Annotated in this window: 59 protein-coding genes and 1 pseudogene (2 of these 60 running past the window's edge); 17 read left to right on the plus strand and 43 right to left on the minus strand. The window is 61.3% G+C overall.

What is annotated here, in order from left to right:
• Positions 1-256, minus strand: a pseudogene (locus DF196_RS13745) (VOC family protein) (its annotated part extends 176 nt beyond the left edge of the window); the annotation flags it as partial.
• Positions 257-565: 309 nt separating this feature from the next.
• Between DF196_RS13745 and DF196_RS01280 the strand changes: the two are divergent.
• Both DF196_RS01280 and DF196_RS01285 read left to right on the plus strand, forming a co-directional pair.
• The gene (locus tag DF196_RS01280; protein WP_109056123.1) at positions 566-859 is read left to right on the plus strand and encodes a helix-turn-helix domain-containing protein; all 294 of its coding nucleotides are present in this window, start codon (positions 566-568) and stop codon (positions 857-859) included.
• Between the two features lie 6 nt (positions 860-865).
• Positions 866-2,086, plus strand: a complete 1,221-nt coding sequence (locus DF196_RS01285) for a type II toxin-antitoxin system HipA family toxin (protein WP_109056124.1) — start codon at positions 866-868, stop codon at positions 2,084-2,086.
• A 218-nt stretch (positions 2,087-2,304) separates the two neighbouring features.
• Here DF196_RS01285 and DF196_RS01290 read toward each other — a convergent pair whose 3' ends face one another.
• The 10 genes from DF196_RS01290 to DF196_RS01330 all read right to left on the minus strand — a co-directional run bounded on the left by DF196_RS01290 (position 2,305) and on the right by DF196_RS01330 (position 8,324).
• Positions 2,305-3,012, minus strand: a complete 708-nt coding sequence (locus tag DF196_RS01290; RefSeq protein WP_109056125.1) for an SOS response-associated peptidase — start codon at positions 3,010-3,012, stop codon at positions 2,305-2,307.
• Between the two features lie 87 nt (positions 3,013-3,099).
• Entirely contained in the window at positions 3,100-3,399 is a 300-nt protein-coding gene (locus DF196_RS01295) for a DUF2316 family protein (protein ID WP_109056126.1), read from the minus strand.
• Between the two features lie 143 nt (positions 3,400-3,542).
• Positions 3,543-3,965, minus strand: coding sequence for a hypothetical protein (locus DF196_RS01300; RefSeq protein ID WP_146194644.1), 423 nt, complete (start codon positions 3,963-3,965; stop codon positions 3,543-3,545).
• 368 nt (positions 3,966-4,333) lie between these two features.
• Positions 4,334-4,822 (minus strand): GNAT family N-acetyltransferase, encoded by a 489-nt coding sequence (locus tag DF196_RS01305; protein WP_109056128.1) that lies wholly within the window; start codon positions 4,820-4,822, stop codon positions 4,334-4,336.
• Positions 4,823-4,846: 24 nt separating this feature from the next.
• Positions 4,847-5,224, minus strand: a complete 378-nt coding sequence (locus DF196_RS01310; RefSeq protein WP_109056129.1) for an SdpI family protein — start codon at positions 5,222-5,224, stop codon at positions 4,847-4,849.
• A gap of 14 nt (positions 5,225-5,238) precedes the next feature.
• Positions 5,239-5,583: a hypothetical protein gene (locus DF196_RS01315; RefSeq protein WP_109056130.1), complete on the minus strand. Its 345-nt coding sequence runs from the start codon at positions 5,581-5,583 to the stop codon at positions 5,239-5,241.
• 98 nt (positions 5,584-5,681) lie between these two features.
• Entirely contained in the window at positions 5,682-6,356 is a 675-nt protein-coding gene (locus DF196_RS13370) for an ABC transporter ATP-binding protein (RefSeq protein ID WP_158276227.1), read from the minus strand.
• 14 nt (positions 6,357-6,370) lie between these two features.
• Positions 6,371-7,441, minus strand: a complete 1,071-nt coding sequence (locus DF196_RS13375; RefSeq protein ID WP_158276228.1) for a hypothetical protein — start codon at positions 7,439-7,441, stop codon at positions 6,371-6,373.
• Positions 7,438-7,974 carry an FtsX-like permease family protein gene (locus DF196_RS01325; protein WP_146194645.1) on the minus strand — a complete coding sequence of 179 codons (537 nt, stop codon included), beginning with the start codon at positions 7,972-7,974 and terminating at the stop codon, positions 7,438-7,440. Before DF196_RS01325 ends, DF196_RS13375 begins: the two co-directional genes overlap by 4 nt.
• Before the next feature lie 2 nt (positions 7,975-7,976).
• Positions 7,977-8,324 carry a hypothetical protein gene (locus DF196_RS01330; protein WP_146194646.1) on the minus strand — a complete coding sequence of 116 codons (348 nt, stop codon included), beginning with the start codon at positions 8,322-8,324 and terminating at the stop codon, positions 7,977-7,979.
• 323 nt (positions 8,325-8,647) lie between these two features.
• On the opposite strand from DF196_RS01330, the gene DF196_RS01335 reads away from it, so the two are divergent.
• Entirely contained in the window at positions 8,648-9,346 is a 699-nt protein-coding gene (locus DF196_RS01335; protein ID WP_109056133.1) for a response regulator, read from the plus strand.
• Entirely contained in the window at positions 9,322-10,521 is a 1,200-nt protein-coding gene (locus DF196_RS01340; RefSeq protein WP_241519528.1) for a histidine kinase, read from the plus strand. The genes DF196_RS01335 and DF196_RS01340 overlap by 25 nt, the downstream gene beginning before the upstream one ends.
• 500 nt (positions 10,522-11,021) lie before the next feature.
• On the opposite strand, the gene DF196_RS01345 is transcribed toward DF196_RS01340, so the two are convergent.
• Both DF196_RS01345 and DF196_RS01350 read right to left on the minus strand, forming a co-directional pair.
• A complete protein-coding gene (locus tag DF196_RS01345; protein WP_109056134.1) occupies positions 11,022-12,713 on the minus strand; it encodes a glycosyltransferase family 39 protein in 1,692 nt (563 codons plus the stop codon).
• Positions 12,710-13,894: a glycosyltransferase family 2 protein gene (locus DF196_RS01350; RefSeq protein WP_241519529.1), complete on the minus strand. Its 1,185-nt coding sequence runs from the start codon at positions 13,892-13,894 to the stop codon at positions 12,710-12,712. The genes DF196_RS01345 and DF196_RS01350 overlap by 4 nt, the downstream gene beginning before the upstream one ends.
• 252 nt (positions 13,895-14,146) lie before the next feature.
• Here DF196_RS01350 and DF196_RS13380 point away from each other — a divergent pair, with 252 nt between their 5' ends.
• Both DF196_RS13380 and DF196_RS01355 read left to right on the plus strand, forming a co-directional pair.
• Positions 14,147-14,299 carry a hypothetical protein gene (locus tag DF196_RS13380; protein WP_158276229.1) on the plus strand — a complete coding sequence of 51 codons (153 nt, stop codon included), beginning with the start codon at positions 14,147-14,149 and terminating at the stop codon, positions 14,297-14,299.
• 207 nt (positions 14,300-14,506) lie between these two features.
• Positions 14,507-15,136 carry an Abi family protein gene (locus DF196_RS01355; protein ID WP_109056136.1) on the plus strand — a complete coding sequence of 210 codons (630 nt, stop codon included), beginning with the start codon at positions 14,507-14,509 and terminating at the stop codon, positions 15,134-15,136.
• 229 nt (positions 15,137-15,365) lie between these two features.
• On the opposite strand, the gene DF196_RS01360 is transcribed toward DF196_RS01355, so the two are convergent.
• Both DF196_RS01360 and DF196_RS01365 read right to left on the minus strand, forming a co-directional pair.
• Positions 15,366-15,836 (minus strand): ASCH domain-containing protein, encoded by a 471-nt coding sequence (locus tag DF196_RS01360; RefSeq protein ID WP_109056137.1) that lies wholly within the window; start codon positions 15,834-15,836, stop codon positions 15,366-15,368.
• On the minus strand, positions 15,833-16,351 hold the full coding sequence (locus DF196_RS01365; RefSeq protein ID WP_109056138.1) for a GNAT family N-acetyltransferase: 519 nt from the start codon (positions 16,349-16,351) through the stop codon (positions 15,833-15,835). The genes DF196_RS01360 and DF196_RS01365 overlap by 4 nt, the downstream gene beginning before the upstream one ends.
• A 195-nt stretch (positions 16,352-16,546) precedes the next feature.
• Between DF196_RS01365 and DF196_RS01370 the strand changes: the two genes are divergently transcribed.
• The gene (locus DF196_RS01370; RefSeq protein ID WP_158276230.1) at positions 16,547-17,848 is read left to right on the plus strand and encodes a DUF2142 domain-containing protein; all 1,302 of its coding nucleotides are present in this window, start codon (positions 16,547-16,549) and stop codon (positions 17,846-17,848) included.
• A 35-nt stretch (positions 17,849-17,883) separates the two neighbouring features.
• Here DF196_RS01370 and DF196_RS01375 read toward each other — a convergent pair whose 3' ends face one another.
• Positions 17,884-18,177 carry a chorismate mutase gene (locus DF196_RS01375; protein ID WP_109056140.1) on the minus strand — a complete coding sequence of 98 codons (294 nt, stop codon included), beginning with the start codon at positions 18,175-18,177 and terminating at the stop codon, positions 17,884-17,886.
• Positions 18,178-18,483: 306 nt separating this feature from the next.
• Between DF196_RS01375 and DF196_RS01380 the strand changes: the two genes are divergently transcribed.
• Positions 18,484-19,050 carry a hypothetical protein gene (locus tag DF196_RS01380; RefSeq protein ID WP_146194648.1) on the plus strand — a complete coding sequence of 189 codons (567 nt, stop codon included), beginning with the start codon at positions 18,484-18,486 and terminating at the stop codon, positions 19,048-19,050.
• A 78-nt stretch (positions 19,051-19,128) separates the two neighbouring features.
• Here the strand turns inward: DF196_RS01380 and DF196_RS01385 are convergent, their stop codons facing one another.
• The 9 genes from DF196_RS01385 to DF196_RS01425 all read right to left on the minus strand — a co-directional run bounded on the left by DF196_RS01385 (position 19,129) and on the right by DF196_RS01425 (position 26,324).
• Positions 19,129-19,842 (minus strand): hypothetical protein, encoded by a 714-nt coding sequence (locus DF196_RS01385; RefSeq protein ID WP_193852554.1) that lies wholly within the window; start codon positions 19,840-19,842, stop codon positions 19,129-19,131.
• Positions 19,843-19,856: 14 nt separating this feature from the next.
• Positions 19,857-20,666, minus strand: a complete 810-nt coding sequence (locus tag DF196_RS01390) for a hypothetical protein (protein WP_241519530.1) — start codon at positions 20,664-20,666, stop codon at positions 19,857-19,859.
• A gap of 5 nt (positions 20,667-20,671) precedes the next feature.
• Positions 20,672-21,370, minus strand: a complete 699-nt coding sequence (locus DF196_RS01395) for an ABC transporter ATP-binding protein (protein ID WP_109056142.1) — start codon at positions 21,368-21,370, stop codon at positions 20,672-20,674.
• Positions 21,371-21,678: 308 nt separating this feature from the next.
• A complete protein-coding gene (locus DF196_RS01400; protein ID WP_109056143.1) occupies positions 21,679-22,056 on the minus strand; it encodes an SdpI family protein in 378 nt (125 codons plus the stop codon).
• A gap of 74 nt (positions 22,057-22,130) precedes the next feature.
• Complete coding sequence (locus DF196_RS01405; protein ID WP_109056144.1) at positions 22,131-22,610, minus strand: hypothetical protein; 480 nt, start codon at positions 22,608-22,610, stop codon at positions 22,131-22,133.
• Positions 22,611-22,773: 163 nt separating this feature from the next.
• Positions 22,774-23,643: an EamA family transporter gene (locus tag DF196_RS01410; protein WP_241519531.1), complete on the minus strand. Its 870-nt coding sequence runs from the start codon at positions 23,641-23,643 to the stop codon at positions 22,774-22,776.
• Between the two features lie 160 nt (positions 23,644-23,803).
• Positions 23,804-25,132, minus strand: coding sequence for a sensor histidine kinase (locus DF196_RS01415; protein WP_109056145.1), 1,329 nt, complete (start codon positions 25,130-25,132; stop codon positions 23,804-23,806).
• A complete protein-coding gene (locus DF196_RS01420; protein ID WP_109056146.1) occupies positions 25,111-25,800 on the minus strand; it encodes a response regulator transcription factor in 690 nt (229 codons plus the stop codon). Before DF196_RS01420 ends, DF196_RS01415 begins: the two co-directional genes overlap by 22 nt.
• 104 nt (positions 25,801-25,904) lie before the next feature.
• Positions 25,905-26,324, minus strand: a complete 420-nt coding sequence (locus DF196_RS01425; protein ID WP_109056147.1) for a VOC family protein — start codon at positions 26,322-26,324, stop codon at positions 25,905-25,907.
• Between the two features lie 232 nt (positions 26,325-26,556).
• Between DF196_RS01425 and DF196_RS01430 the strand changes: the two genes are divergently transcribed.
• Both DF196_RS01430 and DF196_RS01435 read left to right on the plus strand, forming a co-directional pair.
• Complete coding sequence (locus tag DF196_RS01430; RefSeq protein ID WP_109056148.1) at positions 26,557-27,516, plus strand: aldo/keto reductase; 960 nt, start codon at positions 26,557-26,559, stop codon at positions 27,514-27,516.
• Positions 27,517-27,911: 395 nt separating this feature from the next.
• Positions 27,912-29,234, plus strand: coding sequence for an MFS transporter (locus tag DF196_RS01435; protein WP_109056149.1), 1,323 nt, complete (start codon positions 27,912-27,914; stop codon positions 29,232-29,234).
• Between the two features lie 26 nt (positions 29,235-29,260).
• Here DF196_RS01435 and DF196_RS01440 read toward each other — a convergent pair whose 3' ends face one another.
• The 4 genes from DF196_RS01440 to DF196_RS01455 form a co-directional block, all read right to left on the minus strand.
• Entirely contained in the window at positions 29,261-29,899 is a 639-nt protein-coding gene (locus tag DF196_RS01440; protein WP_158276232.1) for a Type 1 glutamine amidotransferase-like domain-containing protein, read from the minus strand.
• Between the two features lie 442 nt (positions 29,900-30,341).
• Positions 30,342-30,968 (minus strand): cytochrome C oxidase subunit IV, encoded by a 627-nt coding sequence (locus DF196_RS01445; RefSeq protein WP_109056151.1) that lies wholly within the window; start codon positions 30,966-30,968, stop codon positions 30,342-30,344.
• Complete coding sequence (locus tag DF196_RS01450) at positions 30,965-31,693, minus strand: hypothetical protein (RefSeq protein ID WP_109056152.1); 729 nt, start codon at positions 31,691-31,693, stop codon at positions 30,965-30,967. Before DF196_RS01450 ends, DF196_RS01445 begins: the two co-directional genes overlap by 4 nt.
• Before the next feature lie 2 nt (positions 31,694-31,695).
• Positions 31,696-32,352 (minus strand): ABC transporter ATP-binding protein, encoded by a 657-nt coding sequence (locus DF196_RS01455; protein ID WP_109056153.1) that lies wholly within the window; start codon positions 32,350-32,352, stop codon positions 31,696-31,698.
• A gap of 502 nt (positions 32,353-32,854) precedes the next feature.
• On the opposite strand from DF196_RS01455, the gene DF196_RS01465 reads away from it, so the two are divergent.
• Positions 32,855-34,282: an MATE family efflux transporter gene (locus DF196_RS01465; RefSeq protein ID WP_109056155.1), complete on the plus strand. Its 1,428-nt coding sequence runs from the start codon at positions 32,855-32,857 to the stop codon at positions 34,280-34,282.
• A gap of 3 nt (positions 34,283-34,285) precedes the next feature.
• On the opposite strand, the gene DF196_RS01470 is transcribed toward DF196_RS01465, so the two are convergent.
• From DF196_RS01470 to DF196_RS01525, 11 genes are all read right to left on the minus strand, one after another.
• The gene (locus DF196_RS01470; RefSeq protein WP_109056156.1) at positions 34,286-34,537 is read right to left on the minus strand and encodes a hypothetical protein; all 252 of its coding nucleotides are present in this window, start codon (positions 34,535-34,537) and stop codon (positions 34,286-34,288) included.
• 242 nt (positions 34,538-34,779) lie between these two features.
• On the minus strand, positions 34,780-35,958 hold the full coding sequence (locus tag DF196_RS01475; RefSeq protein ID WP_109056157.1) for a Wadjet anti-phage system protein JetD domain-containing protein: 1,179 nt from the start codon (positions 35,956-35,958) through the stop codon (positions 34,780-34,782).
• A 100-nt stretch (positions 35,959-36,058) separates the two neighbouring features.
• Positions 36,059-39,652: an ATP-binding protein gene (locus DF196_RS01480; RefSeq protein WP_193852555.1), complete on the minus strand. Its 3,594-nt coding sequence runs from the start codon at positions 39,650-39,652 to the stop codon at positions 36,059-36,061.
• Positions 39,649-40,491 (minus strand): DUF4194 domain-containing protein, encoded by an 843-nt coding sequence (locus DF196_RS01485; protein WP_421728439.1) that lies wholly within the window; start codon positions 40,489-40,491, stop codon positions 39,649-39,651. Before DF196_RS01485 ends, DF196_RS01480 begins: the two co-directional genes overlap by 4 nt.
• Positions 40,488-42,011, minus strand: coding sequence for a DUF3375 domain-containing protein (locus tag DF196_RS01490; RefSeq protein WP_109056159.1), 1,524 nt, complete (start codon positions 42,009-42,011; stop codon positions 40,488-40,490). Before DF196_RS01490 ends, DF196_RS01485 begins: the two co-directional genes overlap by 4 nt.
• 107 nt (positions 42,012-42,118) lie before the next feature.
• Entirely contained in the window at positions 42,119-43,318 is a 1,200-nt protein-coding gene (locus DF196_RS13640; protein ID WP_206603762.1) for an ABC transporter permease, read from the minus strand.
• The gene (locus tag DF196_RS01505) at positions 43,311-44,087 is read right to left on the minus strand and encodes an ABC transporter ATP-binding protein (RefSeq protein WP_241519532.1); all 777 of its coding nucleotides are present in this window, start codon (positions 44,085-44,087) and stop codon (positions 43,311-43,313) included. The genes DF196_RS13640 and DF196_RS01505 overlap by 8 nt, the downstream gene beginning before the upstream one ends.
• Positions 44,084-45,202 carry a peptidoglycan-binding protein gene (locus tag DF196_RS01510; RefSeq protein WP_158276233.1) on the minus strand — a complete coding sequence of 373 codons (1,119 nt, stop codon included), beginning with the start codon at positions 45,200-45,202 and terminating at the stop codon, positions 44,084-44,086. Before DF196_RS01510 ends, DF196_RS01505 begins: the two co-directional genes overlap by 4 nt.
• Before the next feature lie 26 nt (positions 45,203-45,228).
• Positions 45,229-46,068 (minus strand): hypothetical protein, encoded by an 840-nt coding sequence (locus DF196_RS01515; RefSeq protein WP_109056161.1) that lies wholly within the window; start codon positions 46,066-46,068, stop codon positions 45,229-45,231.
• A gap of 101 nt (positions 46,069-46,169) precedes the next feature.
• Positions 46,170-47,033 carry a hypothetical protein gene (locus tag DF196_RS01520; RefSeq protein WP_109056162.1) on the minus strand — a complete coding sequence of 288 codons (864 nt, stop codon included), beginning with the start codon at positions 47,031-47,033 and terminating at the stop codon, positions 46,170-46,172.
• Between the two features lie 159 nt (positions 47,034-47,192).
• A complete protein-coding gene (locus DF196_RS01525) occupies positions 47,193-48,092 on the minus strand; it encodes a hypothetical protein (RefSeq protein WP_109056163.1) in 900 nt (299 codons plus the stop codon).
• A gap of 218 nt (positions 48,093-48,310) precedes the next feature.
• Between DF196_RS01525 and DF196_RS01530 the strand changes: the two genes are divergently transcribed.
• Both DF196_RS01530 and DF196_RS01535 read left to right on the plus strand, forming a co-directional pair.
• Positions 48,311-48,982, plus strand: a complete 672-nt coding sequence (locus DF196_RS01530) for a response regulator transcription factor (RefSeq protein ID WP_109056164.1) — start codon at positions 48,311-48,313, stop codon at positions 48,980-48,982.
• Positions 48,979-50,511, plus strand: a complete 1,533-nt coding sequence (locus DF196_RS01535) for a sensor histidine kinase (RefSeq protein WP_109056165.1) — start codon at positions 48,979-48,981, stop codon at positions 50,509-50,511. Before DF196_RS01530 ends, DF196_RS01535 begins: the two co-directional genes overlap by 4 nt.
• 37 nt (positions 50,512-50,548) lie before the next feature.
• Here DF196_RS01535 and DF196_RS01540 read toward each other — a convergent pair whose 3' ends face one another.
• Complete coding sequence (locus DF196_RS01540) at positions 50,549-51,352, minus strand: M15 family metallopeptidase (RefSeq protein ID WP_241519533.1); 804 nt, start codon at positions 51,350-51,352, stop codon at positions 50,549-50,551.
• 450 nt (positions 51,353-51,802) lie between these two features.
• On the opposite strand from DF196_RS01540, the gene DF196_RS01545 reads away from it, so the two are divergent.
• The 4 genes from DF196_RS01545 to DF196_RS01560 all read left to right on the plus strand — a co-directional run bounded on the left by DF196_RS01545 (position 51,803) and on the right by DF196_RS01560 (position 55,592).
• The gene (locus DF196_RS01545; protein WP_241519534.1) at positions 51,803-52,474 is read left to right on the plus strand and encodes an MptD family putative ECF transporter S component; all 672 of its coding nucleotides are present in this window, start codon (positions 51,803-51,805) and stop codon (positions 52,472-52,474) included.
• 89 nt (positions 52,475-52,563) lie between these two features.
• On the plus strand, positions 52,564-53,334 hold the full coding sequence (locus DF196_RS01550; protein WP_241519535.1) for an energy-coupling factor transporter transmembrane component T: 771 nt from the start codon (positions 52,564-52,566) through the stop codon (positions 53,332-53,334).
• On the plus strand, positions 53,331-54,881 hold the full coding sequence (locus DF196_RS01555; protein ID WP_109056167.1) for an ABC transporter ATP-binding protein: 1,551 nt from the start codon (positions 53,331-53,333) through the stop codon (positions 54,879-54,881). Before DF196_RS01550 ends, DF196_RS01555 begins: the two co-directional genes overlap by 4 nt.
• Before the next feature lie 45 nt (positions 54,882-54,926).
• Positions 54,927-55,592, plus strand: a complete 666-nt coding sequence (locus tag DF196_RS01560; protein ID WP_241519538.1) for a hypothetical protein — start codon at positions 54,927-54,929, stop codon at positions 55,590-55,592.
• A gap of 184 nt (positions 55,593-55,776) precedes the next feature.
• On the opposite strand, the gene DF196_RS01565 is transcribed toward DF196_RS01560, so the two are convergent.
• Both DF196_RS01565 and DF196_RS01570 read right to left on the minus strand, forming a co-directional pair.
• Positions 55,777-56,484 carry an SDR family NAD(P)-dependent oxidoreductase gene (locus DF196_RS01565; RefSeq protein WP_109056169.1) on the minus strand — a complete coding sequence of 236 codons (708 nt, stop codon included), beginning with the start codon at positions 56,482-56,484 and terminating at the stop codon, positions 55,777-55,779.
• A gap of 106 nt (positions 56,485-56,590) precedes the next feature.
• A protein-coding gene (locus DF196_RS01570; RefSeq protein ID WP_109056170.1) for an ABC-F family ATP-binding cassette domain-containing protein crosses the window boundary here: on the minus strand, positions 56,591-56,970 show its end. 1,222 nt of this gene lie beyond the right edge of the window; 380 of the gene's 1,602 nt are visible here — the last part of the coding sequence; its start codon lies off the right edge, out of view; it ends in the stop codon at positions 56,591-56,593.

The following is a 56,970-nucleotide window of genomic DNA, read 5'->3' on the forward strand; positions in this document are numbered from 1 at the left end:
GGGTGATCGGGCAGACCGGTGCTACGGTTGTTGCGTCTTGATCGGGGGTTGCGGTGCCATCCAGTTGGGTCGCTACGGCCGGCTCGTCTATTGGGGATACGTAGAAGTCGGAGTGGAGTGTGCCGTCGTTGGCGCCGAATCCGATGGTTGGTTCGTGATGGGCTTTGGCGATGTATCCGAGCGGTGCGAGCGCTTTCGTGTAGAATGCGATGCTGCGGTCGATGTTGCGCACCTTGAGCGTCAGATGATCAAGCATACTGTCACTGTAGCGCGGATGTTCCGCTTGTGCGTTCCGAAAGAACGCGGTTCCGGCTTCAAGCCTTTAGAAGCAGATACTGACAGATTGGCATCCAGCGTAATAGGAGGCAAATCATGGCGGGGAAGACGTTGGTCATCGTGGACGTGCAACCGACGTTCTGCGCGGTCGGTTGTTGCGTCAGCTCTAAAATCTGGGATCGAAAGTTACCCGGTTTCTTGATTTGATACATCTTTTATTAAATAACATGCAGTATATTAGTTATTATCTGTAATAAGGAATAATTTACTGTATATAGAAGAACTCGCAATGAAATACACCCCCACTGCAGTAAAACGCGACTTGAGAATCTTGGGAGAGCGCTTTTCCCAGCAACGTCGTCTGCTGTCGCTGACCGTCACCGACGTGGCGCAGCGTGCCGGAGTCAGCCCGACCACGGTATCGAATCTCGAGCAAGGGAAAGCGGTGCGTACCGACTCGTTGCTCAGCATTGCCCGCGTATTGCAGATGGCGGATGCGCTGGTTGCTTCATGCGACCCGTATTCGACAGATCTTGGCCGTCTCAGAGCGAACGAACAATTGCCCAAACGCGTGAGAAGGTGATGCGCCATGCCAGCACAAACCATTGAGGCCAAGGTTCTGACCACACTTGCGACCGGGACGGAAGTCACGGCCGGCACGTTGTACGCCGCCGGCGACGACCTATCGTTTCGATATGACGCGGATTACGCCGTCGCGCCACATTCCTTCGATATGTTCCCGTCACTGCCACGCTCGCTGGCTCCATTCTTCTTCGCCGGTCTAGGTCCGTTTTCGGATTGCGCTCCCGACCGCTGGGGACGCAAAATCTTCGCCCGCAGCCTGAAACGAACTCGGGTCAGCGAATCGGAATACCTATTCGGTGTCAATGACCTTACCCGGCAAGGAGCGGTCCGTTTCATCGTCGACGGCAAACCGGTTGCGGGAAACGAAGGCGTCCCCGTACTGGCCAATCTGCCGGAACTGCTGAACACCGCCGATGCGGTGGAGCAGAACCGTGAGGTGAGCGACATTTCGCTACGCAGACTGTATCGTGCGACCGGCTCGTTGGGCGGCGCCAGGCCGAAAGCCTCGGTATTTGATCGACAATCGCTGTGGCTGGCCAAGTTCCCTAAACCTAACGGCGACGATTGGGACGTCATCGGCTGGGAGGCAGTCACTCTGGAACTTGCGCGCATGATTGGCATACAGGTACCGGAACATCGCACTCTCACGGTGAACGATATTGAAGGAAGATCCAGAACCGTGCTGCTCACCAAACGATTCGACCGTGAGTCCGCATCGTCAGTGGATAGTATGACGAGAACGCCATATATGTCTGCGATGACCGCATTAGAAGCGGCTGATGGCGACGGCGGCGATTGGCTTGATCTGGCGGAATTCACTCGGCGAGCGGGCGGCGACACCATGGAATTATGGCATCGAGCCATGTTCGGCGCGGCAATCGGCAATCTGGACGATCATCTGCGTAATCACGGCTATTTACGTCGCGGCAATGCCTGGGAGTTGGCTCCGGCTTTCGATATGAATCCTGAACCATATGACGCAAAGGTAATGGACACGCATCAGATTGCGCTGTTCGGTGACGCCGAGGTCACTATGGACAAATTACGTTCCGACGATTGCCTCAGTCTGTTCGGAGTAAGCCGTAGACACGCTGAGCAATGGTCCGTGACACTGCGTTCGGTACTGTCGCAAGCGATATCGCGCGCCGCCATGCGTCATATCGATGCGCATTCCATCAACATGATGAACGGCCGGTTCGTTTCTGCAGTTGCGTCATTGCAATGACGATGCGGCCAGTTGCTTGTGCAACGGCAGGTGGGCTGACAGGGTCCACGTGGTGCCATGTTCGGTATGGTCGAGTGTGCCGCCGAGATGGTGGTTTCGTCAGTCAGATCGGTATCATCATTGGCATTGACGACCGGCGGCCGACTCCCGTCGAGAATACCGAGTATACGTCACTCTCCGCAAGCGGTGAGCATGACGATTCCTCTCGTCGTCCCGCATCAGAACAGACTAGGCGTTGGGACTTGCAGTAACGGCCGGGTCAGCGTAGAACCACCATCCTCTAGACCGAACGCGGGGACCTCATGGAAAGATAGCTTGCGGGACAATTCGGTGCCGTCCAACTGTATGTTCGTCATCAATGCCACACCGTCGACTGAACGATTGAGCCATACGCCGGCCATGTCGTGTGGTACGAGCAGCGGCATGCGGTCATGGACTGTGGCCGGGCCATCCACGGCCTTGCAGGTGAGAATTGTCGCGGTCAGCAGCCACGGTGTCAGGCCTTGCGATTGCGGAGCACGCCACCACGAGAATAGGCCGGCCAACAACAGTGTGGCGTCGTTCGGTGCGTGAAAATAGTACGGTCTGCGGCCGTGGAATTCGTAGTACCCGGAAGCGGGAATGATCGCGCGCATGGATTTGGCCGAGTCGGCGAACGTGGGTTTGACGCACGCGGATTCGATGCGCGCGTTGTATGTGGGATACGACAGGTCTTTGGTGGTGCTCCACGCCGGAAGCAGCGACCAGTATGCACCGGCCAGATGACGCCGGCCGTTCTCTCCCTGCGCCACGATGCCGATGGTCTGTTTGGGCTGGAAATTGTACGACGGCTGCGGAAGCGTGGCAGAATCCGTCTGGTCTTGCTCCACGTCGAATTGCTCCGCGATTGTATCCCAATCCAAATCAGCGGCAAAGCACCTGCACATGGCGTTCAGCGTATCATCTGACGCCCCGCAAGCCGGTTCCACACAGTCGTATCAACCGGAGCGGCACCATGAGTGCGGCAGTGCAACTCAATCGAGTCGGTTCGCGTCGATGACCCGGTCATCCAGGAACCAATAGTCGTGTGGGTCGCCGCGAAGCGCGCTGAACGGCACCGGCTCCACGCCAGCTGCGGCGGCCTTGTCGAGCAGATAGCGACGCACGATCCACGGGTACTCCAGGACACCGGACCTTAGCTCGATGATGCGCTCGACGGTCGCGCCGGAAACCCCGAAATCCGCTCCGATTTGCTCCACGGTCAATCCAAGCAGGGCCATGTTCTCGTGAAACTCACGGATGGTCGCCGCACGCTGTTCGGTCGTCAAAGACATGACGCACTCCCCCTATCAATCAGTGCAAAATCCATGTCCAATTTAGTCCTGAATCACGCTACATGTTGTACATAACGGCCTTTGGGCGCGATTGCGGGCAGTGCAGTCCGACTGATGTCGAATCCGTCCGGCTACCCGGCTTGCTATGCATGTTTGCGGGAATGCCGGTGGGTGATTTCCGCGGTCAGAACGCCAATCAGGATGATCACGGCCAACACCCAAGCCACGTATTGCAACAGTCTGACCTGAAACACCATGGCGACGATGAACAAGCAGCCCCATAGGTTGATGCCGAGAATGGCCAGCAGCTGTTCGCGCAAACGATCAGGCCTGCGCAACCGTTCATCGGACAGCGGATGGGCCGTTTCCCACCTGCGGCAAACGAAACCTCGAATCGCATACGCGATGGCCGCCAGCAATGCCAGACCGGCGGGCAGCATGATTGTCCAGAACGGTTTGCCCTGCCCGCCGTACCGGATGACGCCGCATGCGATGGCCGTGATGGAACACACCGCCAGAGTGAACGCGACGCCGAACGAACTCAGTTGCCGCTCACTGAACGCCATGCAGTGGGAGGTCTTCGAAGCGTTGTTTCCGTTCATGATCATCCGCCTCTTTCATCGCGGCACGCATACGTCATTACTATCATGACACGCTGCATTCAGCTCGGGAACTTGGTGTCAAGCGATTGCATGACAGTGCTGAGAAACCACATCTTTAGAGGGTTGGTTATCGGCAATAGGCGATTGGTTGCATACGCATTATGCGATGATACTGGTTTGTGTCCAGTAGACGGATATGACTCCAAGAACCACGCCTGTGGCATCCCTTATTCATGGACTCTGTCCCAATTGTCATTTCAGAGCATGTGAGTGGCGACGTAAGGAGTTCACACGAATGTCGACAATGGAGAACCGCCGTCGGTAGCCCTACATCAGTAGCTGATCATTTCGAGTTCCAGCCCCATGTCTTCGGTTTGGGTGCGGCCGGTCTCATGGAAGCCGACATGCCGGTAGAAGCCCTGCGCGTTGTCGTTGAACCCGGCGACCCACAACGCGAGCCGGTTATTGCCGATCGCCTGTTTGCCTGCCTCGACGAGCATGCGGCCGACGCCCCGCCTATGCCGGTCGGTCAACACGTATAGCGAGGCCAGTTCCGCCGCCTCGGGACGGTCAATCGGCGGACGCGGCGTACGCAATAGTTCCGCGAACCCGATCACATGATCGTCGTCAAGTGCCACCAGCACGACCTGATCGGGGTCCTTGGCGTGGGCTTCGGTGAGTTTCAGCGCGAATTGCGGGGTGATGGCGTCCACGATTTCCTGCGGGATATGCCCCTGGTTGAGTTCTCGCCATGTCTGGGACTGCACCTGCGCCTTCTCCTCGAACCATCGAGGTTCGATCGGAGCAATACTAATCGTCATGTCTATCCTTCCTTCCGACTATCTTCATATGTTCGATTCCAGGTAATGCCTTTTTGCGTCGCGATTCGCGATGGTCCCGCATGCGATAAGCCAAGCGACGAGCAGGACGGCAAGAGCGAGGAGTATCCACCACCAGATCATGTTCATGGTATTGATGTCGCGAGCCGCGATCATGCCAACCAGCACGTCCACCGGCATCAGAGCAACCAGAACGCCACTGCCGAGGAACACGAACGCATACTTCCGGTGTATGTATTCCCAAGTCCCATCCGAGGCGATGGTCCAACGGGTCTTGATACCGATTTGGTAATTCCGCTCCAGTTGACCGTTCTTCGCGAACCCGTACATGGAGAAACACCACCGGGCTATCAGCAGGAAAAGCACAATCAGACAAAGAAGCATACCCCCGAATCCTTTCAGCTAGTATGTCGTTTAAGGGATGTTTGCACTGCAATGATGCCGAACACGGACTGTACGCAGAACAGTCCCGTGAGGAATACGAACGTGGCGGGACGATATGTGCGGTAGAAATCAACCATGTCCGGTTGTGCGTATGGCATCGCGATGGTGTACACGCAGCCGGCGAGCAGAGCGACGGATAGCGAGCCAATCAGCAGTGTGATGACGGCGAAACGCAGCCGCCGCCGGTCTTCGCACGCATGCGCAAGCCAGCGAAACGCCAGCGTGACGCAAATGCTGACCAGCAGGTAGCACAGCAGCCCGTACGTGGGCAGCATGTCGATGATGAGTAGCGTGTCCATTGTTGACTTCTTTTCTATTTGGTATGGCTCATTCAACCCGTTAGCAAAGGCACAGGCAACGTCATGTCAAGCGATCGCATGACAGCGGCGCAGTTTCTTCAGAGGAATGCGCCGTCTCGCATGGTGAGGGTGGTGTCGCACTGGGCTGCGACTCGTGGGTCGTGTGTGGCGAGGATGAGTGTGGTGCCTTGTTTGCATTGCGCGAGGAGCGTGGTCATGATGGTGTCGGCGGTGTGCGTGTCGAGTGCGGCTGTGGGTTCGTCGGCGATGATGATGGCTGGGTGCATCACGGTCGCCCTAGCGATGGCGATGCGTTGTTGTTCGCCGCCGGACAGTTGCCGGGGCATGCGTCGTGCCTTGCCGGCGAGGCCCACCTGTTCCAGTGCGGCCGTGGCGCGTTGCCTGCGTTCGGCGCGTCCGATCCTGGGGTTCGCGTATTCCACGGGGATGGCGACGTTGACCCATGCCGGTTCGTCTTCGAGGGATCGCGTAGTCCTGCGGGATGAAGCCGAACATGCGGTTGCGCCATGCGGAACGGTCCGTGTCGTTTTCCGGTGCCGGGCGTCCCTGCAGGAACAGGGAGCCGGAGGGGGTTTCATGGACAGTCCGATCATGCGCAGCAGGGTGGATTTGCCGCATCCGGATGGTCCCATGATGGCTATCGACTCCCCGGCCGAGGCGTGCAGGGATATGTCGTGCACGGCGAGGAGCTGTGCTTGCCCGTCCGTGTATCGTTTGGTCAGGTGTCGGGCGTCTATGGTCGTCTGTGGCATTGCCGGTGCTTCTTTCATTGGATGTGTGTGGTTGCGCGTCGCGCGGCGGTCGTCCAGATCGGGATCGCCATGACGAGGATGATGGCGATCATCGTCCGGGATGCGGTGGCCACCGGTTCGCCTATCAGCTGGAAGCATGCCAGCGTCGCGGCGGCGGGCAGCAGCATGCTGAGGATGAGTCCGGCGACGCGGATCGTCTCGTCTGCGGCGGTGGCGCCGTAGAGCCGGCGGACGAGCATCGACGGCCGTTCCCTTGCGAGGCTCACGGACAATGTCCGGATGATCACGATGACGGTGAGTGCGAGGAAGGCGGACAGTCCGAGCAGGTACATCAGCGCGCGTACGATGAGGTCCCTGTCCCGTTGGGGCTGTTCCGTGTTCAATCGGTGCGGCACGAGTATCAGGCCGGCGTCGCGGCTTCCCGTGATGAATTCGTCGAGCTGGGTTCGGGATGGGTCGAACATGACCGTTTTGGTCACCGCCTCTTCGAGTTCGATGTCGTTGAGCCGGTTCAGCGAACTTGGGTCGAGCCGGATGACGAGATACCGGTCCAGGTTGATGCCGGCGGTGTTCGGGTCGAATATGGCCGCCGAGGCCGGCAGCGTGCCGGACACCTTGACGTCGGTGCCGGCGATATGCACGCTGTCGGGCGCCTGCGACCGGTCCACCCGGTAGCCGATGGACGCGCAGGGCGCGTGGGAGCACAAGCCCAGCCGGGGGAACACGTCGTCGACGTTGCCCATCAGGACGATGGCCGGTATGCCGTTGGCGAACCCGGGATCGTCGATCTCGATGTTGTTGATGATCGCGGTGTACGCCCTGCCCTGTTCCAGCATGTCCTGCAGGCCATCCGCGACCTTGGGGTCCGTCTTGCTCGGGGACTGCAGGAGGTACTGCGGGGAGAACGTGACCGCGTCGGCGGCCCGCAGACGGGCCTCGCCGCCGATCACGCTGGACTCGGTCAGCACGTCGCTGAGCGTCATCGTGAACACGCTTCCCGCGAAGACGACGAGCAGCGTGATGCCGAGGATCGATCCCCATCGCCTCAATCCCATGCGGATGCCGGTCATCAGTTCATGGATCATCGTTCCACCTCGTCATTCGATCGTATGCCGAGCCATTCGGCCAGGCCCGTCACGAGCACCGTCAGGACCATGCCGCCAATGAAGGCCGCAGCGAACGCGACGGCCGGGCCGATGCCGGTCCTGCCCGACACCACGGTGATGAGGACGGCGCTCAACGCGGTTCCCGCCAGCACGCCAATCACGATCGGGACAACGGCCTCGCGCACCCGGCCCGCCCACACCTGTCTTCCGGTGGCGCCGAACAGTCGCCTGACGTGCAGGTCGGCCTTCCTCGCCGTCTCTATCGTCGTCACGCACACGCAGGCGCAGACCAACGCCAGTATGAGGAACAACAAAGTGATGCCCACGAAGGAATCCCCGGCGAGGGACGACCACAACGACTGCGCCTGCGGCCGGGTCACGTCCATGCCGCAGCGCGCGAACAGATCTGAGATCTCCCGGAGCCGCTGCGGGTCGCTCGTGTTCACGTACACGCTGCCGGGAAACAAGGGAACCGCCCCCAACGGGAGCACGTACTGCAGGTTGCCACCCACGTTCACCCCGGAACCTCGACGATACCGCCGATCGAGAACCCCTTGGGCAGCAGCGGGGCATCCCCATGCTCGCGCCATTGGCCGGCCGAGAACGACGACTCGATCACACAGGCCATGCGACTGTCCGCGTCCTGGCATCCGCGCGGAAGCGCATCGGCCCAACCGATGGAGGACCCCGACGACTGGAACACGATCGCCGGCCAACCGTCCCCCACGGAACCCTCCAACAGGGAAATACCGTGACCGGAAAGATACCTGGCCAGATTACGAGTCGCCTCAAGATTCTTCCCGTCGTCGTGCCCGGCATCCGCCGAGGCGGTCAGCACCAGTTGCGTCCGCGCATCTGACATGCCCCATTGCGAGCCACGCCAATCAAGAACGCTCCAGTACACAGCCCAGGCAAGAAACGAAGACAACACACCCAACAGCAGTGACACCACGACAACGGAGACGCGGAACCTATTCGGAGATGACCTGTCCATGTGGTGTCCTCCAACCTTTGCCGGAACATGACAGCCGTCACACCGATCGATATCGAATCGGCAGATCCGGCCAGCTCAATGCATTACATACCCTCGCGCATCGCATCCGCAACGTCATGTCAAGCGATCGCATGACAGCGGCGCCGTTTCATGCCGGGAAACCAATGGTCGTCGGCGGTACAGTGGGCTTTATGGGACTTGGAAGCGAGCCGGACGCGGCGGGCGTGATCCGCATTGGCGTGTTGGATAATGATCCGTTCGCGTTGGATGCGATGTGCGCAATGATCTCGGCCATGTCCCGGAATTTCCATGTCGTGTGGGGCACGGGTTCGCCGGCGGTGGCGATCGAGCACTGCCACAACGCGCATACGCGGCCGGACGTGCTCGTATTGGACATGGCGTTGGGCGGCATCACGGGCGCGGACGTGTGCCGGCGCATCCGCCGCAGGACGAGCAAAGTGGGCGTCATCTGCGTCACCTCGTATTCGACGGATGTCTACCGGGCGGAGGCGATCAAAGCCGGCGCGCAGGGACTGCTCGCCAAGGAACAGCTCAAAACCGACATCGCCGACGCGGTGCGGCGGGCAGCTGCCGGCATGCCGACCGTTGCGCAGGCAGCTTTGGGCTTCCGTGACGCGGCATCGGCGCATGCGCTGCTGTCCGGCACGGTCCCGGCGAGGATGTCCGAGGACATGAAGGACTCGTTGTCCGCGCGCGAGAAGGACATCCTACGCCTGTACGCGCAGCGCCTGACCACCGATGAGATCGCGGCCCGGCTGGGCATTACCAAGGGCAGCGTGTTCACGTACGTGCATCGCGCGGCCGAGAAATTCGGCGTGGCCAGCCGCAGGGAGGTGCTGGAGGCATGCGCCAGATACGATCTGCTGTAAACCGGCTTATCGGCCGAGCAGGTTACGGCCACGATCATCCGGTCATCGCCGTAACCTGCGTGCTGCTGGCTGCGGCCCTCATCGCGGAATACATGGCCCGGGCCACGGCGGATGCCTCCTCGACGGTGAGCGTGCAGCATCTTGCATTGGTTCTGGTGATGCTCGTCGGTCTGATCGGCGGCATGTTCCGCCCGCGATGGTTCCTGTGGGCGGCGCTCGTGGCCGGGGAGATGCTCATGCTGGCGATGCCGATGATCACGCCGCTTGCCGTCATCATCACCTGCACCGGGTTCCTCGCCTATCTGGACACATGGTCGGGTGCGATCGCCACCGGCATGCTGCTCATCTCCACCACGTTCGGTGTCGAACCCAGCAGCGGCCGCCTGCTGGTGGCGACCTTGCAGAACCTCGCATTCTATTGCTTCCCACTAGTGACCGGCCTGTTGCTGCATATGATGCGGCAACGTGACCATGACTCGTATCTGCTGCGCCGCCAGCAGGAACGCGAGGACACGGCCCGCGACCTGCACGACACCATCAGCAACGACCTCGCCTACTTGATCCTGCGCATCGACCACGCCGAAACCAACGGCATGCCCAACAGCGAACCTGAATACCGGCAACAGCTCCGGGAACTACGCGACGCAGCCGATCGCACTATGACCCACACTCACGAGGTCATCGAATCACTCGAGGAACATGTAGAGCAACAGCCGCAATCACAACCATCGGAACCGCGAATCACGTCGACGCTTCCGCTGGCACCGGATGCAGATCGTGCCGCCGTGCAGCAGGCGGAACTGCAATCCCTGATCGACGACGAGGAGACAAAACTCGAATCGCTCGGCTTCACCGGTGACAACCTGCTCGGCGAACTCCGCCGCCCGCTCTCCTTCGACGTGATGCGACTGCTCACGGGCCTGCTGACGGAACTGTACGCGAACATCGCCAAGCACGCCGACCCGGCCGAATGGTACGCCGTCTCCATCGGCTTCAATGCCGAGGAGACCCGTATCTCCGTCAGCGACACCATCGCCGAACATGACGGAAAGCTCGGACTGGGCAGCGGCCTCGACCGTTACCGCACCATCATCGAAACCACCAACGGCAGCTTCGCCATCCGCACGGAGCAGCGACACTGGCAACTGGACGTCTGCATCCCGAGCAGGCCATGAAAACCATCGGCAGGTTCAGCAGCTCGGGTTACAAGCGCACAGCCACCAGAGCGATGGCCGCCAAGCCCGCAGCTATACCAATCCTTGTAGCGAGAAAGGAGTTTGATTTCACGTCGCCTTTCAAAGCCGCAAGCAAAGCCATGACCAACAGCAACATTCCGACGGCTCGGCAAAGCAAACCCAAGACGCCTCCCGGGATTGCAAATGCGAGAGCCTGCAATGCTACGGATACGCACACCAGGATCACGACCAGTCGTCTGGTACTGCAGTTTTGCACCGACGTGTTATGAGCGAACTTTCCCATTGCGATCACTTCCCTTCCTCGGGACTCGGTTTCATCGCTATATCTATTCAATCCGGGAACGCCCGACGGTACAACATCACGTCAAGCAATCGCATGACAGTGGTTTCAGCGATGGTTTTTAGACCATCCCGTTGTCCTCGCGTCAGTGTTGTTCCTCGGAAGATGCCTTCAGAGTTTTCTGTTCTGTGAGAACCGGTCATCGGCGGTAGGTGATGGCTGCGTTTGCATCACGTTTGATGATGCCGGTTTGCGTCCACTGGTTGGCCGTGACGCCAAGGAATCTGTCGTAGTTGCGGGTTGTAGACCAGGACAGTAGTGTGAATCGGTCCGCATTGAGGTTGGCGACGGTTTTCAGCTGCGCAGGGGAACCATGCAGCGGCGCGTATCCGCCGCGCTCTGAAACGTCGCCCTTTTCCAAGAAGTAGTAGTACGGGCAGTCGCGGTAGTACCAGTATGCGTCGATGTACGTGTATTCGTCCTGCGCAACGACCGGCTGCGCGGCCGAACAGGAGACCTGTTGGCTGAGTGCGGACGATCCAGGCGTATCGTTGCGGTCGAAACTATGGTTGCCACGCACGCCGTACACGATTGTTCCGGCGAAGAGTATCGCAAGGACCATGACGTAGACGAGTACCGCACGACGGCAGCGTAACCGATACGCGATGACGCATGCCAGCGCGAACGTGGCATAGAAAAACGGCGCGACCACGCTCAGATAACGTACGGAGAACATGCCGTAGCCGCCGCTGGACAGTTCCTTGACAGCGGACCATGCCATCAGGAGCGCAGTCGGTACGGCGAACAGCATGACGATCAGCCCTGCGGCTTCGGTGGATTGCCTCGACACCGTCGTCCGGATTGATTGCTGCTGTCGTGCAAGGAGACATACTGCACCGAATAGTCCGACGATTGATATCATCACGGCCGCGGCCAGCAGCGAGACGATCGACGGCAGCTCCTTTTCCGTCATGCCGAGCAGCATGATGTCGAACGCATTGGCCATACCGGACATGTTCGTGCGCCGACGTACCGGAGGCAGCACGGAGTTGCCGAGTTGACCCAGCAATGCCGGCATCCACGGCAGGAAGAGGACGACCGATGCGATATAGGCAAACAGCCATCGCCAAGCCGACAATCGTCGCATCCGCCACGAACGCGCAGCCAGCCAGATCACATGTGTCAACCACACGAACGCGGTGAGATACAACGTCAACATGCCGAGCGCGACGGTCACGGCGTACGCGCACCACCATGCGATGCGACGATGCCCGTCAAGGAAGCGACGGATATTCCGGCGATCATCACGTCCGTCAATCGCGTTTCGAGGGCCACGACCGCGTGACTCGATTACGCCGACCGCGTGCAGCAGCATCACCGTACCGGCCGCGGTCAGCAGCATCGCCGGCGAGTACATGCGCAGCTCGTAGCCGTAACGCAACATGAATCCGCCGCACATGAGCATCGGCATGCACGCCGTCGCGACGCGATCGCCGAACAGATCACGCATCAGCATGATCAGAACGAACACGGCCAATCCAAGGCATACGCAGTTCGGTATCCGCAGGATCGCGACGTTATCGCCGGCGATGGGCATCCATGCCTTGAGCAGCAGATAATACAACGGCGGATGCGCGTCTACGGCGGTGAGTGCGATCAGTTCCGATATGGGTCGACTCGCCAGCATCAGCGAATACTGCTCGTCGAACCACAACGACTGGTTGCGACCCATCAGCCAGCTCAACACAGTCGTCGTCAGCGCGCAGCCAGCGGCCAGTACAGGAAACAAGCGATGGACGATGGACGCAATGGAACCTGCGCTGCCGTTGTCGGCGCGTCCGCCGACATGTCCGGCTTTCGTATCAGTAGTTTCGCCGTTCATCGCGATCATGACGGCGTCTTCCCGTCATGAGTCGGACGGACGAAACGAACGTTGCCGGCATCACGACCGTTGATGTTGCCGTCACGCACGATGTAGTTCGGCCGGCGCTTGGACTCCAGATACGTGTTCGCCAAATACCGCCCGATGACACCCAGGCACATCAGCTGCAGTCCGCCGATGAATGTGATGATGCACGCGAGCGACGGCCAGCCGGCCACCGGGTCGCCGAACATGGCCGCACGCACCGCGATGAAACAGGTTGCTCCGAACGCGACGAGGCACAGCAGCAATCCGATGTACGACGCCACGGCCAACGGCACGGTGGAGCATGAGATCAGTCCCTCAATCGCATAGCGGACCAACGCGAAGAAGTTCCAACTGGACCTGCCCGCGACCCGGCGCGTGTTCGGATAATCGATCCACTCAGTGCGGAACCCCACCCACGCATATAGTCCCTTGGAGAATCGGTTGCGTTCGGTCAGCGACGTCAGCGCGTTGACTACCCGGCGACGCATCATGCGGTAATCACGCGCACCATCGGGCACATCGACTGGAGACATGGCGTTCATCAGCCGGTAGAACATGTGCGCACACATGGATCGGATCGGCGGTTCGCCCGCGCGCGTGGTACGTCGCGTCGCCACGCAGTCGATCGTCGGATTGTCGTCCAGCATTGCGAACATGCGCGGCAACAATGATGGCGGATCCTGCAGATCGGCGTCCATCACCGCCACGACATCGCCTTGCGCGGCGTCAAGTCCGGCGAGCAGCGCGCCTTCCTTGCCGAAGTTGCGGGATAGCGAAAGCCAGCGGATTGCGAAGGGCAGAGTTTCTTGGCTGGGCGCGGGGATATCGCTGGTACGGGCTGACGCCGCCAGGTTGCGGCAGGACAGTTGCCCATCCGCGGACTGCCGCAGCAACGCTACCGTTCCATCTGTGGAACCATCGTCGACGAGCACCACTTCGGCCGTCGTGCCAGGATACGCCGCCATGATCTCACAGACGGCTTGCGCGGCGGATGACAGGAACAGCGGCAGGCATGCCTCCTCGTTATGGCAGGGCACGACGATGGACAGCGTGACCTGCTGTTCGGGATACGCATCGCCCGCGATATCCATCGCAACATGAGGTTTGCGTTTTACAGAAGCATGAGCGGTGCGGCGATGCTGTGAATACCGTCGATTAACCATGATCGCGCCTTCTTCCCGTCGGCGAGCGCCACCTTGCGACCCGCCGTATGACTCGTGTCAGTACGATTCCAGTGTGCGTTCGCCGAATCATGGAACATGCCTGTATCACCCCTGGTTCATCGAGCGCATTACCCTCATTGCCGTTTCAGGGTATGTGGGGGGCGACGTAAGGGGAATCAAGCTGATCCTTGCATCGCCCTGGTCCGATTGGTTTGGCATATACTCCCCTACTGGAGTTGGCACTCGCACGGATTGCTGAACACTTTCCTTGTAGCGGTTGCGCAGCGTTCCGCGACTTTGAAGCGTTCGGCAGCCAAATCGCGCCTCGGCATCCCCACGAAATACGGCATCGGCATCGACTGGAACGACTTCCGCACCCGCGTCGAATGGCAGTCAAACGACTAGACCGCCAGACGCACATTTTGGCTTATGACCCCAATTTGGCCTATGACCCATAGCCCAGCTTTATTGCAAAAAGAAAAATCCCCGGGGTTTCATGATGTTTCGCATGAGTGACGTTCCGGGGCATTCGCCAGTAGTATATCTGGCATGAGTCCTGAAGGTCAACCCGTCACGTTCGCGGATCTTGAACGATAGTTCTCAGTCGAGCGTATGAACACCTATGCACGTTCCGCGCAGGCCACCGGCTGCGACGCGGTCGACCTGTACGTATGGAACGGGCGTGTCTCTAAGGCCCTGCTTGAGGATATCGCGCATGTGGGGGTGCTGTTGCGCAATTTCATGTCCATTCGTCTCTCCAACGCATGCGGGCATGACGATTGGTACAAGGATGACACGAGGTTTCGATTCAACTCGGCGAGAACGAAGCGGTTCGAGAACTCGATTGACGAGATTGAACGTCAGATACGGTATTCGGGCAAACCGGTCACGCCAGGGCGCGTAATCGCCGACATGTCGCTTGGCTCATGGTGCTTCCTGCTCTCGTCCAGACTGGAACAGACCGTGTGGAGGGCGCTTCGTGACCCGGCGAACGGCGGCATGCCAAATTATCCGTCTCGCAAGCGAGCCATGTTCGAAAGCCACGTCAAGACGATGCGTGACCTGCGTAATCGTCTATCGCATCAGGAGCACATCGTGCTCGACAACCTTGCCGACGAACACCGCTATCTGGATGAACAGTGCGCCAATCTCCACTGGATTGCCTGCGCCATCGATCCGAAGGCTGCTGATTGGATTCGCAGCCAATCACGAGTGCCGGCATTACGGGCAACACGTCCCTAACTGCTGTTTCGGTCTGTTAATGGAGTGCAGCGTCGCAGCATCCAAACCGAATCCAGGGAAGCCGCACTCCAATCAAGGATACGGAAAACGGCCAATCGCGATTTGATGCACCATTGCATCGTTGTTGCACGTCGCAAACGATAGGAACAAAGATGACGAGGGTTCCGGCGGATTAGTCGTTAACGAAACTAATCTACCGTGTTCTCGCATAGTTCCAATAGCAGGCCTATCAATAGTTGGTCATTTCAAGTTCCGCGACTTTGAAGCGTTCGAGCACGACGAGCGTATCGTCGCCGACCGGAAACGCTGGGTCGGCGAAGCAGGAACGGTATTCGGCTGAATTCCAATACGCTTCATGCGTGCGCCGCCATTGTGCCGCGGTCGTGTCACCTTCGCCTTCGGCCAACGCATGCTGGTCGGTGACGTCAGCCAGACGAACAACGGAGACGTCGGTGGCGGTCAGCACCGCCACACCATGCTCATCGGAATCGACCAGTACGGAACGATCACCGATGCGGGGCAACGGATCGTTGCATTCCATATAGTCGATCAACAGCGCGGCTGTGGCGGTCTTCGTGCCGTTGAGGATAAGTCTTACCAGCTGGTCGCGTTCCGGTCCGGGCGCCATGAACTCGGCCTTCGGCAGATTCGCGTATTCCGACGGCAAAGGCAGACTCGGCTTTGTTACGTCATCATTCATCGTGCGTCGGTCTCCATGCCCGTGTCGATGCGCGTGTAGTATTCCCGTTCGTTCTCATGGTCGATGCGCGCGCCGCAATGCCGCTGCACGGCAAGGCTCGCCGGATTGGTTTTGTGAACGCACAAGTATGCTTCCCTGATGCCGAGTTCGCGCGCCTTGGCGAGTGTGAGTTTCAGTCCGACGGTCGCGTAACCACGGCCACGGTATTCATGGGCGATGCCATAGCCAATGTGTCCCGGACCGTTACGCAGGAAGTCAGTGAGCCGGTGGCGCAGGTTGAAGATACCCACGTACTCGCCCTCGTCGTTGACGAGGATGTATTTGGTGGCCGGCACCCAGCCGTCCGGCAACCCGATGCCCAACGCTTCGTCGCGCAGCTCCTGCACATAGGCGGCGAACCATTCGCGATCCATGCCGGCCGCGGGATTCTCGAATCCCGTCTCCTCCGCCGGGAACTTCGCGAACAGCTCGAACGCGCGCTCCGGGTCCGCCAGCCAGGTCTCAATCAACCGCATAGTCGCCTCCCCTACTCCCTTATTACGATGTGGATCACATTACACTCGGCCGGCCGGATCGTCGTGTTCTTGTCTTCTGCTGTCGTCTTTGGTTGACGGATTTCGCGTTGATTGGCGTGAATCGCCGGCGTGTGGTCATCATGGATGCTGTCTGTCCGGCATGGTGCCGGTCGCGGAGTCCTGTGGTGGTTTGTCATGAGTCCGTATCCGAATGGCCACGATGGCCGGTCGTGTCAAGGTCGAACGTCGGTCGTCGTGCTTGCGTTGGCGTTGTTGTGCGGGATGCTGGGCATCGTGACGGTGCCTCCGGGGTCGACGCCGGACGTGTGGGCGCACGTGTACCGGGTGGATGCGATGCTCAACGGTGACGTGATCGCCCGGACGGTGCATGCGACGTCCGACTATCATCCCGACGCGGCGCACAACACGGGCGGCTGGGTCGACGACGACGTGATCGCATTCTCGCTGGCCAACGACCGCCATTACGTATCCGGACTGGTGAACGCCACATCCATCACCGTCCATGACGGGCATCGCAGCGAGGTACCGTTCGACAACACCGCCGTGTATCCGCCGATCGCATACCTGCCACAATTGGCCGCCTTCACGGTCGGACGGCTGCTGCGATTGGACGTGGCATGGCGGTTCTATCTCGCCGAAGTATTCCAGTTGGCCGTCTATATCACGGCAGTGTGGATCGGCCTGCGTGTGCTGGCCGGGCTTCCTTCGTCGCGCTGGTTTCGATTGTTGACCGGGGTGCTGTCCGTGTGTTTGGCGTTGCCTGACTCGTTCATGTTCTCTCCCGACTCGACGGTGGTCGCACTGTTCCTGCCATTGGCCTGCATGTTGATCCGATGCCTGCAAGCCGATCGGCTCGCAGGCGGCGACTGCGTGCTGCTGGTTGTGATGACTGGGGTGTTGGCGTTGTCGAAGTTCGCGTATGCGCCGTGCCTGCTCATGGCGTTGCTGCCGATGATCGTCCATCGCCGTGTGCCCATGCGTTCACGGTTCATCCTCGTCACCGGATGCGTGTTGTCGGTTATGTTGTTGCTGACGTGGTTGAAGCTCGGGACCGGGTTCGCCACGAACCCGTCGCGCGTCCCGTACAGCGAGGTGCTGCGGCGGCAACGGGAGCTGCTATCCGCCCCGCACAGGTTCCTGCCGCGGATGTTCTACAGTATCGTCCGTTTGCAGGGATGGTCATGGTGGGAGCCGCCACTGCTGTTCCTGTTCTGGATGCTTACCGTTGTAGCTTTGATGCTGACCGTCATCGTCTGGAGACGTGATCGGCAACGCCTGTTGTTCTGGCTGATGTCGTGGACGGCGATTATGGGATGCGTGACGTTGGTGTACGCGGCGATATGGACGCAGTTCACGTTGACCGGACAAGCCGGAGTAGTCGGCATCAACAGCCGATACTTTCTACCGCTGGTGCCACTGTTGGTCATGCAGTGTGCCGACTCGTTACTCTCAATCAGGAGAAACCTCACACGGTAATCGGCTACGGCATCGCGTAAGATTTGCTCTGCTACCTATCGGTGCATGAAATCCTTCATCTCCGTATTGGTGAAGTGCTCGATCATCGTGCGCCAGACCGCTTCGACCAGATCCGGGTCGACATGGGATGTCTCGGCCAACCCGCGCACCTTGGCAATAACCGCGTCCACGCGAGATGACGCCTTGACGTCGTCTGCGTTCCTCTTGAATTGCGCGGCCTGCGCCACATAGGCTCCACGTTCGGCTATCAGATCGACGAGTTGGTCGTCGATACAGTCGATATTGGCACGTACCTCATCGAGACTTTCGCAAGTGTGTATCGGTTCCATCAGTGCCGCTCCCCAAACGTTATGACGTGTGTAATCAGATCTTCGGTTTGACCGCCGAATTACCGAAATTGCTACGTTCTATACCTCCACGATGATCGTCCGCGAGGAATCACGCCAATCGGAGAGACGTCTGTCAGCTAAAGACGACATGAAACACCGTGACCGGTTGTCTGAGAGGGAATCCTCATTGGCTTTCGCAAGCTGTTTCGGTGTCTTGCAATGAGGTCTGCAGCAGGCCGAATACGCATGGCGTGTTCTGATATCATGGTGGTTTTATCGGCTGGCACCGTTCTCAGGAGGTTCACGATGTTGTCTACCGCTTGGGGCGACGAAAGCATCAGGAACAAGGATCTGGATCATCCTTGGTATCTGATAGGCGCATCCCTGATCGAGGGAGAACCGGACTCCATCAGAAGCAAGCTCATGCGGTTGAAACCCGCCGGTGCGAAGAAACTGCACTGGCACGACATGACGCCTCGATTCAAAAACGAGGTCATCAAGTCCTTGGAGGGAATGGAATCGCTCCACATCATCGTGGTCGGCGAACGAATGGCACACATGAAGGACGAACGCGCGCGTCGCAAGTGCCTGGAACGACTGCTTCCCATCCTTGAAGGTTACGGCATTGAACAGTTGGTCTTGGAAGCAAGAACCGATGTTCTGAATAAGGCGGATAACGCGCACAGGATGCAGTTGGAGCGTACGGGCGTGGTCTCGCGAATCAGAATCACTCATATGCGAGGAGACGCCGAGCCGCTCCTGTGGCTGCCGGACCAGGCTCTTGGAGCGTATGTGGACACCAGGCTGGGCTTGCAGGATTTCAATCTGTTTACCGATACCAAGATCATCGACGAGCGGGTTGCGTTGATGTAGATACGCGGAGACCGGGTCCCGTGAATCACGGGAGCACCGGTCTCAACTTCCATATCCCCGCAGGGCTGGCTCTAACCGTTATCTTATATTAGCCCTCTGACGTGAATACGTCATGCCAGCTACCGACGACATGCTGGATGCCGCCGCACAACCCATGATCAGGAAGACAAACAGCCATAGGATCAGCACCAGCATCCCAACAAGTGAGTGACCCTCAGTCATCGCACGTATCGCATCCGGATAGAACAGTCCATTCATAGCAGGTATCAGGTAGACGATGAACGGTTTGAGCAGTATGGGCACGAACACGTAGACGGATAGGCCAAGCAGCACGCTCCTTGCGAACAGGGATAGCGACAGCACCGCGATGCCGTTCATCGCCGCTAGCAATAGGTACTGGAACGTAAGACGGCCGATATCGCCAATCCCATAGATGATGCCATTGCCAACGGTATTCAGCACGGTCAGGAGCAGTCCGGCGATGAGTATAATCGCGACCTTCTCCGCCATTAAGGCACAAGCCATGCGGCATCGGGAGCCGGCGATGAGTGCCGCCATCATCGTTTCGCCCGACCTGATCTCGATGTTCGCCAGAACTGCGGCGATGATCACCGTCGTCTGTGACGCAAGGGTCATGCTGCTTGCATCGTTCAATGGATTGTTCCCGGACGCATCCATACTGATCGGCATCAACGCGACAGCGTATACGACGATCACCCAGCACGCGGCTGCCATACATGCGATTCGCAGAGGTCGTGCTGTCGCATCCTTATAGAGCAGAGTCTTAATCATTACAAGACCGCCCCTTATACCTTCGGCGTCCGCAAAGACCGTCCACGTAGGATCTCGGCTGCACAGAGCGCTATGGTTAGCCAGCAGACCATGACGGTCACGGAAATACCCATTGAAGGATCACCTGTCTCGTCGACTCTTCCGAACGCGAAGCTTTTGCCGCCGATCATCGGCAGCAGCACATCAGCGTGGATGACTTTCAGTACGCCGGACAGCGAGACCATGAGCAACAGGAAGATTACGACCAAGGCCGGCACGTCGCGTTTCGTGACCGTGGCCGCTATGTAGCCAATCAATCCCATGACCACGGCGAACACCGTGACACGCAACGGCGTAGTGGCGACGGTCGCGGTGAGGAACATGGGCCGCAGGTCGCGAGGCAGCGCTGCGACGAGTATCACCACGTTCAGTGCGGATGATAGCAGTGAGACGCCAGCGCAGTAGATCACGGTCGCGAGTATGTCTCCAATTGCGAACGGCCAAGGTCGGTTGACCAGTAGTCGCAGTTGTCGTTCGTCTCCCGAGCGGAATCCTGCCGCGACGTTCAACGCCACGATGATCGGAATGAGGATGATCGAGGTCTGGTAGGGTGAGGCAAGCACGGCGTCGGATACGATATGCATTGGATTCGGATCCAGGGAATCCGTCGAGCGTATGGCGCCGTCCGCGGCGATGGACACCGTCGAGGAGATCGTCTGCACGTCCAGTACCGCGAACAACGCGGTGAGCGCCAGCACGGCAAACACCGACCAATAGAACTGCCGGTTCGCGCAGTACCGCACCAGCGAGCAGGACACATACCGGGGTGAAACACTCGTTCCCATCCTGCTCACTCCTTCACCACACTGAAGTACGCCTGCTCCAGACTGCCGTAACCGTCGAGGAGCGTGTCGATGTCACCGTCGAGCACTTTCCTCCCGCTCGACAGGCCCACGACGTGGTCAGCCACCAGTTCCAGTTCGGCCATGTAATGGCTGGAGACCAGGACGGTCCTGTGATCCGAGACGTAGTCCTTGATGAAGTCGCGCACCCATTTGATGTCTTCAGGGTCGAGACCGTTCAACGGCTCGTCCAGAATGAGATACGGTGCGTCGGTCAGTATCGCGGCCGCGATGCCCAACCGTTGCTTCATGCCGAGTGAGTAGGTCTTATACGTGCGGTTGCGCGCCTCGTATAGGCCCACAAGACGCAGGCATTCATCGCAACGGGAGAACGGGATGTCGGCGGCCAGTGCGATCCAGCGCAGATGATTAACACCCGTCCGCGATGGATACGGCGTCAGCCCGTCAATGAACGAACCGACGACAGTGAACGGATTGAAGCCAAGTTCGTTGTACCGTTTGCCATCGAACGTGGCCGTGCCGCTACTGGCCGGCTCCAAGCCGAGCAGGATGTGCAGCAACGTCGATTTGCCGGCACCGTTCGGCCCGATCAACGCCGTGACCTTACCCGGCTCAGCACAGAACGACACGTCATCCAACGCACGCTTGTCCCCATAGGTCTTAGACAAGTCAGAAATCTCAATCATTGCAACCTTCTCCTCGGGACGGCATGAACTTCTGGAATAGGCACATCTATGTGCCAGCCATCGAGTTTTCATCATGATGAACGGATTGCCAATCTCGTGTTTTCCATCGAAACCAGCATGTCGTTCCGAGAATTCCGCCGTTGCGTATTGTTGCGTCTCACTCCTCCATAATGAGTGTCTACACGGGATCGCGCCAATCGGAGAAGTATTTGTCATCCAAAGACGACATGAGATGACGGTAATCGTTACTTGCTAGGGTTATGCATCACGAAAACAAGCAGTTTCTCATCGGGATCAGAATCTTGATCTTATGCCTGTGATTCCAGGTAATGTTTCTTGGCATCACGATTCGCGATAATCCCGCATATGACAAGCCAAGCGACAAGGATGACGGCGAGGGCGAGGAGCATCCACCACCAGATCATGCTCATGGTACTGATGTCGCGGGCCGCGATCATGCCGACCAGCACGTCCACCGGCATCAGAGCGACCAGAACGCCACTGCCGAGGAACACGAACGCATACTTGCGGTGTACGTATTCCCATGTCTCGTCCGAGGCGATGGTCCAGCGGGTCTTAATACCCATCTGGTAATTCCGCTCTAACCGGCCATTTTTCGCATCCCAATACGTGGAGAAGCACAACCGAGCTGACCATATAAGCAAGATGATTAACACGAACAGCATGGTCTGAATCCTTTCCGGCACTACACCAGTTCAGAAATGGTTAAACTGCGGGCATCGGCTTATCTTAGAATCCATCAAAAATGGCGGTGCTTATTCAATTGGTTGGCAACAATCGAAACCACCGCATGCAACATGCAGGCCAAGGCCAAACCCCATGCCAGATACCGCAGCGGCTGAATGTCGAATAGCAAGGCGATGGTGAACATGTTGACGCACAGATTGACACAGACGACGAATGTTGTCTTCGCCACGATAGCTTCGGACCTATCGGCAAGTAACCGGTCATGAGCATCCGGTTCCAGTTGTTCGGCCACTTTGCCTCGATATGCGAATCCTCCCGCGGCAAGCGAGCCGGCGCCCAGCAGAAGGAACGTGATCGCCAACGATCCGGAACTCCAGAACCATTCCACACTCCATCCATATCGGATGAGACCGCATACGGCCAGCACGACGGCATACAACGCGCAGGTTCCGGCCGCCGCGAACAGACGCCACCGCCCCTCACTCACGCACAAACGCCTATTACTGGAGCCTTGCACAGTGTCACCGATCATGGTCATCCTCCTCTTTGAGGCCCGGCATCTTGCCCATACCATCCATGATGGCCGTAAAAGAAGAATCAGGCCAGTCAGAAAGGAATCACGTCGTCTAAAGATGACACAAAATGAATAGATGCGCAGCTCATTGAACGCCAAACCGTCTTTGACAGCAATTCTTTCACTGCCCTTCCGTGGGAGATGCTTCGCGCGATTCCCCGTTCGCATCATTGCTGCCGGAGGCCCATACGAGCAGGGCTCCGGCGAGGGAGACGACGATGACGCCGAGCACGGCCGTCAGGGTGATGGTCTGGCGCAGGATCAGCGCGGCGATGACCACGCTCATGGCCGGGTCGATGGAGAACAGCGTGCCGACCACGCGCGCCGACGTGATGCGCCCGGACAGCGTGTCCATCGTGTAGGGAATCGCCACACCCAGCACGGCCGACGCGGCGATGACGCTCCATTGAGCAGGCGTCGTATGCGTGGCATGGCTGACCGATACCGGCAGCGTGGCGAGCGCGGCCACCGTGATCGACAGGGCGAGCCCATCCAGTCCGGTGCCCGTCTTGCCGACCTTGTCCGCGAACAGCGTGTACAGACCGAAACAGCAGGCCGACCCCAATGCGAACAGGTAGCCGGAAGGGTTGAAGTAGCCGCCCGGCGTGAACGAAATCAATCCCACACCCACCAGTGCGACCACCGCGCACAGGCCTTCGCGCCAGTGATGCGATCCGGCCAGGGCGACGACACAGGGGCCGAGGAACTCCAGGGTGACTGCCACGCCCATCGGGATGCGGTCGATGGCCGAGTACAGGCAGATGTTCATCGCCGCCATCGCAAGCCCGTAGACTACGATGCTCAGCCATTCGCCTTTCGACCGGCCCGCGAGTTTCGGACGGATGAGCGCGAGCATGACGATCGCGGCAACGAGCATGCGCATTGAACTGACCGGAATCGGCCCCAACGCATCGAACAACGACGCCGACAGGGACGACGAGGTTTGAATGCCCAATGAGCCGACCATCACCATGCCGGTCGCGGCCGCCACGCGGCCACGCTCAGAACGCAGTATGCAATGCTTTTCCAATCGCGATTCCCCCCCAATACGACCATCCTGCACAGCCCATACGCCGCCAATGGTAATGATCGTCGGGAAAGCATAATATCTGACGTCAACCATGGATGACATGGATATCGGGGCAGCAGGATCACTCCGACGACGGAACGGACGGCAGGGTCGCGTGCAGTATCCAGGCGCCGTCTTCGGCGGACGTGCTGATCGAACCGCCGAGAGCGGCGAACCGCGAGCGATGCAATGCCAGTCCTTTGCCGGAGTGGGGTTTGTCCGGAAGAAGGGATCGCGTGGCAATATCGTTGACTTGGTCGACGGACAGGCTGTCGCGGTTGCGACGCACGACCACACGGTATTCGCCGGACGGGTCGCCGTGCACAGCGATGTTGGTGTACAGCTCACGCAGCAGGTCAATCATCGCGGACTCACGTTCGCGAGTGACGTCGTCTGTATCCATCAGCTTGTGTTCGGGCAGGTTGTCGATCATCGTGGAGTCTCCGGTGAAGCCGAGCTGTGCGAGATACCGGTCGCCGTGTCCCAATACGTCACGGACACGATCGGGGAACGTGGTGCAAGACGAAGACGTCGCGGCCGAGCTTCCGATTTCGGTATCGTCGTCGCCGGCATGTCCGGCGTCACCGTCGTCAATGCTGCTTCGCGGAGAGACGCCGTTGCTACCTTTCCCGATGGAATCATGTTCCTTTCCGGTATCAGTGTCGTCATCGTTTCCATCGAGCATGTTGATGACCGTGCGCACCTCGCCGAGCGTGCCAATCGTACGCCGGTACAGGTCATCGAACAACGCAGCATGTTGTTCATCGTCATCCGTCGAACGTGACCGTTCGTAGTCCAGGCGCATGGCCATGTACGCGAGATCACTCGTCACCGCGTCGTGGATCCGGCTCGCCGCCTGCGCGTCGCGGCGCATGGCCTCCACACGGTCGCGCTCCCGCTCGTAGCGCAACCGGTCCCGTTCCGCTTGTATGGCCGTCGCCCTCCACGACATCGCACGACCGAACATGTACACGACGAAGAACGACAGCAGCAGCGTCGCGTAATCGCCGAACGGGACGCCGGCGCGCGCCGCGACCATCCACCGTACCGCGGCGATCAGCGGCGGCATCAGCCACCACAAGCGTGACCGCCCGTACCGGCCGACCGCCGCCAACGCGACCCACATGCCGTAGAACAGGCTCGCACCGCTCATATCCGGCAGGAACGCGCACGCCACATACGTGACCGCGATCGCCACACTCAACGGCAACGGATAGAACGGCAAAACCAGCAGACACAGGACATGCACGACCGTCAGCACCGTGGTCGCCACGAGCTGCGCTGGATACTCGAACATCTCCAGCACCGTCAGCCCGGCGGACAACAGTACGACGCACCACATGACCGGTCCCACGCCGGCGGCACGGACACGCTCACCCGCCCGTTTGATCAGTCCTGCAACATCAGCCATTCGGCCACCGCCTGCGTCCGGTTCCTTGCGCCCAGTTTCCTCGCCGCGCGCATCACATACGTCTTCACCGACGACTCACCCACATGCAACAACTCGCCGATCTCACGCGAACTTTTGCCCTGCGCGCACAGGCGCATGACCTCGCGCTCACGATCCGTCAAGGACGCCACAGTCGCAGTCGAGCCAATGCGGGAACCGCTGTCGGCAACCGTTCCAGCCTTGGCTTCAGCTTGCGCCGTGAGCAATGCATGCGACTGCGCGGCGGTTAAATCGGACACATATTGGGTCTGCGGTCTACGACCGTTGACCAGGGCGACCGCCGCATCGCAGATATCCTTCACTCTCGCCTTGTCCATCACACACTGCGCGCCGGCAGCCAGAGCATCGGCCGCGTAATGCTCCAACGAAAACGACGTGATGCCGATCAGCGCCACATCAGCCGTCGCCGCACGCACCTGCCGGCACACCTCGATTCCACCCAGTCCCTCCAAGGACATATCAACAAGCAGCACATCCGGGCGGGAACCGGCAGACAGACAGCGGTCGACCGCGTCCCTGCCGTTCCGGCGCACCCATGCCATGTTCACGTTGGGAAGCTCCCGCCGAATCAGCAGCGTCAGCATTCTCAACGTCAGCTGGTCATTGTCTACCTCGCAAGACTGAAGCACTCGCCGTCATACATATGTCACCGCCTCGTCATACCGCCATGTCACAGGATATAGTGGCCATTCCCGCATTGGGATTATCCCGCATCACGCCTTGCGATGCGTGTTCAGCGTTCCCGACGGTCCTCGAACCAGCCGGACCAGTCGACCACGGCCTCGATGTTGTTGCCGTCCGGGTCCAGCACGAACGCCGAATAGTAGCCGGGATGGTACGGCCTGGGACCGGGAGCCCCGTTGTCCTGGCCGCCGGCTGCGAGCGCGGCCTGGTAGAACGCCTGCACGGACTCGCGGTCTGAAGCGAGGAACGCGATGTGGGTGATCGGCGAGGCTTTCGCGTCGTCCATCGGCGAAAGGTCGTCCATCGGCGAAACGTAGAAGTCGGAGTGAAGTGTGCCGTCGTCCACGCCGAAGCCGATCGTCGGCTCGTGATGCGCTTTGGCGATGTATCCCAGTGGGGCGAGTGCTTGCCGGTAGAACGCGATGCTGCGTTCCATGTCCCGTACGTGCAACGTGATGTGATCCAACATGACTGCCACTGTACGCGCATTATGTCCGGTCTGTCCGGCTCCTGATTACGACTCTTAGCTGGAAGCGGAAATCGGCAGCGGCCGCTGTTCGCCGCCGCCTGTCCGAGGGACAATATGTGAGGTTCATGGCCGAACTGTCCACGTTCGGTCCGTGAACGAACAATGCGTATGACCGTGACATTGTCTCGTTGCCTTTCCCGCGGCAACGGACAGCGTAGGAAAGGATGGCATCATGGCAGAGCAGCGTGTGAAGGTTGGCAACAGCGATCTGGAGGTGTTCCCGCTGGTTCTGGGCGGCAACACGTTCGGCTGGACGAGCGACGAGGCGACCAGCCGCAAGGTGCTGGACGAGTACGTCGAAGCCGGCGGTAACTTCATCGACACCGCCGACGTGTATTCGGCGTGGGCGCCGGGCAACGCGGGCGGCGAGTCCGAGATCATCCTCGGCCGCTGGCTGGCCGTGCGCGGCAACCGCGACAAGGTGGTCATCGCCACGAAGGTGAGCGAGCACCCGCAGTACAAGGGACTGTCTCATGACAACGTGATCGCCGCGGCGGACGAGTCGCTGCTGCGTCTTGGCATCGATACGATCGACCTGTACTACGCGCACTTCGATGACAAGGGCACGCCGCTCGAGGAGACCGCGGCCGCATTCGACGAGCTCGTCAAGGCCGGCAAGATTCGCGCGATCGGCCTGTCGAACTACACGGCCGACCGCATCGAGGAATGGTTCCGCATCGCCCGCGAGCACGGCTACGCGCTGCCGGTCGCGTTGGAGCCGCACTACAATCTCATGACCCGCGGCAACTACGAGCGCACGCTCGCGCCGGTCGCCGCGCGTGAGAACCTCGCCGTGTTCCCGTACTTCTCGCTGGCCGCCGGATTCCTGACCGGCAAGTACCGTTCCGCCGCCGATGCGGAAGGCAAGGCTCGTCAGGGCATGGTGGTCGATTATCTCAACGCCGACGGTTTCGCCGTAATCGACGCGCTTGATGCGGTGGCCAAGGCGCACGGTGTGGCGATCGCCACGGTCGCGCTGGCGTGGCTGCGTCACCGTCCGCAGGTCGCCGGTCCGATCGCGTCCGCCCGCACGCCCGAGCAGTTGCCCGCGTTGCTCGCCTCCGTGGACCTCAATCTGACGGCCGACGAGATCGCCGCGCTCGACAAGGCGTCCGAACCGTTCGCCAAGTAACGCCGCGATTGGTTGAAGTCGGGAGGGGTACAACATCGATGCTGCACCCCTCCCGACTTATATGGCAATCAGTTCAGCAGCGAGCTATCATAAACACATATGGAGTGCCACGGGCGTTGTCAGCCGGGCACGTCCGCAATGGGACAGTGTTGTCATAGTGTAAGGAAGACTCGCATGTACGTCGTTCTGGAATCGTTCGCATACGACTAAGCGGATTGACGGTTTGTTCTTCCGTCTCTCCCCTATCGCCGCGGGCCGCTTCGGGCTCGCGCGATATGTCGTTATGCCTTATTTCCGAACGCATCCCATGAACGTGAATCCGCGAGCGCCGTAAATCGTCTGTAATCGATGGGCCGTCGCATGCCGTTCATGGCAGTCATGAAACGAGTTTTACCATGAACACCGATACCCACCCGTCCGATCACTCCCCTGCCAAGACCGCGCACAGACCACGTTCGCTGTGGGGTCTCGCCGCATACCGTAACTGGTTCATCGCCGACACGGCCGACGTGTTCGCGGTCAGTCTGCGTACGTTCGCCATACCACTGATCGGCCTTGCCTTGTCCGGCTCGACGTTCGTCTCGGGTCTGCTGGTCACCATCGAATCGTCCATCGGGCTGGTGCTGATGTCGATCGGCGGTGCGATCGCTGACCGACACGACCGCAGGCGACTGATGATCCTACTTGGCCTGGCCGGCATGATCCTGTCCCTTGCGACGACCGTCCTGCTTGCCGCCGACATGATGAGTACGATTCCATTCGCCTTGTTCGTCGTCTTGTTCGCCGTGATGAACGGTTTGCTGGGGCCTTCCAACGACGCGATGCTCAAGTCGATCGTGCCGATGGAACGATTCGCCAAGGCGCAGGCGATACGTGAGGCGCGTGAATCCTGCGTCGAACTGTCCGGCGGGGCGATTGGCGGACTGCTGTACAGGATTGCCGGCTGGTTCCCATTCCTCGCATCCACGGTGCTTTATCTGACGGCGGCACTCACCGCACTGGCATTGCCAAAGAGGACGACAGCCGCAGCCGAGAGCGATTCGTCATCATCGCAACGGCCGGCCGCCGGCGGGGAGACGCGGAATCCGTCGTTCCTCACCCAGTTCGTTGAAGGCTGGAAGTGGACGTTGACCAGGCGGACGGTTCTCGCGGCCATCGCGCAGGGCGCGGTCATCAACGTCGCCTGTTACGGGAGCATCATCGGCGTGCAGATTATGCTTGCCGCGCGCGGCACGGATGCGGCGCTCATCGGGCTGGTCGGCACGGCCACCGGTATTGCGGCGCTACTTGGTTCGCTGGCCGCCGGCTGGCTGGTCGACCGTATCCCGACCGGCAAACTCATCATGCTCACCTTCGCCGTGTTCACACTTGCGATGGTCCCGCTGCTGTTCACCGATTCATACGGCGTGATCGTCGCGTGCATGACGGTCGCGTCGCTGCTGTTCCCCGCGCTGAACGCCGGCGAACACGGGTTCATCTACGGACGCACCCCGGACCACATGCAGGGCAGGGTGTCCACTGTATTCGAAACCGCAATCGGCATTCCCGGAGCCTTGACGCCCGCACTGGTCGGCTGGCTGTTGCAGGTATCCAAGCTCGGTTTCCGGGCGGTCATGACGTTGGTCGTTGTTTGCGCAGGCCTCGGTCTACTGCTCGCCTGCGTCGCCCCGACGAGGAACATCCCGCTGCCGGCGCAGTGGGAGCAGGTCGAACTGTAAGACGACGACCGGCGCAGTACGGCGACTCACGCGGGGATGCCACGCAGGAATCGCGTCGCACCCCCGCTGACCGCAATCGCCTCATCGTTGCGCATCGGTTTCATCGCATACCGTCCGCCGTACCTGCTCATGATGGTTCGCGTGGATGCCAGGAACGGCAGGCTTCCCCAGTGCGGTACCGGGCGGAAGTCCACCAATCCGAGTGCGTCGCAATCCGCGTAGCCATGCAGGTCGGGGGCCTTCGCCGTGCTGTCCATCCAACGGATGTAGGCGATGTTCGTCGAAGCGATGACCGAACCGGCGGACTCCCCCACATACGGTTTTCCCGAAATCACCGCTTCGCGAATGGCCGTGTCGGCATCCTGCCGCCGCAGTTCCTGCAGCAGATAGAACGTGTTGCCGCCGGACACGTAGATCAGATCGTCACGGTCGATACGGCGGCGGATTTCGGCAGAGGTTTCGGCATCCACATCCAGCACATCGACTTTGACGCCCAACCGTTCGAATGCCCGCTCGGCTGCGCGTACATGGAACCGCGGCCATGATGCCCGGCTCGCCGTGGGGATGAAGGCGACGGTGGCGCCGGCATCCACGATCTCAGGCATGCACACGGGTAGCAGTGAGGCCACGTTCGCGAACAATGACGTCAACAGCAACTTGCTCATATTTCCGACCGTAATAGGCGATTCGACCGTTTCTGTAACCATGCGGCCGGAAGCATAACCAGCATCGATGCGGGCAGCATGTCGATGCTAAGCAAATAGCCCATAATGCCTCCCGGTCAAAGAACGAACTGGTACCACCATCTCTTAAAGGTGCTCTCCCCCATCACCCGCAACATCATGTCAAGCAATCGCATGCCATCAAATTTCAATGGCAACCGCCGTTGCGGAGTGCGCATCGGACATGATGCGATACCGAACAACGCCGCACATGGATAGTAGGACGGTGATATCGGTGATGGGCAATGGTCTATGCGCACAGGCAGTCGCGACGAACTACTGGGCAGATAACCGCCTTGCCATAGAGCCTTATGTCGCCGGCCCCTATGAATGATGACGCGGACGGTGTCAGCCCGGATTCGCGAATCGCGTAGTCCCGTACGACTTAGACATGTTTCACCGCCTTAAGCAGCAGCCATGCGCTTATCGCAGCAACGGCGACGCCGGTTGGAATCACATAACCGGCGAATCCCGCCCCGCTTAACATCCATGTGGTCGGTATGACGGCGTACAGCATCGGCGAGTTTTCGAACACACCGGAACTCACCGTAAGCCCGGCGACAATGAAGAAGCCGACAATGCTCCAAGAGACGAGGGGACTAGTCCAGAGCCGCAGAACGAAACATGCCAGGGAAAGAACGACAGCGGTGAACGCAAGCATCAAAACGGTAGGCGATGAGAGCGGTCGCTTATTGACGGCAAACCCGATGGCAAATCCGTACAGCAAGGTCAGGCAGATGTTGACCACGGCACCGAGCGACAGCGACTTCAAGGTAAAACGCAACAGGAGCCGATTGTGGATGCTGAAGGAACGATACGAGCAGGGCACCCTCGCATGGGAGAAGACAAGACCGGCCGTGGCTATGGGAAGCGCCATCACCATCGCCAACTGCGCCACCGCGCCCGTGTTTCCGTAACGGAAAAAGAGCAACGGAAGGAAAAGCACGGCCACGAAGGCGAGCGTCGACCAGTGGATCAATGCCACGCGCTCAATACGGAACAGGGACTTCATTTCTTTTCCGCTCCTTTGCAACGGAACCAGCTCAGCAGAACATAGGCGACCAAGAGCACCACTATCGGGACGACGACCATCACGAGACCGATAGGCGATCGGCTCGCTGCTTCCGCCGGTGACATCATGGTGCCGTTCAGATTCAGCCCAACGGCCTGGAGGGCAGTCGCGACGTAGGGCGTCGCATAGTCGGGAAGGTCGCCCGGCAGAAGAACCCAGACATAGCAAAGGACGCCCGAGATGACCCCGGCAATCTTGGGATTGGCGATGATCTCGATGATCGAGTAGATCAGGGAAGTCGCAAGGCTCTGCAGCACGACGAAACATAGGACGGCGGCCAGGTGCGGGTGCATTCTGGCGCCCGTCAGAATCATGATGACGTCGAAACACAATACGCTCAGCAAGTTCACAGCGGCCAGAATCAAAGCCCGGAATATGGTTCTGAGCGAGCATGGCTTCCACGCGCAATACACGTGGCGGGGCAGACCACCGTAGTGTGCCTTCGATACCCTAGCATCGCATGCGAAAAGCAGCACAAGACAGATCAGCGGCTGCGTGCCGGTGAAGAAGAAGCTATATCCTCCGGTTATCGGGGTTCCGTTCGCCGCGCTTGAAATCCACGAACCCAACAGGAGGGACGATACGGCCCCGAATACCGCAGCGAGGAAATACCAGACGTTCCAGTAGTAGGCGACCAAAGCGCGAACAGGAGAAACAGCACTCAATTTTACCTCCCCTGATACAGATCCGCGAGGTTCACCCCAGTCAGATCCGTGAATTGCGCAGCCCGGCCATGACGAATCACGATGCATTCATCCGGCACTCCCTGAATCTCATGGAGCAGATGCGTGGAAATCACGACGCAGTTCCCCTTATCCCGATAGGAGCGAAGCGTTTCGGACAAGGAGGTTATGCCATCGGGATCCAATCCGTTCTGCGGCTCGTCAAGGAACAGGAACCTCGGATGCGGCACAAGGGCGAGGCACAGCTCCAGACGCTCCTTCATGCCCGTCGAGTAGTCCTTCGCCTTCCGTCCATGCGCCGCGCGGTTAATGCCCACACCATCCAACGCCGTCTCCGGGTCCACGTCCAGACCCCAGAACGCGGAGACCACCTCGACGTTCTCCCTACCACTCAGGTAAGGAAAGAAACTGGGGTGGTCTATCGCCGCGGACATCTCATTGATATTCGTCCCGGTGTACGTGATGTTCCCGCTTACGGGCCTTATCCGTCCGAGCAGCGTCTTCATCAACGTGGTCTTGCCCGCGCCGTTCGCCCCGAGCAGGCAGATAATTCTGCCCGTATTCAACTGCAGGTTAATGTCGCTGACAATAGGGGAATTCTTGTACCCAATCGAGAGATTGATCGCCGATATAACTGGCATGATCCACCTTCCAGGAAAGGCGAACCTGGAAGCAAAAGCCAAGGGCGCTTTACGTCCAGGTTCGCACGTTGCAACCGATTCAATCCAATGGCGGCTGAAAGTACAACATGATGTCAAACAATCGCATGACATCATTGCGCTCCTCCCCACCACAACCGCACAACAGCGTTATGGCTTTATACTCCTACGGTTCACCAGTACCATCAATCGTCCAAAGGAATGAACGCATGCATCGTCCTTGCGAAGGATGCATGCGATTCTCGGTACTCATTTATTCCCGCTGATCAGGTAACGAATCTTGAAGTATCTCGTTGAAAACCGTTGTTCCGCATGAATGATGCCGGCGCACAGGTTATTGCCGTATATCTTGTTTGCCTCATTCCGGAACTACGGAACCTGTCGCGCACGTCGTGACCGTCGTCATCGCTGATCACATAGAACTCATATCGCGGGCATTGTTATCTCCGCGGGCGACCGAGTTGTAGAGCTACAATGTCCTCTCGTGACGAAACGCGAGACAAACGGGCGGGCGGAAACGACGACGAAGCGACAGACCGCCAATGACGACCTCGGTACGAAACCGATCGGACGACTGGCAGTGTCACTGGCGATTCCGGCGGTGGTGGCGCAGGCATGTAATGCGGCGTACACGATCGTCGACCGTCTGTTCCTCGCGCACATCCCCGGCGCGGGCGATCTGGCGATGACCGGCGTGGGCGTGTGCTTCCCGATCACGCTCGCCGTCTCCGCGTTCGCGATGCTTGTCGGCATGGGCGGCGGCCCGCTCGCGTCCATCGAACTCGGCCGTGGAGACCAGGGCAAGGCGGAGCGCTATCTCGGCACGTCGGTGGCGGCGATCGTCGTGATCTCAATCGTGCTGTCGGTGCTGATCCAGCTGTTCAAAACACCGATTCTCGTCCTGTTCGGCGCGAGCGACGCCACGCTGCCATACGCGGTCGATTTCCTCACCGTGTATCTGTCCGGCACCCTGTTCGTGCAGCTTGCCTTGGGGCTCAACACGTTCATCACCGCACAGGGCAAGGCGCTTGTGGCGATGGGTTCGGTGCTTATCGGCGCGCTGAGCTCGCTGGCGCTCGATCCGCTGTTCATCTTCGCGCTCGGCATGGGCGTGCGCGGCGCGGCCTTGGCGAACGTGGTGGCCCAGGCGATGTCGGCCGCATGGGTGATTCGGTTCCTTACTTCCCCGCGCAGCATCATCCGGCTTCGTGCAGGCAGCATCCGACTGACCCGTCTGCTTGGACCGATGCTGTTCCTCGGTGTCTCACCATTCATCATGCAAATCACTGAGTCCGTGATTCAAGTGGTGTTCAATGCGTCGCTGCAGCGGTACGGCGGCGACTCTTATGTGGGCGCGATGACGATCATGACCAGCCTCATGCAGCTCATCTTCGTGTTCTCGCAGGGCATCTCGCAGGGCGTGCAGCCGATCATCGGCTACAACTACGGTGCGGGACTGTATACTCGCGTCCGGTGCGCGTATTCGGGTACCATGGTCGTGCAGGTCGCCATCAACTGCACGATGACGACGCTGCTCGCAATATTCCCCGGACCGGTCGCCTCGCTGTTCACCTCGGATACGGCGATCATCGATGTGGTGACGCGCACGCTGCCGTATTTCGTCTGCGGCATGGGCGTGTTCGGCATCCAGAATGTGGTCCAATGCGCGTTCGTGGGCATGGGCCAGGCGAAGCCATCGCTGTTCCTGGCGATCTTCCGCAAGCTCATCCTGCTGGTGCCGTTGGCGCTGGTACTGCCGCGGCTCGGACTCGGCACGACGGGCGTGTTCATCGCCGAGCCGATTTCAGATGCGACATCGGCAATCGTGGCCGGACTGCTGTTCGCGTGGTATGCGCGGCGACTGTTGATGGGAACCGATGGCACGGCAGGCCGGAGCCGACAGCCGTTATAGTCGTCAGCGGCAGGCCCAGGCCATGGTCCAGTCCTCGGCGTCACCGAGGTCGGGGGTCATATGATGCAGGACGGCGTGATTGCCGACCAGCTCGAAGTCGGCATCGGCCGGCACTTTATCCGGCGGCATAATGACCGTCGCATTGAAGGGAAGATCCTTGGCGAAGCGCACGATGCGTCCCTCGAAACCGGATGGACATCCGGCCAGGCGTTCCGCGTAGTCGAAGGGATGGGTGTCGTCTTTGATGAATTGCATGGGAATAGGCCTTTCAAAATCTATAAAAGAGCAAAACCGCACGTCATCGGCGGTAGTGCGGCAACGATGATACAGATGGCATATACAACGGAATGTCAGTCGCAATGGTGAGGATGCGAAACCCGACACTGTCAGAACAAACAAAACTAATGAAGAACGCCGATTCAATCAGAATCCGGCAACTCTTGCCGAACTAATACACTAGTTTAGCCCAGCACAGCGACCGATATCAGAACAGCCGTTCATTGATTGCTACCATCACCGTTCATCACCACCGGAAATCCGGCTGCCGCCAATGCCATCGCCGCATCGGGAATAGGAATACGCTCCTGTTCGAGACGCAGATAGGGAACGCCCTCGCCAGTGCATAACACCTCATATAGTGCCCGTTCATCATCATGTAATCCCGGCAGCAGTTTCGGCTGCTGGCGTTTGAGCGGCTTATCGTTCTGATCATGGTTTGTGCCGAACCTGCCATATTGGTCGTAGGCTGCCCAATTCATGAACAGCGACTCACAGTCGAGTCCCAGTTGCCGTACGGACGAGAGTATTTCAAACCCAGCGGCATCCATATCACCCCAATACATCACATGAATATTGGAGTTCTCTACGAACAGCCATGGCAGCAATGTCAGACCGTCCACCGCCGCCTTGCCGGCCCCGAACACGCACAATCCGTTCCTGATCGGCGGCATCAATTGATATGTGTCCTTGTTTTCCACGATTACAACGTTTTCGATGCCACGCACCGTATCGTCACTCCAAGGACGAGTGATCATCATGTCCGGCAATGACGCCCTCGACGGGTCGAGAAAGCGTACCCGCAACTCCCCTGGACGTTCGATTAGGCCCAACGATTTGCCGCACAGCAATTCGATTGCCTTACGACGTTTTGACGCTTTCCTGTTCAGCCATTTCGCACTGAATCCGGCAAGCGGCACTGCACGCGGGCGCAATCCTGCCACATCATGCGCCGAACAGTATCGAGCGACCTCAATCAGTAATGCGAAGTCAACGTCGCTTTCGGCGTGCGTCATCCGTACGACCTGCGCAGCGGTTTCCAGGTCAACGCTAAACAACTCACGTAGCAGCCCACATCGTTCCCGTGCGATGCGATAGCGTGCCGCGAGCGTGCGATTGACGACGCGCAACGCGGTCTGCTCGTCGGGAATGCCGATGCGGGCGATCAACTCTACTGCCGTGCCTATGGTGCGCATGACGGTTTCGGTTTGGCAGCCGTATTTGGCGGCCCATGCACGAATCTGGTTGTTGTTGTCGTGCACAGCAATGGCATCTGCTTCCAATGCCGTACGACCAGGCAATCCGATCGGGACGACGATCGGGAAGCATGGGTCAGTCCGGTACATGTCGGATTGAAGCCGACGTTCCACCACAGCGACGATCTGTCGTACGGTTTTCATTCCGTCATGCCCCTTTCCCGGTGCTATGCTGTCGCGGCTATGCCGATTATCAAGACCCCATCACATTAAAAACGACGCGAATCCGGTGGAACTGGCTTTCTCACTCGGTCTCATCGTCAGCTGATGTGTTTTCCTCGGCCTCCTCGTATCCGCTCCAGGTAGCTTCGCGGAGGGACGTGAAGCCGCTGTTCGCATCCTTGACCGTGACGTACGCCTTGGTGGACACCTCGATGATCTCGCCTGTCTTGCTTTCGGGTGCGGAGACGATGACCTGGAAGCCAAGTCGCGGCAGCACGCTCAGGGCGCGCTGGGTGTAGCGGCCATCGGCCTTGATGAGCGCCTCGTCGAGGAACAGCGTGGTGTAGCTGGGCTTGAGCCGGTTCTCCATGCCGCCGCCGAGCAGGTAGATGAGCGCCGCGCCGTACACGAACGATGTGAGTTCCTGCAAGGCACCGCCGGAACGGCCGCCGGTCGACGTGATGCGTTCGTCCTGCCCGTCGTCATGACGGACGATCGCGTAGAACGACGAGCGGCAGCGCGGGTCGAGGTCGCGTGCGCCGTAGCTGCGGATGCCGTTGACGTCCTTGACCTGCGCGAGTTCCTGACGCAGGAGTTCGATCATCGGCGCGCATGCCGCGAACGCCCGCTTTGAATCGCTTGTGCCGGAGCCGGAGTCAGAGTTGGTTCCCTCGGAACGGACGCGGGCGCCGGCGCCGGCCGCTTCCACCTGTCCGGATTTCCAATCGTTGAGCGTACCGATGGCGCGTTGCAGTTGTGCCGAGAACGCACGGTCGGGGCGGCGCACGTCCGCGTGCAGCGACAGGCTGCCATGGCGCGGGCCGAATTTCTGTCCGTCAAGCATCTGGTTGATGCGGTCGAGCTGGTCGCGGATGTCGCCCGCGTCCGTGTCGATGGCTCGCTTGATGGTCAGCAGGCTCATGAGCAGATGGTCGAGGCACCGCCGGTATTCGGCGTCCGTTGCGGCGACCGCGGCCAGATGCGCGAGGCTGTCGAGTTCCTCAAGGTAGTACCGGTAGTCTTCCACGCTGGCGGTGAGCGCGTCGTCGTCGGCCGCATACCGTTCGATGTACGCGCTCATCTTCAGTTCGATGTTGGTGCGCGCGGTATCGACGCGCTCATTGAGCGTGAGGATGTGCGCGGCCAAGTCCTTGCCGATGCCGTCGATGATGCGGTCGGCGAACGTGCCACCTGCTTGCGGTTGCGCGGTTCCGCCCGGCGCCGTCAATCCTGCGCCGATAATCATGTGCGCACGCAGCGCCTCGTTGGGGAATCCGGCGAACCGCTGCTCGTATGCCTGCGTGAGTTGGGCAATGATGTCGTCGCCGAGCATCGTCCATGCGGGCATGGGCGCGGCCGCACCGGCGGCATCACCGTCGCCTTCCTCCTGCTGCGCCTCCAACCATGCACGGCCCGCCTCGACGGCTGCGGCCGCGGATTTCGCCGCCTGCTCGGCCTCGATCTGGTGACGTTGGACTCGGTCGAGCTCCTCGCTCAACGAGTCGCGCATGTCGGCGAGTTTGGCGAGCTTCGGATTGTTCCTGATCGAGGCGATCGTGTCCTCGATCTCGCCGATGTGCCGTGCGGCACCGTCCGTGTCGACCTTCTCCCATGCCGTGTAGGCGAGCTGGTCGGCGAGTTCGCGTTCGCGGTGAAGCCGATCGACCGCGGCTTTCGCATCCGCATACTCCTGTGCTGCCTCGTCGGCTTGGGCGTGGGCGGAGTCAATCTGCGTGCGCAGCAGTTCCAGATACCGTTCGTTGACGAAGCCGATGATCTGCTGGCGGTCCTTGACGCCGTGCTGGCCTCGTTTGCCGGATTTGAATTGTCCATCGAGCTGCACCTGCCGGGTGTCGCGGTCCGTGTCGTCGATGGCCTTCACGCAGTGTGCGTCGAATCGGTCGGAGCGGGTCTGTTCGCGCAGCCATCCGGCGAATGGGGAGTCCTCACGGTAGCGCAGTTTGTCGGACATCCAGGCGTCGGAATCGTCCGCGGACCCCGTTTCGGTGTCGTCTTCGTAGTCGCGTGTGGTGTCGACGAACTGCCAGGTGCGTCGGGCCATCGCATGCGGGTCGATGGTGCTCACCTTGGCGGCGAAGCCCTGCTCGTGCCGCTTGTCCACGAGAATGGTCTGCGTGATCGGCGCGTAGACGACGTTCATCGCGAGCCGCCATTGTTCCTCCGTGTCGCGCACGTCCATGAGTTCGGCCACGTACGGCAGTTCGCTGGGCTTCAGTCCAGTCGCCCGGCAGAGCATGGCTCGCGTCTCGTCCATCTGCTGCGTGATGCGCGTGCGTTGCGCGCTCTGCCGCTGATAGTCGCGTTCCAGCGCGCGCAGGGTTTCGCGAGCCTCGGATTGGCGGCCGAATGCCTCATTGCGTGTCTCTTCGAGTTCCTCGTTGCGACGCTCATAGGAGACCTTGAACGTGACCGCATCGATACGCGCCTGTTCCCAGGCCTTCTCGCTGTCGGGCATGGATTGCCCCGCCTCGTCGTACCCTGCGGCGATGCGGTCGCGGACGGCTCGCACATCCTCCAGCGTGCGTTTCGCGGCGTCGAGCTCGAATTCGAGGCGGGCGAGATTGCCGCCGTCCAGACCTTGCATCTGGCTGCGGATTGTGTCGATGCGCGAGCGCAGGTCGTCCGCGCGACGGCCGGCGGCGATCGCGTCGGCCTGGCGTGCGGTTCGTTCGGCTTCATCGGCCGGCAGTTGCGCGGCGGCCTCGTCGGCCATGCGCGCGGTCGCCCATCGCCGTATCGTCTCCTCGCCGGATGGCGTGGACGGGTCAACCGGGGCGAAGCGGCGCGCCTGTCGCTTCGTGTCGCTGTATCGTGCGTAGCCGTCGCGGATGTCGCGCAGCTTGGCCATGCGGTTGGCCTTGTCTTCCATGGCTTGGAAGTTCTCCGCGTACCGGTCGTAGTCGTCAACCGTGGTGCGTGCCAAGTCGAGCGCCTCCGGCACGCCGAGCACGCCCTGTTTGAAGATGTCGTCGAGCCGGGAGGGCGCGTCGGCCGACTGGATCTTGGCGAGCAGGCGGCACGCTTCGGCGCTCAGACCCATCACCGACCAGATGTGCTCGTGGAAGGCTTCGGCGCTGGGGAACGTGAGGCATTGCGGGTATGCGGTCTTCAGTTGCGTGGGTGTGAATGGTGCGTCACGGTAGGCGTCCATCGCTCGCGGGTCGATCGGCCGGTCCCAGACCGCGTATTGGCGGCGTACGGCGTTGCGCTCGTCGCCGGGCATGAGGTAGAGGAACTTGGCGCATGAGAGCGTCTGCCCGTCGGTCAGGTTGCGGTAGGTGTCGACGATCGCGCCCCAGACGGCCAGGGGTGCGCCGTTCGCATCCCGTCCCCGCAGGTAGATCGGCCGGTCGCCGTCGCCGGTGTCGCCCACGCCGACCATGCCGAGCAGGTACGTGTAGTCGCTGCGTTCGGAACGGCCGGAGTTCGATGCCTTGTTGAACGGGGTGCCGGTCGGGTAGAGCAGGGAGATCTGCGCGTCCACGAGCGTCGATTTGCCGGATTCGCTGGCGCCGGCGAGCAACGTTACGGGCAGGTTCCGGTCCATGGACGGGCGGAATTCGTGGTATCCCTCGTATGAGCCCCAGTTGATGAGTTGACGGCTTTCCATCATCCACCGGTCGGCGATCATCTGCAGGTCCTTGGCCATCGTCACTCCCCTTCCCCGTCGTGCGTCGCGTTCGTTGCATCCGTCGAGGCTTCGCTCGTCTCATCCTCGAAGAGCGGTGCGGCGTAGTCCGTCTCATCGATAGCGTCTTCTTCCACTGTCGGTTCGACTGCCGCGTCCGATGTGTCGGATGATGGGACGTCGCCGGTCTCGAAGTCGTTGTCGGCGACGTCCAGCCATGTGCCGGCCAGCTCCCGGTCGAGCACCACCGGCACGAGGGGCGTGATCCGGTACATGGTCTCGTCGTCCGCCGTGCGTTCGAGATACCCGTACGTGCACATGGCCGACACGATCGCGCCGACCTGCTTGAGCACGGTCTCCTCGTCGTTGCGCGCCGCGAGGAAGCCGGTGCCGGTGGCGAGCGCGGCGCGGATCTCCTCGAAGCTCACCAGCCAGTGGTCGGTGGATTCGCGTGAGTTCTCGTACTCGAGCACGCGGATGCGCAGGAACGCGAGCAGCGCGGCCTCCTCACGTTTGAGACTGATACGGGTTTTCAGCGCTCGCAGCGTGATGTCGGGGCCGGTTACGGGCATGGCGATCATGATGCGGTACCGTTCATTGACGACCAGTTCGAGCAGGTCGTTGTTCAGCGAGCGTGTGACGGCGTCGAGGTTGTCGAGCACCGTGTCATACAGGTCGCCGGAGATGTAACGTTCGCGTTTGAGGGCGATCGCGGCCATGCGTGCGTCGGCGGTCATGTCGCCGCGGTCGCCTTCGAAGAGGGCGTATGGGTTGACCGCGCCTTCGGCCGGGTTCGTGGTGTCCTGCGTCTCATCTGCGCCTATGGTGTCGGTCATTGTCTCCGTGCCGTTCATGGGTTCGCTCATCCTTGCCTCACGATCTCGTCCAGTTCGTCCCGTGTCGTCAGTATCGGCCGTGTTATCCAGTCGCGTTGGGTGCCGTCCAAAGTGATGCAGTGCCAGGTGGCACCGGTCGCGTCGCTGGAGCATGGGAGGGTGCTAAGGAATCCGATCAGTTCGCTTTCCCGTCGTTCCTCGTCCGGCAGGCGGTTGAAGCTTGCGGCCACGTCGATGCGTCCGTCCGTGCGTATGGCCGGATCGTGCCGGATCAGGGCGATCATGCGATGCAGTCGCGGTCCGCCGCCGACGATCATGGATTTGAGGTCGACCGGTGACGTATTGTCGCCTTGCCGCAGCTGCATGTCGGACAGGCCGAGGGCCGCCGAGCGTGCCATCGAACGTGCCGGACGTGTGGGCAGGGCCGCGAACTGGGCGCCCGCGCTGTTGGTCGGGTATGGCCGTGAGGCGTCGTTCGGGTGTGCTTTCGCGTTGGCGTTGAGTCGCACGAACAGGCGGTTGAGCGTGCCGAGCATGGTGCGGTACCGTGTGTCGGTCTGCTGGCGCACCAGGCGGCTGACGGCCTCGTCGGAGACGCGCATCTGGCCGCGCACCGCTTCGATGCCTTCGTAGATGCGGGCGAGTTCGTCGCGGATCTGGTCGAGCAGGGCGCTGGATTCGCCGGCAAGATACGGGGTTTTCGCGATGTCGCGCAGCGCGTCGTCGATCTGTTGGCGACCTTCGTCGGTGATGATCACCTGGAATGCGTCCTCGAAACGGCGGCCGCTGTCCGATTCCTGGAACGACCGCCGGTATTCCTCGTGATAGGCAGTGAGAATCTCGTCGACGCTCATGTCGCCGCCCTGCATGCGCCGGCGGAGGGCGTCGCCGTTGTCGCGTTCGGCGAGCACGAGTTCGCGCAGGTCGATGGGCACGCCGCGCAGCGTGTTGTGGATGACGGCGATCACGTCCCTGACCTGGTCCTCGCTGAGCGCGGCATGCTGCTGGCCTTGCTGGATGCGTTTGATCTCGTGCCGGCGTTCCTTGATCTCCTGGTTGAGCAGGCGGACCCGTTCGCCCGGGTCGGCGGTCAGCTGCATGCGCGCGTGCTCGATTTCCATGATGATGGAATTGGCCTGCGCGCCGGACAGGGTGCGGGTGTCGTCCTCGAGCCGTCCGAGCGCGTCGATGGCACGGTGGGCGCGGGCGGTGAGCCGGTAGAGGAACCGGTGGGATGCGGCGTCGTGCGCGTTGGCAAGCCATGCGTAGTCGCCGTCGCCTTCACGGCTCAGGTCCACGAGGATCTGGTGTGCCGCCTCCGCATACGTCTGTTCAGGTTTGGGCGTGTAGTCGCCGGTGTCGGCGAGCGTGGACAGGCTTTGCGCGAATCGTTCCTCGAGGGTCTCACGCGGCAGTTCGCCGGTCAGGGGGTCGAATGCGGCGCGCAAGAGAGCCACGTAGAGCTTGGCGTTGGCCCGTAGCAGCAAGCGCAGCACGCCGGTCTCGTAGACCGGTCGCAGCCGTTCCATCTCCCGTCTGACATCGCCCATCAATCGTCGCCTCGCTTTCCCGTCGGCTTACAAGGCTATCATCCCGGGCGTTGATTGCGGGGCGTATGCCGGCGTGTACCGGGGCTGGGCAGACCGCGAGTTTGCCGTTATTCGCCGCGCAGGGCCTCGGTGGGTGTCAGTCGGGCGGCGCGGGAGGCCGGGTAGAGGCCGGCTAGGATGCCGACCAGCACGGCCGCGCCCCAGGCCATGGGCAGGCCGGCCCAGTCGAGGACGGTCGGCTGGCCGGCGCCGATCGCGACCGACATGGCCGCCCCGGCTCCGATCGCCACGCCCGCAAGCCCGCCTATGGCGGACAGGAGCGCCGCCTCGGCGACGAACTGCAGGCGGATGTTGCCAGGCGTGGCTCCCAAGGCCCGTCTCAGGCCGATTTCGCCGCGGCGTTCCATCACGGTGACGATCATCATGTTGGCGATGCTCATGCCGCCCACGGCGAGCGCGATCACGCCGATCATGAGGCCCAACGTGGTCAGGGAGTCGTTGGTGGCGTTGCGTGCCTGGGACAGGTCGGCGGATGCCGTGACGGACACGTTGCCGCCGGTGAGGTTCGCGGCGTGGGCGATCATGCGTCGCAATGATTCGGCGTCGCCGGGCGTGGTGCGCACGTAGATCCGGCTGATCGCGCCGATCGACTCCGCCCGGTCCGGGTAGTGGTCAAGGGCCCACTGTGCGCCGATGATGACGGATGCGTTGAACGCCTGCGCCTGCGGTACGGGGTCGAGGATGCCGATGACCCCGTACCATTCGTTGTCGATGAGGATGCGGTCGCCGGGCTCGTTGACGCCGAGCCGGTAGGCGGCCTCGGAGCCGAGGACCGCGACCGGCAGGTTCTCGTTGCGCGCGTCGATGCCCCGCCCCTGGGCGAACGATACGTCGACGGCCTTGAGCGCACCCGGCCGCATGACGGCCACGGCCAGCGCGTTGCCGTTGGTTTTGGGTACGAGCTCGTTCTTGAAGACCTGCGCGCTCGCGGGCGGGGTGAGGAACACACCCACCCGTTCGACCGCAGACTGTCGGGCGATGGTGTCGGGCGCGTAGGAGGGCAGGGGCACGGGTTGTCCCGTGGCGTCCTGTCCGGGGGCCACGACCTGCAGGTTCGCGCCGAGCGCGTCGAGCCGGGCGAGCAGGGCGGCCTGGTTGGAGGCGGCGATGCCGGAGAGTGCCACGTATGCGGCGACGCCCAATGCGATGCCGAGCGAGGCGAGGATGGTGCGCGAGACGCGGCCGGTGGCGCCGATCCATGCGGCGTGCAGGAGGTCGGCGATGCGGGTGGCGAACGGTTTACGCATGGCGTACGCCTCCTTCGTCGAGTTCCGTGACCATGCCGTCCTGGATGTGCAGTCGGCGTGGGAAGCGTGCGGCGATGTTCGGGTCGTGGGTGACGACCACGAGGCTCGCGCCCTGGTCCGCCGCCCTGAGCAGCAGTTCGATGATGGCGTGGCCGGTGTCCGTGTCGAGTGCGCCGGTCGGTTCGTCGGCGAAGATGATGTCCGGTTGTTTGGCGAGCGCGCGGGCGATGGCCACGCGCTGTTGTTCGCCGCCGGACAGTTGCGAGGGCCGGTGATGCAAGCGTTCGCCGAGCCCGACCTGTTCGAGTGCTTCGGCGGCCCGTTCGCGGCGTTCCCTGCGCGGCAAATCGGTGTATTGCAGGCCGGTCATCACGTTCTCCAGGGCGGAGACGGTGGCGATCAGGTGGAACTGCTGGAATACGAATCCGATGCGTTCGGCCCTGAGTTCGCTGCGGCGTCTCTCCCCCATCGCGGCCACGTTTTCGCCGTCGTAGCGGAGTGTGCCGGAGGTGGGCATGTCCAGTGTGCCGAGCAGGGAGAGCAGCGTGGATTTGCCCGAGCCGGACGGGCCCACGATGGCGATGCGCTCGCCGTGGCCGATGTTCAGGGTCGTGGGATGCAGGATCTCCAGCGGGCTGCCGTCCTTGCCGGTGAACGCCTTGGTGACGTGGTCCAGGGTGAGGAGGGCGTTGCCTTCCGGCTCCTCTTGCCGGGAGTCGCCGGTGCCGGTGGAGGCTGCGGGGAGTTTGGTAATCGGCGTTGCGCTCACGAGACCACCACCTTGTCGCCGACCTTGAGCCCGTCGGATTTGGTGACCTGCGCTTGGGCGCCCGCCACCAGGCCGATCTCGACCTTGATGCGTTCGAGTTTGTCCCCGCGGATTGCCTCGACCGCGTATGAGTCGCCGGTGCCGGCGATCAGCGCGGTGACCGGCACGATGAGCGTCTCCTCGTTGGCGGCGTTCGCGTTCGGCACGATGATCTGGATGGTCGTGGGCCCGAACTGCGCCACCTTGGTCTGGTCCGGGAAGTCGATGCGGGCGGAGGGCGAGGTGGTCTGTCCGTCCTTGCCCGTGGGCTGACCACCCTGGTCGACGGCGGTGAGCGTGGTGTCGATCGCGGTGTTGTCCGGCAGGATCACCTGTGCCTTGTCGCCGGCCTTGAACGTGGCGGCCTGGGCGGAGGTGATCGTGGACTGCGCGTGCAGGGTCACGCCCGTGTAGCTGGCGGGGCTCACGTTGGTCTCGCCGAGTTTGGCGGACACGGTCTTGATGCGGATGGGTGCGGCGGGTGCCACGGCCACGGCGGAGGGTTGGAAGACGCCGTTCGCTGCGTCGCCCGTAAGGCCGAGCGAGTACAGCTGCCATTGGCGGATGGCTTCCTTGGTGTAGGCATCGAAATGGTTGTCCGGCAGGCCCCAGAAGTAGCCGAGTTCGGCCAGGTTCTGTTCGAGTTGGGCCACGTCCGGCCCGTCCGTGACGCCGGTGTCTAGGGTGCGCCAGAACGGGCGCTCGCCGTGGAAGAGCACGACGGGCACGCCGTCCATCTCGTACACCTGTTCGCCGGTGCCGATCTGTTTGCCGGCCACCGGCAGTTGGGTGATGATGCCGGTTGCGGCGGCGAAGTCGGAGGCGTCGTCGTATTGCAGGGTGGCGCCAAGCCGGGTTTCGGCGTTGAGCACGCCTTTGGTGACCGGTTGGGCGCGCAGGGTGGTCACGTCGATCTTCTGCGTGGATTGTTGGCCGGCGGAGATCATGTGGCCGATGAGCGTCCATGGTTTCATGACTGTGCAGGTGACGGCCAGGCCGATCACGGCGACGAGGGCGATGACGATGGCGGCGATCCTGCGTCGTTTGGAGAACCGTCGGGCTTCCGTTCGCGTCATGGTGTTTGCTCCTATTAGTGTGCCGGTCAGTGTGCCGGCTGCTGGACGGCGAAGGTGTCGTAGGGGTAGTCGCCTTCCCAGCCGATGATCACAGGCACGTCGTCGACCGGGCATTCCTGGAAGAAATGGCGCACGTCCTCTTCGGGCACGGTGTTCGGGATCACGATGGTCAGCGGATGTTCGCCGCTCGGATCAGCGATCCAGTCGAAGCCCTTGGCGCGGGCGTCCTGCGCGTATTTCAGCACGGCGGCCTTGTCCTCGTCTGAGGCGTTGGCGTCCCTCGGCTCCGTGCTGAACGTGGCTTGGGCGAAGTCGGGATTCTGCGCCTCGCAGGCCGCGTAATCGGCCTGTCTGGAGGCGTACGGCGTGCCGGCCATGTCGGCCGAGGTCCGGAAGATCACGTAGTTCCAGTTCTCGTCGGTGATGGAGTTGCCGACGCTGCCGGACAGCACCACGTTGGGGTAGAGTCCTTCCGGCGTCGCATGCGAGTACTCCTTCGTGCCGTCGTCATGGATGGTGACCTGTGATTGCGCCGGGTTGCCGGCCGCGTCGAGCTCCACGACGCCCACCTGGTCGTTGTCCCAGTCGACCGACCGTGCGTCGAAACCCTTGCCGGCCAGGCAGGCGACGAACCGTTTGACGGTCTTGCTCGGTTCGACCGGCCCGCCCTTCCCTGAACCCGTAGCGGCTGTACTGGATGTGCCGGTATCGTCCGCTTCCGCCGTATCGGTCCCACCGCCCACAGTGAACGGCGACGAGCAGGCGGCCAATGCAGTCAGGCACAGCACGGACGTGGCAGCAACGGCCACGGCCTGTGCAAGCCTGTCGTGCTTGTTCCGCACTTCGATATCGTGATGCGTTCCCATGATGATTCCCCCATATCTCATTCCTCGCTCCGGTTCATCGGCGGACCGGAGGACGGCTCGGCATGGAACCGTCCCATACCTCGTTGTCGGGCGGTGTGTGGTCAGGATGCCACGCCCATGGCCTCGTCCATCACCTTGGTGTAGTCGTAGCCGAAATCCTCGGCCGTACCGTCGAATCCGAAGGTGATGCGCGCGTCGCCGACCGGGCATTCCTTGAAGAAGCGGCGCAGTTCGTCCTCCCCCACGGTTTTGGGGATGAGGATGGTGGTTGGCTCGTCGCCGGCCGGGTCGGCCACCCAGCTGAAGCCTTTGCTGCGCGCCTTCTTGGCATAATCGAGCGCGGCCTGCTTGTCCGCATCGGAATAGGAAGGCGTCTGGTTCAGATCCTGGGCGGGCTGGGCGAAGTTCGGGTTCTCGGCCTCGCAATCCGCATAGTCCTGGCGTTTCGACTCGTACGGGCTGCCGGCGAGTGCGGTGGAATCCTTGAACGCCACCCATACCGTGCCGTAGTCGATGGAGGTGAACATGGCGTTGGCGTACATCTGTTGGGTGGTGGAGTCGGTGCTCACGCTCATGCCGTCATTGCCGGATTCGACCGGCTGTCCGTTTGCGTCGAGCATGCGCAGCATGACCATGTTCTTGGTGGTCGGCGTTGTCATCTTGCCGTTCTGGTCGGGCACTCCGGGGGCGGCCGCGGCCTGTGCCTCGAAGCCCTTGCCGGTCAGGCAGGAGACGAATTTCTTGGCGTTGACGTCGGTCGTGAGGTTGTCGGTGGTATTGGAGCCGGAACCTGTTGTCGTACCGGAATCGCCCGTATCGGTCGCCTGGTTGGTGAACGGCATGGAGCAGCCGGCGAGCGCCGTGAGGCACAGGCCCGAGGCAATGACGGCCGCCAGCGTGCGGCGGCGGGATGGCCGCTTGACGGTGTGGCGGCGGTCAGGGTCAAGGTCGAAGTCGATGGTCATGACGGTTCCTTTCGTGTGGACGGTCCGTGTGCGGTTGATGGTTCCATCCAACCCTGCCCGCGGTGGCGGGTCGGTGAGGAATCGTCTTACTTTCGCCTTACCTAAGACTTGAATTGTTGAGCGGCAGCTCCCCTGACAAGGGGAGCCGAGACAGCGGCGCTACCGTTCGTCGAGGAGACGGTTGTAGGCGGTGCATTCGCCGGTGCAGAAGGTGCCGAACGGGATGCCGTCGTGGCTGGGCCACTTGTCACCGGAGTAGGTGTCGTAGAAGCGTCGCAGTTCCTCGTAGGACACGTCGGATGGGATCTCGACCGACGTGGCTTCGCCGGGCGCGGGATCGGCCATCCAGTCGAATCCATCCTTGCGGGCCTGCCGGGCGAAGTCGATGAGGGCCTGTTGCGCGTCGGCATCCGATCCGGCCGCGGATGCGCCGCCGCCCGAAGCATTGTTCGCCGAATAGTTGGGTTGCGCGAAATCAGGGTTCTCCTGCTCGCATGCGGCGTAATCGGCCTGCTTGTCCGCGTAGATGGAGCCGGCGAGCGCCTTGGAGTTTTTGAATCCCACCCATGCGCCTTCGTCGGCGGAGACGATGCCATACATGATGTCCGGGTAGAGCGGGTCGGAGTCCCCGCTGATCTCCACGCCTGGTCCGAGGATGATCGGGTTGCCGTCCGCTCCGAGGCGGCGTACCACCACGGTGGTCTGCGGTGCCGTTTCGGCGGTCGATCCGATGGGCAGCAGCGCGTAGCTTGGCGTGACTTTGGCGTCGAATCCCTTTCCGACCAGGCAGGCGGTGAACCGTTTGGCGATCGTCTCCAGTTCGGCCGTGCTCAGGTTGGCCGCCGGCCCTGCGGTGGAGTCGTCCGTATCATCGGACGTATCGGTCGTCGTTTCGGCGATGGCTCCGCCGGCTGGCTTGCCGTGCGTATCTTCATCGGCGGTCGTGCCCGGCGACGAGCAGGCGGCCAAGCCGATCAGGCACGCCACGGCCAGTACGGCGGCGCAGCATTCCCGGATTCCGGCCGTCCCGGCAGGGACGTGATCACGATGTCGGTTCATCTTCGCTTCCCTCTCTTCCGTGTCTTTCCCGAGGCGCCGATGCCGCGGGCCCGCGCGAGAAACGTTGCGGCTTCCGTACTTCGCGGGTTTTCAGGGATGATTCCATTCAATCCCACGCCTGGTGGCGGCAGGGTGATGGACATGCTTACCTTCGCCTTACCTTGGAGACGCCACTATGGGCGGATAATGGGTATGACCGGCATCGGGAGGGGAACGGCATGAGGATTCTCATCGTGGAGGACGACCGCGAACTGGCGGCCGCATTGGACGACGCGCTGCGGTACGAGGGATACGCCACATCGTTGGCGGCCACCGGCGTGGAGGCGCTGCGCATCCTGGCCGAACAGAACGTGGACATTGTCCTTCTGGACCGTGACCTGCCGGTGCTGTCCGGGGACGCGGTAATGGCCACGATCGCCGCGAACCACATCCCCGTGGCGGTGATCATGCTCACGGCCGCCGCCGAGGTGAGCGACCGAGTCAGCGGCCTCGATCTCGGCGCCGACGACTATCTGACCAAACCGTTCGCCTATCCGGAGCTCCTGGCCCGCATCCGCGCCCTGCAGCGCCGTGCCGGCAAGGGGCAGGCCACGGCGGCGGTGCTCGCGCACGGCGATCTGACGCTCGACACCACGCGCCGCCTCGTGTTCCGCGACCACGGACAAACGCTCGTCAAGCTCACACCCAAGGAATACGGCGTGCTGCTCGAACTCATGCGCGCGGACGGCGGGTACGTGACCGTCGCCGAACTGTACGAGACCGTCTGGGATGAGGCGGCCGCCGCGGAACCGGCCGACGTGATCAAGACCACCGTCTACTCGCTGCGCCGCAAGCTGGGCGACCGCGACGCCATCGAATCCACGCGCGGGGAAGGATACCGACTCGCATGAAGCATCCTCCGTTCCCGGCTTCCCTTGCCGCCGGTCATAGGCACGTATTCAAATCCGTGCGGAATCATCTTGCCGTCATCGCCGGCAGACTCATGCCGAAATCGTTCCGCGCGAAGATCACGCTGGCCATCGCGCTCATCATCATCGTGATGATGACGGCGCTCATCGTCACGCAGAACATCGTCGTGGCGCGCACCACCGCCGAGGCGAACCAGACGATGACCATGTGCGCGAACGAGGACGGCACGATCTCCGTGGCCACAGGCTCGGACACCGAGGACGGGCCCGCCGCCGATGGCACCGGGGATTACCCGGTGGTGTGCTATACGGGTTCGAAACGCAACCTCGACGGCATGGAATTCTACGTGCCCTACACCTCCCAGGAATGGGACGCGGCGAAGGACAAGACCAAGAACGGTCCGTGGATCCTCGACGAATACAACGGCGTGATGATCAACACGGCGAACGCCGTCACCAACACGCTGACCACCACGATGCGCACGGTCTCGATCATCGCGCTCGCCGTGTTCGGCGTGTTCGCGGTGGTGGCGGCATGGCTCATCGGCACGATGCTCTCCCGGCGCGTGACCGCCGTGGACCGTCAGGTGGCCGCATTGCAGCCGAACGACCTGACCGCCCGGCTCGACGTGAAACCCGGCCACGATGACATCGACCGGCTGGTCGACTCGATCAACGGCATGCTCGACCGCGTGGAGGCGGCTTCGGAGGCGGAACGCCGGTTCGTCTCGAACGCCTCGCACGAGCTGCGCACGCCGATCGCTGCCGTCGAAACGAACCTGGACGCGCCCCTCGCGCAGGGACGGTTCCCGGCCGACGTGGAGCCGTCCGTGCGTCGCGCGCTCGCCGCGAACCGTCGTGGCGCACAGCTCGTGCAGGCGCTGCTGACGCTCTCTCGCATCCAAAGCGGTACCATCGGCGGGCCCCAGACGGCGAACGATGGCGCTGCACCGAGCGACGGCGCGGGCAGCACCACACAGAGCAACCCGCTGCCACGAACCGCGACGGGCGCCACAGTCGGCTCGGACGCAGCTAGAGCAACGGATCTGACCGCCTGCGTGAATGACATGATTGACGACGTCGCGGACGACGCGGCTATGCATGACATCACCGTACACGCCGACAATCTGCCGGCCGTGCGCGTGGCTGTGGATCATGCGTTGCTGGAGCTGGCCGTAGGCAATCTCGTCCGCAACGCCGTCGTGCACAATGTAAATGGCGGGTCGATCGACGTTGCGATTGTGCAGAACGGTGACGATGCGGAGAGTAAGGCCGGTGACGGCTGCGTGACGCTGACCGTCACGAACGGCACCGACGAGATGCTGCCCGGCGATCTCAATGAACTGACCCAACCGTTCCATCGCGGCGAGCATTCGCGCATCAGCGCCGCGCCCGGCGTGGGACTGGGCCTGTCAATCGTGGACGCCGCATGCCACGCGATGGGCACGACGCTGACGTTGTCGCAGCCCGATTCCGACACGTTCCGTGCGACGATCCGTTTTCCTCGCTAACATCACCTAGCTCGCCATAAGGAGAGCCACGACATAATCATCGCGCGTATTCCTCAAGCGTGATGCCATGATCGTGGATGTCCTTGGCGACGTCGGCGCCGACGTACCGGTAATGCCACGGTTCGTACTGGTTGCCGGTCACATCGGTTTTGCCATCCGGATAGCGCAGGATGAACCCGTACTGCCAGGCATTCGCGGCAAGCCAGTCGTACACCTGCTGGTTGGCTTCCGCATCCGCCGCACCGACGGCATTCAGGTCAACGGCGAGCCCTATCTCGTGTTCGCTGGTGCCGGGGATGGCGACCAGCCTGCCCGCCTCCCGTTCGGCATCCTTGGCGCTCATGCCCTGGTTCTCGTACAGGAAGATCCTGTCGCTCATGATCTGCCGCTGCTCGTCCTGCGTGCGGTATCCGGCCGTTACTTCCGGGTCGAGACCATCGGCGCGCATCGTGTCGAACATGCGTTGCAATTCCGGGTATATGCGCGAGTCGACCTGCTGGCCGTTGGCAAGCTGCGTGAGCTCGGGCGCAGGATAGTCGTCGGGGATGCGATGCCAACGGTTGACGACAATCGTATTCCACGATTGTGCGGAATATCTGGCTTCGGGGATGCCTGGCGCGAACGGGCCCCAATGGGCGATGCGTCCGAGACCGAACAGTGCGCCGGTGATGATCGCCGCGGCCGCGACCGTCGCGATGATCAGTTTCGCCACGGCTTTGGCCGCGCGCTCATAGCGGTATTGCGCGAAGCTTACCGTCCCCCTGCCCGTGTCCAGACGGCTGTTGCGGTCACGCATGCTCACGTGCTCCGTGGTGATGGGGTCCGCTGTGATTCGTGCCATGAGCTCATCTCTTCCCATATCGGTTCCCTGCCAGCGGTTTCCATCACGACGCGGCGCCAATCACAGCCAATGCGTCATATAAAAACCGTTGCGATACCTCTCAAGCGTAGGAATCGCAACGGTTTCGCACCATCGGCCGGCGGGATGAACCCGTCCCTGATTCCTGGGGCTGACCGTCCGGAATCAACCCCTAAGGGTTATTCCCGAGCCGATGGTTTCGCCTGTCTTCCGTCAGTGGATTGTGCCCATGAGCTCGGTCTTATCGGCCGATTCCGGATATCCATACCTTTTGAATCCTCTCGCTGGGAAGAGTCTTTCCGGACGCATTCCCGTGACGAAAAAGAGCCGGAACACCTAATTCTTTGCAAAATTGGGTATTGCCTTTGCGCCGAATCACCGTTAGATTGACCAATGAAACATAACCGTCAATCAGTAGAAAACGGAATCGACTTGACTGCATCGAACGCCCCCATCGTCCCGAACAACTCCGCCGACCTCGACACCGGCACGAGCACGTCCGCCCCGGCCAAGCCGCGCAAGCTGGAGGTGGCCGACCTCATCACCATCGGCGTGTTCGCCGCTCTTTACTTCGTGATGGTATGCGTGGCCACGCTGGTGAGCACCCTGTTCACCGGCGGTTTCGGCTCCATCTTCCTGCCCGCCATCGCCGCGCTGATCTCCGGCTGCGTCTACATGCTGCTGGTCGCACGCCTCGGCAAGTTCGGCGGCATCACGGTCATGGGCGTGGTCATCGGCCTGTTCCTGTTCGTCTCCGGCCATTTCGTGCTCTCGTTCATCGCCAGCATCGTCTTCCCGGTGGCCGCCGACCTCATCGCCCGCGCCGGCAAGTACAAGAGCAAGGCGCTGCTGCTGGTGAGCTACGTGGTCTTCTCCTACGGGCTTACGGGCCCGATCCTGCCGCTGTGGTTCATGAAGGACGCCTATGTGGCCAGTCTGCAGGCGCGCGGCAAGGACGCGGCGTACATCGATGGCGTGTTCGCCAACATCAATACCGGCACGTTCTTCATTTCGATGGCGGCGATCCTGGTGTGCGCGCTGATCGGCGGCTGGTTCGGCCAGAAGATGCTGAGGAAGCATTTCGTCAAGGCCGGCATCGCCTGATGCAATCTTCCTTTCCCGCGAAATCCGTGACGTCCGACTCCCGGACGTCTTTCCAGCCCCCGGCGGCCGCGACGGCACCGGGGGCTCCCGTGTTTTCGGATGGCGCTGGTGGTTTCTCTTCCGACCGGACGGCCGATACCGCTCGCCTTGATCGGGCTGATCGGGTCAGTCGGACGCTCGACCCGCGCACGAAGCTGTTCCTGCTGCTGGCCGCCAATCTCATGCTGTTCTTCCACGTGGCGCTCGCCACGCAAATCATCATGGCGATACTGTTCCTGATTCCGCTGGCGGTCGCCGGCCGATGGCGGCTCACGGTGAATTTCGCGGTGTTGTACGCCGTGTTCACCGCGCTCGGCCTGCTCGACCCGGAGGCCCTGGGACTGCCGTGGCTGCATGTGGTCTCCGCGCTGGCCGTGGGAACCACGATGATGCTGCCCTGCTTCATGACCGGTGCCTATGCGTTCACCACCACGTCCGCCAGCGCGTTCATTTGCTCGATGCGGCGTATGCGGGTGCCGGAGGCGGTGGTGATTCCTTGCGTGGTGGTGATCCGGTTCTTCCCCACCATCGCCGAGGATTATCGGCAGATCCGCAACGCGATGGCCCTGCGTGGCATCGCCTCGGGCGGTTGGGGTCTGGTGCGTCATCCCGCGCAATCCCTGGAATACATCCTCATTCCGCTGCTTATGAACGCCACCACCGTGGCTCAGGACCTGTCTGTGGCAGCGTTGACCAAGGGGCTCGGGCGTGAGGGTGAGCATACGTCGCGTACGCCGATTCGCATGCGTGCGGTCGATTGGCTGGCGATGGTCGCCGTCATGATCCCGTTGGGTTTGGATATCGCTGGGGTGATCCGATGATGACGTCCGAAGTTTATTCCGACAACGTGTCGTTCACCTATGAGCATGCCGATACACCGGCATTAATGGACATCATGTTGAGCATTCCACGCGGCCAGTGCGTGGTGCTGTGCGGGGCCAGCGGCTGCGGCAAGACAACGTACTCACGTGTGGTGAATGGCCTGGTGCCGCAGTTCTTCCGTGGCACGTTCGCCGGCAAGCAGCGCACCTGCGGACTTGACCCGAGCTCCACACCCATCGATCAACTCACTCCACTGGTCGGCAGCGTGCTCCAGAACCCGAAGACCCAGTACTTCAACGCCAACGTGACCGACGAGCTGGCCTTCCCCGCGGAAAACATGGGACTGCCGACAAGTGAAATCAACCGGCGTGTGGACGCCGTGGCCGAACGTTTCGGTATCACGGGACTGCTCGGGCGCAGCATCTTTCACCTGTCCGGCGGGCAGAAACAGCGCATCGCCATGGCCGCGGCCAACATACTCGACCCGCGGCTGGTGGTGCTGGACGAGCCGACCAGCAATCTCGACCAGACTGCCATCGCGGACATGCGCAAGCTCATCGAAGCGATGAAGGCCCGCGGGCTGACCATCGCCATCGCCGAGCACCGGCTCGCGTGGCTCAACGGCGTGGCCGACCGGTACGTGGTGTTCGACGGCGGGCGCATCGCCCGGCAATACGAAGCGGACGAATTCCTTACGCTCTCCCCCGGCTGCATCGCCGCGATGGGGTTGCGCGCGCTTGACCTCGGACCGTACCGTCGCCGCATCGCCGAATTGGAATCGCAAAGTGATGCGCAACAGGGTTCGTCCCCGCGCTTTGACAATCGGACGACTCTGGCACCGGCCCTGGAGCAGTCGCGGCATGACCTCAAGACTGTACCGGGGCATCGGAGTCCAAAGCCGCTGCTGTCTACGCGGAATCTTGTCATCGGCTATCGCGGCCGCGACGGTTTTACCCGGCATATCCCGGATCTGGAGTTCCATCCCGGCGACATCATCGGACTCATGGGCCACAACGGCTGCGGCAAGACCACGCTCGTACGTACGCTGACCGGATTGGCCAAGCCTCTTGCGGGTTCCATCACGCTCAACGGCCGGACCGCGAAACCACGCGATCTGACCCGCGCCGGATTCCTGGTGATGCAGGACGTGAACTACCAGCTGTTTTCGGACAGTGTGCGCGAGGAGCTCATGATCGGTCTGGACGAAACCGACCCAACTGTGCTGGCACAAACGAACAGCGTTCTGGAGGATTTGGATCTTACCCAGGTCGCGGATCGGCATCCGATGAGCCTGTCCGGCGGGCAGAAGCAACGTGTGGCCATCGGCTCGGCACTGATGTGCGGCAAGGAGCTCATCATCCTTGATGAGCCGACCAGTGGCCTCGACCGCTACCACATGGAGCAGGTCGGCGAACTGCTGCGCCGGCTCGCCGCGCAGGGCAGGACGATTCTCGTGGTGACGCACGACGAGGAGCTCGCCGCCGGCTGGTGCACCCGCATCATCAACCTCGAACGGTGCCGGACGGACCCGGCTTGTACGGCCTGATTTTTGCAGCAATATGTACCCATGCGTACCGAAAAGGAACCCATAGTGAGCAACACGCAAACGAAAACCACGGAATCCCGGTCTTTTGATCTGACCGACTGGCTCGGTGATTGGGAGAGTTTTGAACATTATCTTGACTCCGAGGATCCGGCCATCCGCCAGGCCTGGCAGGAGGCGGAACAGGCGGTGCTCGCTAATCCGAAGACAGCGCCGATGGCGGCGCGCGGCATCCGCACGTTCTGGTCGATGGCCTGCGCCACCACGAGCCCGGAGAACATCATCCGCATCGGTTATTGGACCATCGGCAAGCCGCAGAGCGAGCATGCCGACGTGCGCATCACCTGGTATGCGGAGGACAACACGGACCTCGACACCTACGACTACCGCATCGACCACGTCATCGGGCATGGTCTGGAGGGCTCGCCCACCTACGTGTTCGTGACCGACGATCCGAATGCCGAGGACAGCCCGTTCCGCTGGCTGCTGGCCATCGCTCCCCTGCCTTCACGCAAGGCGTTCGGCGAAGGCGGGTTGCTCAGTCATCTGCATTTCCAGTACGCCAATGACCTCGGCACGCTCGTCGCCACGGATGAGACCGAAGATGCCGGCGAGACGCTGCGCAACCCACGCTGGTATGCCACGATGTGCGCCGACGAGGGCGACACTGAGGACCGTTGCTGCATCATCCGCGCGCTGCATCACCTCGGTTGAGCAAAACGATGCGTAGTCACTGCTTGTTCAGGCACGCAAGCCGGCAGTGACTGCGCGTTTCAACGAGGGTATTGCACATTACTGCCTGTCGGAATATCAATGGGCAGTAACCGCGCGTTCGTTTCGGCGGCACGCGCGGTTACTGCCCATAGTATGGCGGCTGTACCGCCGCTCAACCAAGGTTTCAGCTGTTACGGTTGATTTCGATGTCCGTGACAGTGAGGTTCGCCTCGTTGATGAGGTTGAACAGGATGACCTCGGCCAGCGGGCCGGGCTGCATGAAGGTGTGCTGCTTGGCCTCGGACACGTAGTCGTGGCTGTCGCGGTAGAAGGCGGTGTCGATGCCGCCGGGATAGACGGCCACCACCTTGACGCTCGTGCCCTTGTATGCGGCCTGCAGGCTCTTGGTGTAGCCCTTCTCGCCCCACTTGGTGGCGCAGTACACGCTTTCGTTCGCATTGCCGCGGGTGGCTGCGGTGCTCATGATCTGGGCGATCTTGACGTCCTGCTCGCCGCAGGCTTTGAGCGTTTCCACGGTCCACAGGATCATGCCCTTGAGACCCTTGAGGCACTTGTCCACGTCGGCGGCCTCGTAAGCGGTGGGCACCTTGAAGGACGGCTGGCCGGCGTTGTTGATGAGCAGGTCGATGTGGCCCAGCGCGGCGATGTCGGCCACGGATTCGCGCACGAAGTCCTCGTCCGTGATGTCGCCCACGTACGCGCGGTACGATTCGGCGGGCCATTGCGCGGTGAGCTCGGCCTGACGCTCGGCATTGAAGTCGATGCCGGCGACGAACCATCCCTTGGCGATGAGCTGGCTGGCGAACTCGTAGCCGAGTCCCAGTGCACTGCCGGTGACGATGGCGATCTTCTGTCCGTTTGCGGTGGTCATGGCGCTTCCCTTCATGATGATCGAGGATTGAGGATTGCGGGATTGCGGGATTGCTTTCATTATCCCAGAAGGGTTCCCTCTAGAAGGGGAACCGAGACACGAAGAATTACTCCTCGGCGACGAGCTCCAAGTAGGAGTCGTTCCACAGGTCCTCGTCGCCGTCCGGCATGAGCAGCACACGCTCCGGGTTCAAAGCCTCCACGGCACCCTCATCGTGGGTGACGAGCACGATCGCGCCCTCGTATTTGGCGATGGCCTTGAGGATCTCCTCGCGAGAGGCCGGATCGAGGTTGTTGGTGGGCTCGTCGAGCAGCAGCACGTTGGCGCGCGAGGTCACCAAAGTCGCCAGGGCCAGACGGGTCTTCTCGCCGCCGGAGAGCACGCGGGCCGGCTTCATCGCGTCGTCACCGGAGAACAGGAACGAGCCCAGGATGGAGCGTGCCTGCGTGTTGTCCAGTTCGGGGGCCACGTGCTGCAGGTTCTCCA

Origin of the sequence: Bifidobacterium callitrichidarum (genome assembly GCF_003129905.1) — a bacterium.
In the GTDB taxonomy this organism is placed as follows: Bacteria; Actinomycetota; Actinomycetes; order Actinomycetales; family Bifidobacteriaceae; genus Bifidobacterium; species Bifidobacterium callitrichidarum.

Bases quoted from the DNA above. Each gene is read 5' to 3' on its own strand.
- DF196_RS01405 (WP_109056144.1), bottom strand. From the start codon at position 22,610: ATGATCGGTGACACTGTGCAAGGCTCCAGTAATAGGCGTTTGTGCGTG.
- DF196_RS01425 (WP_109056147.1), bottom strand. From the start codon at position 26,324: ATGTTGGATCACATCACGTTGCACGTACGGGACATGGAACGCAGCATC.
- DF196_RS01535 (WP_109056165.1), top strand. From the start codon at position 48,979: ATGAAGCATCCTCCGTTCCCGGCTTCCCTTGCCGCCGGTCATAGGCAC.
- DF196_RS01315 (WP_109056130.1), bottom strand. From the start codon at position 5,583: ATGGACACGCTACTCATCATCGACATGCTGCCCACGTACGGGCTGCTG.
- DF196_RS01300 (WP_146194644.1), bottom strand. From the start codon at position 3,965: ATGGCGTTCAGTGAGCGGCAACTGAGTTCGTTCGGCGTCGCGTTCACT.
- DF196_RS01355 (WP_109056136.1), top strand. From the start codon at position 14,507: ATGAACACCTATGCACGTTCCGCGCAGGCCACCGGCTGCGACGCGGTC.
- DF196_RS01280 (WP_109056123.1), top strand. From the start codon at position 566: ATGAAATACACCCCCACTGCAGTAAAACGCGACTTGAGAATCTTGGGA.
- DF196_RS01370 (WP_158276230.1), top strand. From the start codon at position 16,547: ATGAGTCCGTATCCGAATGGCCACGATGGCCGGTCGTGTCAAGGTCGA.
- DF196_RS01475 (WP_109056157.1), bottom strand. From the start codon at position 35,958: ATGAAAACCGTACGACAGATCGTCGCTGTGGTGGAACGTCGGCTTCAA.
- DF196_RS01375 (WP_109056140.1), bottom strand. From the start codon at position 18,177: ATGGAACCGATACACACTTGCGAAAGTCTCGATGAGGTACGTGCCAAT.
- DF196_RS01345 (WP_109056134.1), bottom strand. From the start codon at position 12,713: ATGATCGCGATGAACGGCGAAACTACTGATACGAAAGCCGGACATGTC.
- DF196_RS01295 (WP_109056126.1), bottom strand. From the start codon at position 3,399: ATGTCTTTGACGACCGAACAGCGTGCGGCGACCATCCGTGAGTTTCAC.
- DF196_RS01540 (WP_241519533.1), bottom strand. From the start codon at position 51,352: ATGGCACGAATCACAGCGGACCCCATCACCACGGAGCACGTGAGCATG.
- DF196_RS01515 (WP_109056161.1), bottom strand. From the start codon at position 46,068: ATGGGAACGCATCACGATATCGAAGTGCGGAACAAGCACGACAGGCTT.
- DF196_RS01525 (WP_109056163.1), bottom strand. From the start codon at position 48,092: ATGAACCGACATCGTGATCACGTCCCTGCCGGGACGGCCGGAATCCGG.
- DF196_RS01285 (WP_109056124.1), top strand. From the start codon at position 866: ATGCCAGCACAAACCATTGAGGCCAAGGTTCTGACCACACTTGCGACC.
- DF196_RS01490 (WP_109056159.1), bottom strand. From the start codon at position 42,011: ATGGGCGATGTCAGACGGGAGATGGAACGGCTGCGACCGGTCTACGAG.
- DF196_RS01290 (WP_109056125.1), bottom strand. From the start codon at position 3,012: ATGTGCAGGTGCTTTGCCGCTGATTTGGATTGGGATACAATCGCGGAG.
- DF196_RS01390 (WP_241519530.1), bottom strand. From the start codon at position 20,666: ATGGGAACGAGTGTTTCACCCCGGTATGTGTCCTGCTCGCTGGTGCGG.
- DF196_RS01365 (WP_109056138.1), bottom strand. From the start codon at position 16,351: ATGCGGTTGATTGAGACCTGGCTGGCGGACCCGGAGCGCGCGTTCGAG.
- DF196_RS01360 (WP_109056137.1), bottom strand. From the start codon at position 15,836: ATGAATGATGACGTAACAAAGCCGAGTCTGCCTTTGCCGTCGGAATAC.
- DF196_RS13375 (WP_158276228.1), bottom strand. From the start codon at position 7,441: ATGATCCATGAACTGATGACCGGCATCCGCATGGGATTGAGGCGATGG.
- DF196_RS01305 (WP_109056128.1), bottom strand. From the start codon at position 4,822: ATGACGATTAGTATTGCTCCGATCGAACCTCGATGGTTCGAGGAGAAG.
- DF196_RS01350 (WP_241519529.1), bottom strand. From the start codon at position 13,894: ATGGTTAATCGACGGTATTCACAGCATCGCCGCACCGCTCATGCTTCT.
- DF196_RS01400 (WP_109056143.1), bottom strand. From the start codon at position 22,056: ATGCTGTTCGTGTTAATCATCTTGCTTATATGGTCAGCTCGGTTGTGC.
- DF196_RS01440 (WP_158276232.1), bottom strand. From the start codon at position 29,899: ATGAGCAAGTTGCTGTTGACGTCATTGTTCGCGAACGTGGCCTCACTG.
- DF196_RS01330 (WP_146194646.1), bottom strand. From the start codon at position 8,324: ATGTCAGATGCGCGGACGCAACTGGTGCTGACCGCCTCGGCGGATGCC.
- DF196_RS01430 (WP_109056148.1), top strand. From the start codon at position 26,557: ATGGCAGAGCAGCGTGTGAAGGTTGGCAACAGCGATCTGGAGGTGTTC.
- DF196_RS01530 (WP_109056164.1), top strand. From the start codon at position 48,311: ATGAGGATTCTCATCGTGGAGGACGACCGCGAACTGGCGGCCGCATTG.
- DF196_RS01520 (WP_109056162.1), bottom strand. From the start codon at position 47,033: ATGACCATCGACTTCGACCTTGACCCTGACCGCCGCCACACCGTCAAG.
- DF196_RS01335 (WP_109056133.1), top strand. From the start codon at position 8,648: ATGGGACTTGGAAGCGAGCCGGACGCGGCGGGCGTGATCCGCATTGGC.
- DF196_RS01470 (WP_109056156.1), bottom strand. From the start codon at position 34,537: ATGCAATTCATCAAAGACGACACCCATCCCTTCGACTACGCGGAACGC.
- DF196_RS01565 (WP_109056169.1), bottom strand. From the start codon at position 56,484: ATGACCACCGCAAACGGACAGAAGATCGCCATCGTCACCGGCAGTGCA.
- DF196_RS01310 (WP_109056129.1), bottom strand. From the start codon at position 5,224: ATGCTTCTTTGTCTGATTGTGCTTTTCCTGCTGATAGCCCGGTGGTGT.
- DF196_RS01510 (WP_158276233.1), bottom strand. From the start codon at position 45,202: ATGACGCGAACGGAAGCCCGACGGTTCTCCAAACGACGCAGGATCGCC.
- DF196_RS01555 (WP_109056167.1), top strand. From the start codon at position 53,331: ATGATGACGTCCGAAGTTTATTCCGACAACGTGTCGTTCACCTATGAG.
- DF196_RS01340 (WP_241519528.1), top strand. From the start codon at position 9,322: ATGCGCCAGATACGATCTGCTGTAAACCGGCTTATCGGCCGAGCAGGT.
- DF196_RS01385 (WP_193852554.1), bottom strand. From the start codon at position 19,842: ATGATTAAGACTCTGCTCTATAAGGATGCGACAGCACGACCTCTGCGA.
- DF196_RS01485 (WP_421728439.1), bottom strand. From the start codon at position 40,491: ATGAGCGAACCCATGAACGGCACGGAGACAATGACCGACACCATAGGC.
- DF196_RS01445 (WP_109056151.1), bottom strand. From the start codon at position 30,968: ATGAAGTCCCTGTTCCGTATTGAGCGCGTGGCATTGATCCACTGGTCG.
- DF196_RS01415 (WP_109056145.1), bottom strand. From the start codon at position 25,132: ATGGCTGATGTTGCAGGACTGATCAAACGGGCGGGTGAGCGTGTCCGT.
- DF196_RS01455 (WP_109056153.1), bottom strand. From the start codon at position 32,352: ATGCCAGTTATATCGGCGATCAATCTCTCGATTGGGTACAAGAATTCC.
- DF196_RS01395 (WP_109056142.1), bottom strand. From the start codon at position 21,370: ATGATTGAGATTTCTGACTTGTCTAAGACCTATGGGGACAAGCGTGCG.
- DF196_RS13640 (WP_206603762.1), bottom strand. From the start codon at position 43,318: ATGCGTAAACCGTTCGCCACCCGCATCGCCGACCTCCTGCACGCCGCA.
- DF196_RS01380 (WP_146194648.1), top strand. From the start codon at position 18,484: ATGTTGTCTACCGCTTGGGGCGACGAAAGCATCAGGAACAAGGATCTG.
- DF196_RS01435 (WP_109056149.1), top strand. From the start codon at position 27,912: ATGAACACCGATACCCACCCGTCCGATCACTCCCCTGCCAAGACCGCG.
- DF196_RS13370 (WP_158276227.1), bottom strand. From the start codon at position 6,356: ATGCCACAGACGACCATAGACGCCCGACACCTGACCAAACGATACACG.